Source organism: Virgisporangium aurantiacum, from assembly GCF_016863635.1.
GTDB classification, from domain to species: Bacteria; Actinomycetota; Actinomycetes; order Mycobacteriales; family Micromonosporaceae; genus Virgisporangium; species Virgisporangium aurantiacum.
The window spans coordinates 1-41,466 of sequence record NZ_BOPG01000079.1 but is presented as its reverse complement, the minus strand read 5'-3'; the positions used below and the strand labels follow the sequence as shown (position 1 = coordinate 41,466).

Genomic DNA, 41,466 nt, shown 5'->3' with positions numbered 1-41,466 from the left:
AGTGGTACATGGTCTACCACAACGCGAACGCGCCCGGCGGCGGCAACTTCCGCCGCTCGGTGGCCGTCGACCAGATGTTCTTCAACGCCGACGGCACGATCCAGCGCGTCACCCAGACGACCACCGGCCCGCCGCCGAACCCCGGCACCGGCAACCCGGGTGGCCCCGGCACCAACCACGCGCTCACCGCGTCGCGCAGCACCTCCTACGTGTCGTCGTGGGAGAACCTGGCCGCGATCAACGACAACGTGACGCCGACGAGCTCGGCCGACCGCGCCGCGCCGGTGTACGGCAACTGGCCGCAGCAGGGCACGCAGTGGGTGCAGTACGACTGGGCGAGCCCGGTACCGCTGAGCCGGGCGAGCGTCTACTGGTTCGACGACAACCAGGGCATCGACCTGCCGGCGTCGTGCCAGGTGCAGTACTGGACCGGCAGCGCCTGGGCCGCCCCACCCGGCGCCACCTCCTGCGGCGTCGCCGCGAACACGTTCAACACGGTGACCTTCACCCCCGTCACCACGACCCGGTTGCGGCTGAACATCACGTCGCGCAGCGGGTTCTCCACCGGCGTGCTGGAACTGCGCGCCATTCAGTAGACGCCTCCCCGCCACCACCCCCAGAAAGGAAACGCATGAGACTGGCCCGAAGACTCACCGCCCTGGTCGGGTTGCAGGTGCTCCTGCTCGGCGTGCCGATCGTCACGGCGATGCCGGCGAAGGCCGCGCCCGGCCAGAGCGACAACCTGTCGCGGTCCGCCACCGCGACCGCCTCCTACACGTCCGCGTGGGAGGCCGTCGCCGCCGTGAACGACGGCATCGACCCGCCGTCGTCGAACGACACGGTCAACCGGCGCTGGGGCACCTGGCCGAACACCGGTGAACAGTGGGTGCTGCTCACGTGGTCGTCCGCGCAGAACCTGCGCTCGGCCGACGTGTACTTCTTCGACGACAACGGCGGCGTGCGGTTGCCGGCGTCGTGGCGGCTGCAGTACTGGAATGGATCGTCCTATGTGGACGTGGCCGGCGTCACCGGGTACCCGACGGTCGTCAACCAGTACAACGCGGTGAACTTCACGCAGGTGAGCACGACCCGGCTGCGGATCGTGCTGCAGAGCGGCGCCGCCTCGGTGGGCCTGCTCGAACTGCGCTCGTACTCGTCGGCGATCGGCGGCGGCAATCCCGGTACCCCCAGCGGATGGAACCCGCCGTCGAACCTGGTGCAGCCGCTGAACGAGGTCTGGGCCCACCAGGAGTCGACCTACGGGAACCTGTACGGGTTCCGGAACTACGGCTGGGACCAGGTCTTCGCCAACGGCGGCTACATCAACTACTGCGTGCGCTGGGACTCCAGCGCGCCGGTGAGCGCCGCGCTCCGCGACAACATCCACGCCGCCCTGCAGCGGCAGTTCAAGAAGTGGATGGACCTCATGGTCGGCCACAACAACTGGCCGTACACCGATGTTCCGGTCAAGGTCGTCGGCTGGGCCGTGCGCGACCGCAACACTCTACAGTGGACGGACAACTCGGTCGACGTCTACGTCAACAACATCCGGGAGAACGCACCGCAGTGCGCCGAGCCCTGCGGCCGGTTCTTCAACCAGAGCGGCCAGTACCCGAACTGCCCCGGCGGACCGTCGCACCACTACGACATGTCGTTGTGGCTCACGTCGGGCTTCGGCGGCGGCGCCGGCGGCGACTGGGGCCAGCGCGTGGGTAGCGAGTACTTCACGGGCAACCTCAACGCCGCGAACATGCACATCTACCTTCACGAGGTCGGCCATACGTTCGGGCTGGACGATTTCTACGACTGGACGCCCACCGGGCAGTGCTGCTTCCTCATGAAGGCCGGCAGCGCGGCGCAGATCACCGATTTCGACGCGTGGATGTTCCGGGACTGGTGGCGGCACCTCAAGAGCCGCTACGGCAGGTAGCTCCTCAGCCAGGGCCCCCGGCACCGTTGCCGTACACCGGCACCGGCTGCCGGGGGTCCTTGCCGAAGTTCTCCTCGTCGTAGAGGACCCAGTCGGTGACCTCGATCCGGTAGACGCGGTGGTGCGCCTCGCCGCGCTCCATGCGTCCCGGATCGATCGCGTTCGCGGTGGCCGGCCAGCGGCCCGCGTAGACCTCGATCTCCGCGTCGATGCCCGTGGTGGGAAGCTCCACGGCGCGCCCGATGAACTGCACGCCGCGCGCGGCCGTGCTGCCCGGGTCGTCGAGATCGATCGCGAGCACCGCGCCGGCGACCCGCGGATCGCGGCGCAGGTTCTCGCAGTGCGCCCGGCCGGGCCGGGAGATGAAGTACAACCGGTCGGGCTCGAAGCTCGACGCGAACCAGAGGTTGCACACGACGGGTGCGCCGTCGGGGCCGAGCGTGGCCAGTTGCAGAGCCTTGCCGGCCCGTACCTCGTCCTCCAGCAACGCCCGTGCGTCCACCATGCGGCGCTCCCACCTGCTTTCCTGACCGAACGTCAACGGACTCTCACCGAAACGCGAGCCTATCGTCGCGACGCGGGTCGTCGATAGAGGTGAGCGACGATCACTTCCGAGTGACGACCCGCTCCCGCTCCGTAAGGAATGGCGAGTAGCCTCTGTGCGATGGAGGCCCTCGACCGCCACGGCGTCTTCCGGATCACCACCTCCGACGTCGACGAGGCGCGGGGCGCCATCGCCACGCACTTCTACTCGACGTTCCTCGACGTCGTGGGTCCCGCCGACGCGCTGGCGGCGCACTTCGACGTGGTCAGGTCGGGGCCCGTCACGATCGGCGACCTGCGGTTCGGCGTCGACGTCGTCATGCGGTTCGGCGAGCTGGGGTCGTACCACGTCGACGTGCCGCTCACCGGGGAGCTCGCCTGGCAGCAGGCCCGGCGGCCGGCGGTCGCCACCCCTGCCCGGGCCGGGGTGTTCCAGCCCGTGGGCGACACGACCCTGGACCGCTGGGCCGCCGACTGCCGGCTGCTGGCGGTCAAGATCGAGCGGACGGCGTTGGAGTCGCAGCTGGAGAGCCTGCTCGACGCGCCGGTGCACACGCCCGTGACGCTCGACAGCGAGTTCGACACGACGTCGGGCGCCGGGCTCAGCTGGGGCCGCCTGGTCCGGCTGCTCGTCGCCGAGGCGAGCGAGCCCGACGGTCTGCTGCAGAGCGCCGGACCGGCCGAGCACCTGCAGCAGAGCATCATCGCCGGGCTGCTGGCGCTGGCCTCCCCCCGGTACCGGGAGACCGCCGGGTACGGCATGCGCGGGTGGACGCCCCGCACGGTCAAGCGGGTCCTCGACGCGATGCACGACGCTCCGGCGTCACCGTTCACGATGGCGGCGCTGGCCGCCACCGCCGGTGTCAGCGCCCGCGCGCTGCAGGAGGCCTTCCGCCGGCACGTCGGCATGCCGCCGATGACGTACCTGCGCAACCTGCGGCTGGCCCAGGCGCACCGGGCGCTCGGCGCGGCCGGCTCGGACGCGGTGACCGTCGCCCAGATCGCCCACGACTCCGGTTTCGTGCACCTCGGCCGGTTCGCGGCCGCCTACCGCACCCGGTACGGCGTGTCGCCGTCACACACCCTGCGGGGCTAGGACGCGTCCTGCTCGCGCTCGACGCTCTGGTTCCACTCCCGCTTGGTCGACTGCCAGCGGTCCTCGTCGTGGCCGAGCCGCCAGTAACCGGAGATCGACTGGCCGGCGCGCGGCACCCCGCGGTCGATGAACAGCAGGCGCCGCAGGTCCTTCACGAACGTCGCCTCGCCGTGCACGAACACGTGCACCCGGCCGGCCGGGAACTCGAACTCCGTGACGGCCGGCACCAGCAACTCACCGGGCTTCCGGTCGCCCCGGTGCAGCCACCGCAGCTCGACGTCGCCGGGCGAGTCGACCTTCTGCTCCTCCGCCGGGTCACTGACCTCGACGAACGCGTACGCCTTCGCCCCCGGCGCGAGCCGCTCCAACGACGCCGCGATCGCCGGCAGCGCGCTCTCGTCGCCCGCCAGCAGGTGCCAGTCGGCGGTGGGGTCGGGCAGGTAGGCTCCGCCGGGCCCGGAGAACCGCACCGGATCACCCGGCCGCGCCCGCATCGCCCACGGCCCGGCCAGGCCCTCGTCGCCGTGGGTCACGAGGTCGATGGTCAGTTCGGCGTTGGCCGGATCCCACCGCCGCACCGTGTAGGTCCGCGTGGTCGGCCACGACTCGCGCGGCAACGTCTCGCGGATCACGCCGAGGTCGAACGGCTCGGGGTACGTGACGCCCGACGGGGCGAAGAGCAGCTTGACGTACTCGTCGCTGAACGCTCCGGCGGCCAGCCCGTCGAGCTCCGGGCCCCCGAACACGATCCGGACCATGTGCGGCGTCACCTGCTCGACGGTCCGCACGTGGCCGGTGATCGCCCGCGGCCGGCGGCGCACTGGAGCCTCAGTCATACGTTGACCTCTTCGTTCGACGATGGCTTGCCTGTTCTGTCCTACCCACACCCGGTCCGATCATGACAGCCCCCGGGCATTCCAGTCTCAAAGTTAGGCTACCCTCACAATCTCGTCCCCCCAACTTCCGACCTCGGCGCGCATTTCGGGAGAGAAAGTTCGGGCTCAGCGAACCTTTGTCTCCCAGATCCGGCTTCCACACCGGTGACACTGGGCGTGTGCGACTCGTCGTGATGGCGGATACCCATGTGCCTCAGCGTGCCCGTGACCTACCCGCCGAGGTGTGGGCGGCGGTCGACACCGCCGACGTGGTGGTGCACGCCGGCGACTGGGTCGACGTGACCCTGCTCGACGCGCTCGAAGCCCGGGCCGCGCGGGTGCTGGCCTGCTACGGCAACAAACGACGGCCCGCCACTGCGGGCGCGGCTGCCCGAGGTCGCTCGCGCCGATCTCGGCGGCGTGCGGTTCGCGGTGGTCCACGAGACGGGACCGGCGACGGGACGCGAGACGCGCTGCGCCGACCGGTTCCCGGACACCGACGTGCTGGTGTTCGGGCACTCCCACATCCCGTGGGACACCGTCGCACCGGGCGGGTTGCGGCTGCTCAACCCCGGCTCGCCCACCGACCGGCGGCGCCAGCCGTACTGCACGTACCTCACGGCCACCGCCACCGGCGGGCGGCTCGTCGACGTCACCCTGCACAGGCTTATCCGGCGCGGGACGGGGTAGGCGGATCGGAGCACCGATCAGAGAGGAGCCGACCAGTGAACGACTTCTTGAACCGCGCCAAGGACTTCGCCGATCAGCACGACGAGCAGGTCGACAAGGGCCTCGACCGGGCCGGTGAGGAAGCCGACAAGCGCACCGGTGGCAAGTATGACGAGCATATCGACAAGGGTGTCGACTTCGCCCAGCAGCGTACCGGCGAGGGCGACACGCAGCAGTGACCGTTCTCCCCTGACGGAGGCGTCCGCCGCCTCGAGCGGCGGGCGCCTCCTACTCTGTCAGGGGAGCGGGGGAGGCCACCGTGTCGCAGCGCTTCGTCAAGGGTCAGAAGAGCAAGCTGTCGGCGTTGACGCCGGGTACCGACCTCTACGTCGGCGTCCACGTGGACGCTCCCGGGGCGACCTGGGACATCTCCTGCTTCGGGCTCGACGCGTCCGGCCGGTTGTCCGACGACCGGTACTTCGTGTTCTTCAACCAACCGGAGTCGCCGGAGGGCGCGCTGCGCAAGCTCGGCCCGCAGCAGGGCGACACCGACTCGTTCCGGGTGCTGCTCGACAAGGTGCCGGCCACGATCGGCCGGCTGGCGTTCTGCGCGGCGATCGACGCCGAGGGTACCGCCCAGGGCATCCGTTCCGGACATCTCCGGCTGGTGGTGGACGGTGTGGAGGTCGCCCGCTACGCGTTCGCCGGCGAGGAGTTCGGCGCCGAGCGGGCCGTCATCGTCGCCGACCTGTACCGCAAGGACGGCTGGCGGTTCGGCGCGGTCGGGCAGGGATTCGCCGGGGGCCTGGCCGACCTGATCCGCAGCTTCGGCGGCACCGTCGACGACGAACCCGCCCCGCCAGCGCCGGGCCAACCGGCCGGCGCACCGCAACAGGCGCCGGCACCGCCCGGCCAGCAAGCCGGCCAGCAAGCCGGCCAGCAACCCGGCCCGCAAGCCGGTGCCGCTGCCACCCTCAGCGGCTTCCACGAAGTAGACAAACCCGGCGAGCGGTGGGTCAAGCAGAACTCCTACCTCGTGCGCGTCACGCTCGGGCCCGACTGCCACGCCCGGCGCGGCTCCATGGTCGCCTACCAGGGGAACGTGAAGTTCGAGTACAAGGGCTCGGGCGGCCTGCGGTCGCTGTTCGAAGGGGCGGTCACCGGCCAGCAGCTGCGACTCATGACGTGCAAGGGCCAAGGGGACGTCTTCCTCGCCGAGGACGCCACCAACCTCCACCTGCTTCGGCTCGACGGGCAGACGCTCTGCGTCAACGCCAACAACGTCCTCGCCTTCGACGCCACCCTGCAGACGGCGTTGCGGCGGATCGAGAGTCCGGCGATCCCCGGCGGTGGCATGTTCCACCTGGAGGTCGGGGGGCAGGGCACCGTCGTGGTGATGACGCGGGGGACGCCGGTGACGCTGCCGGTGCGGGGGCCGACCTACGCCGACATGAACGCCCTGGTTGCCTGGACGGCCGGAATGCGGGTGTCGGCCAGCACCCAGCTTCGCATCTCCCGGCAGGCGTACGCCGGCGGCCCGGCCGAGGGCATCGCCCTCCAGTTCATGGCGATGGGCGACCACTTCATCGTCGTGCAGCCCTACGAGGTCTGAGCGAGGGCGTCGGCCACCCGGGCGAGGCCTTCGGCGAACTCGTCGGGTGGCAGGTGACCGAAGCCGACGCGGACGACGTCGTCGGTCTCGCCGAACCACGACCCGCGACCGACCCGCGTCTCGCGCTCCGCCAGCGCGGCGTGGAAGCGTTCCGGTGCGGCGGAGCGCAACCGCAGCGACGCCAGCGCGCCGCCGTCGGGGGGCAGCAGGTCCACCGGTTGGTCCGACGCCCACCGCGACAGCGTGTCCAGCGCCGAGGTGAGATAGGACCGGCGGGACGCGAGGAACTCGTCCTGCCGGCGCAGCACCTCGACGGCGAGCAGCTCGTCGATCGTCGAGCCGCACACGGCCGTGTTGAACTTCACCCGCCGCACGGCCTCGTAGAACGTGGGGTCGGTGCTCGTCAGCCAGCCGACCCGGAGCCCGGCCGCGCCGTGCGACTTCGACAACGACGACGTCGTCACCACGCGCGGGTGCAGCCCGGCCATCGACGCCGGGATCTTGGCGTCGCCGAACACGGTCTGGCGGTACGTCTCGTCGAGCATCAGCATCGCGTCGGGTGCGCGCTCGTCGATCACGGCGAGCAGGTCGCGCACCTCCGCCTCGGTGAACCGGATCCCGGACGGGTTCTGCGGCGAGGCCAGCGACACCAGCCGCGTGCGGGGCGTGAGGGCGTCGGCGAAAGCGGAAAGTGACAGGCGGTACCCGTCCGAAAAGGAAAGCCCGACCCCGACGACGCGCAGCCCGACCGCGGCCGGGACCGTACGCGCCGGCGGGAAGCACGGCGTGGCGAGCACCGCGTCGCCCTCGCCGACGGCGAACGCGGTGTAGAACATCGCGTTCGCGCCGCCCGCGGTGACGAGCACCTGGTCGGGGTCGACGCCGACCTCGGCCGCGATGGCCGCGCGCAGGTCCGGATCGCCGGTCGAGGCGCGGTATCCGGCGGTGATCCCGGCGAGGCGTTGCTGCACGGCCGGGGTGAGTACCGCGCCGAGCGGCAACGGCGGCGGGGTGCTCTCGCCGAGGTCGAAACGCAAGGGGACGTCGGTGAGCTCGCTCATCGGAGCCGGCGGGAATCGGGTCACTCCCCCATCCTGTGCCGCCCGCGGCTTGACGGACAGCGCCAATGGCGGCAAATTGGTTTGCCGATGGAGCCAATCGGAATGGACGCGCTGCTGGCCCTCACCGGTCGCTGGTCGGCCGGCCGCGGCCCGCTGTACCTGCTGCTCGCGTCCCGGCTCCGGCAGTTGATCGAGGCCGGCGAGCTGCCCGACGGCTGCCTGCTGCCGCCCGACCGGCGGCTCGCCTCGGCGCTGGCCGTGGGTCGCAGCACGGTGGTCGCGGCGTACGACGTCCTGCGGCAGGAGGGGCGGCTCGCGCGGGTGCAGGGCAGCGGGACGCGCGTGCGCGCCGAACCGGTCTCGCCGACCACCGACGCCGGCCGCAACCCGCTGTTCGCGCACCTGCTCGACCGTCCCGACGACGGCGTGCTGCACCTCACCTGCGCCGCGCCCGACGACCTGCCGCCCGAGTTCGCCGCCGCGCACACCCGCGCGTTGACCGAGCTGACCGGCGGGCTCGGGATCCATCCCCGCGGCGTGCCGTCGCTGCGGCGGGCGCTCGCCGACCGCTACACCGACCGCGGCGTGCCGACCACCCCCGACCAGATCCTCGTCACGACCGGTGCCCAGCAGGCGCTCGCGCTGCTGACCCGGCTGCTCCTGGCGCCCGGCGACGCGGTGCTCACCGAGACGCCGACGTACCCGGGCGCGATCGAACTGTTCCGCGACGCGAGCGCCGTGCTCCACACGGTTCCGGTCACCGACGCGGGTCTCGACGTCGACGCGTTCGCCGCGGCGATGCGGACCGTCCGGCCGGCGCTGGCCTACCTGACGCCGAGCTTCCACAATCCGACCGGCAGCCTGGTGCCGGTCTTCGGGCGGCAACGCCTGGCCCGGGCGGCCGCCGAGCTGCGCATCCCGCTGATCGACGACGAGGTGCTCGTGGACCTCGGGTTCTCCGACCACCCGGTTCCCGTCGCCGCCTACATGTCCGACGTGATCACCGTCGGCTCGCTGAGCAAACTCGTCTGGGGCGGCCTGCGGGTCGGCTGGATCCGCGCCGACGCCGCCACCGTCGGCAAACTCGCGCGGCTGCGCGCCATGCACGACCTCGGCGGCAACACGCTGTCCCAGCTGGCCGCCGCCCACCTGGTGCACGACCTCGACACCGTGCGGCGGCACCGGGTCACGCTGCTGCGCGAGCGGCACGACCACCTGGTCGCCCTGCTGCGCCGGCACCTGCCCGACTGGCGGTTCACGCCCGCGCTGGGCGGCCAGACGCTGTGGGTCACCCTCCCGGACACCGACGCGTCGATCTACGCCCAGGCCGCGCTGCGGCTGGGCGTCGCGGTGCTGCCGGGGTCGGCGTTCGATCCGGCCGGCGGTGGACGCGCACAGCTGCGCGTGCCGTTCGTCGCCGCACCGGCGACGCTCACCGAGGTGGTCCACCGGCTGGCCGCCGCCTGGGCGCCCGCCCGATGAGCCCGCTCCTGCGCCCGGCCACGGTCGCGGACCTGCCGGACCTCCTCGACATGCAGGAGGCGGGTTCGATCGAGCGGTTCGCCGGCACGCCGACGCCCGACTGCGCGTATTCGAGGAGAACCGCCGGGCCCGACTCGTTGATATGCTCGGGCTTGTGTCCCAGTCCACTCTCGCCTACCACTGGAGTCAGAGCGAGTTCCTGCGTGCCTGGGAAGCTGGAGCGTTCGACCACCGGGTGGAACTCGTCGAAGGAGCGATCTGGCCAGTGGTGATCGGTTCCTGGCACGGCGACACTGTCGGCCAACTCCTGGCACTGCTGCCACGCACCGGAGTGAGGGTGACCACGGCGACGCTTCCCACGGGCGGCTCGCTACCCGATCCCGACTGCTGGGTACGTCGAGACGACGCCGACCCGATCGGCACGGTCGGGACGCGGCTTTCCGTCTGGGATGCCTCCGACGTTCTGCTCGTCGTCGAGGTCGCCGATGAGACCGTCATCCAGGACCTCAACGTCAAGGCAAGCCTGTACGGCCAGGCGGGTTATGCCGTCTACTGGGTCATCACTCAGCAGGCGATCTATGAGCACACCGATCCGATTCCCACGGGCTACCGCACACGCGTCGAGTACCGGCTCGGGGAGCAGATTCCGGTTCGCTACGCCGGCTCCGGCCTCGCCGTTGACGACCTGATCGCCACATAGACGTCACGCCGGTAGCTGGATCGCCTTGACCTCCAGGTACTCGTCGAAGCCGAACTTGCCCATCTCGCGGCCGATGCCCGACTGGCCGTAGCCGCCGAACGGGGCCAGCGGGTTGAACCGGGCGCCGTTGATGTCGACCTGGCCGGTGCGCAGCCGGCGCGCGACGGCCAGTGCCGTCTCGTTGTCGGCCGCCCACACGCCGCCGGCCAGGCCGTACGGGGTGCCGTTGGCGATCTCGACCGCCTCGTCGGTGTCGCCGTACGGGATCACCGACAGGACGGGTCCGAAGATCTCCTCCTGGGCGAGCACCGACGACGGCGCGACGCCGGAGTACACGGTCGGTTTGCAGTAGTAGCCGCGGTCGCGGTTCTCCAGCCGGCCGGGGCCGCCGGCCACCAGGGTCGCGTCGGCGGCTGCCAGGTAGCCCTGCACGCGGTCCCATTGGGCCTTCGACGCCAGCGGGCCCAGCCGATCGGCCATCGCCGACGCGAACTCCCCCGCCAGCCGGGCCGCCTCGTCGTGGTGGTCGCGGTGGACGAGGAGCCGCGTCCACGCGGTGCAGGTCTGTCCGGAGTTGAGGAACGCGTTGCTGACGGTGGCCTTCACCGCCTTCGCGAGGTCGGCGTCGGGCAGGACGACGCTCGCCGACTTGCCGCCGAGTTCGAGCGCGACCCGCTTCACGGTGTCGGCCGCGGCGCGCGACACGAGCCGGCCGGCCGCGGTGGATCCGGTGAACGACACCATGTCGACGCCGGGATGCGCGGCCAGCGCGGCGCCCACCACCGGACCGGTGCCGACCACGACGTTGAACACGCCGGGCGGCAGGCCCGCCTCGTCGAACACCTCGGCCAGCAGCAGCGCGGCCGACGGCGCGACCTCGCTGGGCTTGAGGACTACGGTGCAGCCGGCCAGCAGCGCCGGCGCGACCTTCGCCACCACCTGGTGCAGCGGGTAGTTCCACGGGGTGATCGCACCGACGACGCCGATCGGCTCGCGCACGACGAGCGAGTGCGCGATGGTCTCGTCCGGAACCTCCGACAGGGAGAGGAACCCGTCGAGCACGGCGAGCGGGGTGCCGACCTGGACCAGGTCGGCGATCTTCGGCGGGCAGCCCATGTCGCGCGTGATGAGCCCGGCGAACTCGGCGCGCCGCTTCTCGATCGCCTCGCGCGCCTTGCGCAGCACGGAGATCCGGTCGGCGGCGCGCCAGGCGGCGCCGGCGGCCCGGGCGGCGGCCACCGCCGCGTCGACCTCCGCGGTGCCGGCCAGGCGGACCGACGCGAACTCCTCCTCGGTCGACGGGTCGACCAGACCCAGCGTTTCGGTGCCGGAGACCGGCTGCCACTGACCGTCGATGAAGGCGCTGTCGTATCTCAAGAGTCCATCTCCAGTACAGTGCGCACGCCGGTTCCGGCGCGCAGGTCGGCGATCGCGAGGTTGATCTCGTCGAGCGGGCGGCGTGCCGTCACCATACCGGCGAGATCGAGGCGGCCGGCCCGCCACAGGTCGAGGATGCGGGGAAAGTCACGGTGCGGGTTCGCCGATCCGAGATAGCATCCGACCAGCTTCTTCTCGTAGAACGCGTGCACCAACGCCTTCACCGTCACGGTGTCCGATGTGGACGGTATACCGACCATCACCGTGGTTCCGCCGTTGCGCGTCACCTTCATCAGGCTCTCCACCACCGGGCCGCGGCCGACGGCGTCGAACGCGAAGTCGGCACCGCGCCCGTCGGTGAGGGCGCGCACGAGACCCGTCAGCGAGTCCGGATCTGCGACGTGTGTCGCACCTTTCGACAGCGCGCGCTCGCGCCGCCCGGCGTTGAGATCGCAGCCGACGATCGTGGTGGCGCCGGCCACCACCGCCGACTGCACGATCGACAACCCCACCGCGCCGAGCCCACTGACCACAATGGACGATCCGGCCGGCACCCGCGCCGTGTTGAACACCGCGCCGAACCCGGTCTGCACGGCGCAGCCGACGACGGCGGCGATCTCGGTGGGCACGTCGTCGGAGACGCGCACCGCGGCCTCCGCCGGAACCACGGTCGACCGCGCGAAAGCGGCGAGCACCAGCCCCCGCCGCACCGGGGAACCGTTCCACGACAGGCGCGTCGACCCGTCGGGGTAGGCGCCGCCGACCATGCCGGCGAAGCGCTGGCACAGCGTCCGCTCGCCCCGGGCGCACCAGTAGCAGCGACCGCACGACGGCGCCATCGTGAGGACGACGCGGTCGCCCGGCGAGACGTCGGAGACGCCCGCGCCGACGGCGCCGACCACGCCGGCCGCCTCGTGGCCGAGGATCACCGGCAGCCCGGTGCGCAGCGAGCCGTCCATGTAGTGCAGGTCGGAGTGGCAGACCCCTACGTGCGCGAGGTCGACGCGCACCTCGCCGGCGCGCGGCTCGTCGAGGTCGACGTCGGCGACGGTCAGGTCGGCGCCGACCTCGGTCATGATCGCGGCCTTCACCGCGCCCGCTCCGCGGAGAGGGACCCCGGGAAGTCGCCGGCGCGGCCGAGCAGCGCGGGCAGCGCCGCGCCCAGCTCCGTGCCGATGAACGCCGCCGCGGCGATCACCTTGTCGAGGTCCAGCCCGGAGTGGACGCCCGTGCGGCGCAACGCGTACGCGAGGTCCTCGGTCGCGATGTTGCCGGTGGCCGCCGGCGCGAACGGGCACCCGCCGATGCCGCCGGCGCTGCTGTCGAGCGCCGCCGCGCCGAGGGAGACCGCTGTCAACGCGTTGGCGTAGCCGGTGTTGCGGGTGTTGTGGAAGTGGAACCGCAGCGGCAGGTCGGTCACCGCGCGCACCGCGTCCACCAGAATTTTGACGTCGTCGGGGACGCCGACCCCGATCGTGTCGGCGAGTGCGATCTCGTCGGCGCCCGCCTCCGCGCACTGCCGCGCGAGCGACGCGACCGTCGACACCGGCACCTCACCCTCGAACGGGCACCCGAAGCTGGCACCGATCGTCGCGGTGACGCGGAGCCCGACGGCGCGTCCGCTGATCGCCTCGAACGACCGCACCCCCTCGGCGATCGACATGCCCTGGTTGCGGTGGCTGAACGTCTCCGACGCGACGACCACGACGTTGGCCTCGTCGACCCCGCAGGCGAGCGCGCGGTCCAGACCACGCTCGTTGACGACCAGCCCGATGTAGCTGACCCCGCGGTCGCGCGGGACACCCGCCATCACCTGCTCGGCGTCGGCCATCTGCGGCACGCGCTTCGGGTGCACGAAGCTGGTCGCCTCGACGCGCCGGACGCCGGCGTCGACCAGTGCCTCGATGTATGCAATCTTCGCCGCTGTGGACACCAGGGCGGACTCGTTCTGCAGGCCGTCGCGCGGCCCGACCTCCACGATCTCCACGGTGCGGTTCGGTGCCATGCCTCTGTCTAGCACTCGTCGAGAGATGTATGCAATCTCCAAGAAATGCAGCCCGAAACCCTTGTGAACTGCCCGGAGGATCGACTACATGTATGCAACCAGCGAACGGAGACGTCCATGACGGCAGCCAGCGACCGCGCGGTGAACCAGCTGCGCGAGCGGATCCTCGGCGGGGAGTACGTCCCCGGCGAGCGGCTGGCCGAGGTGGAGCTGGCCGAGAAGCTCGGCGTGAGCCGCACGCCGGTCCGCGAGGCGCTGCGCCGGCTCGCCGCCGAGGGGCTCGTCGACATCACGGCCAACAAGGGCGCCCGAGTGGTCGAGTACCCGCGCACCGACCTCGAACGCATCTTCGAGATCCGGTCGCGGGTGGAGGGCCTGTCCGCCCGGATCGCCGCCGAGACCGCCACCGAGTCGGACATCGACCGGTTGGAACACATCGCGACCGTCCTCGGGGACCACTCGGAGGCCGGCCGGTTGGAGGAGGTGTACCGCCTCAACGCCGAGTACCACGCGACGCTCAACGGGCTGGCCGGCAGCACCGTCGTCACCGCCACCGTCAACCAGCTCATCCACAGCTCGGTGCTGGTCCGCACGCTGCACGCGTTCGACGACGCGGCCCGCCGCCGCAGCGTCGCCCACCATCTGGAGATCGTGGCGGCGCTGCGGGCCCGCGACGGCGACTGGGCCGAGGCGGTGATGCACGCGCATCTGCTGTCGGCGCGCGCGTCGCTGCTCGGGCCGCGCCGGTCGAGGGGCGCCGCCTATGAGATCCAAGAGGAGAACCCATGACGCGAGCCTTGCCGCTCCGCGACGTCCGTGTGATCGAGCTCGGCCAGTTGCTGGCCGGCCCGTTCTGCGGCCAGGTGCTCGGCGACTTCGGTGCCGAGGTCATCAAGCTCGAGGACCCGCGACACGGCGACCCCATGCGCCAGTGGGGGCGCGAGAAGCCGTACGGGAAGTCGCTGTGGTGGCCGGTCGTCGCCCGCAACAAGAAGTCGGTGACGTGCGACCTGCGCACCGACGAGGGCCAGAACCTCGTGCGGGAACTGGTCAAGCGGTCGGACGTGCTGCTGGAGAACTTCCGGCCCGGCACGCTGGAGCGCTGGAACCTGGCGCCGGAGCAGCTGTGGGAGCTCAACCCGCGGCTGATCGTCACGCGGGTCACCGGGTTCGGGCAGAGCGGTCCATACTCGTCGCGGGCCGGGTTCGGCTCGATCGGCGAGGCGATGGGCGGCATCCGGTACGTCACCGGGTCGGCCGACGAGCCGCCGTCGCGCGCGGGCATCTCGCTCGGTGACTCGCTCGCCGCGCTGCACGCGGCGATCGGCACGCTGGTCGCGCTTCATGAGCGGAAGACCAGTGGACGCGGGCAGGTGGTCGACGCCGCCATCTACGAGTCGGTGCTGGCGATGATGGAGTCGCTGCTGCCGGAGTGGCAGCTGGCCGGGTACCAGCGCGAGCGCACCGGGCCGGTGCTGCCGAACGTGTCGCCCAGCAACGTGTACCCGACGAAGGAGGGCGACAGCGTCCTCATCGCGGCCAACCAGGACAGCGTCTTCGGCCGCCTGGCCGACGTGATGGGTCGGCCCGATCTCGTCGGCGATCCCCGCTTCGCCACGCACAGCGCGCGCGGCGAGTACATGGAGGTCCTCGACGCGATCATCGCGGAATGGACCGCCGGCTTCGAGGCCGATGACCTGCTGGAGTCGCTGCACCGGGGTGGGGTGCCGGCCGGGCGCATCTACAAGGCGAAGGACATGTTCGCCGACCCGCACTTCGCCGCCCGCGAGGCGATCGTGAAACTGACCGACCCGGGGCTCGGCGAGATCGCCATGCAGAACGTGTTCCCCAAACTCTCGGCCACGCCGGGCGCGGTGCGCTCGACCGGCCCGGCGCTCGGCGCCAGCAACGACGACATCTACCGCGGCCTGCTCGGCCTCGGCGACGACGACCTTCGCCGACTCACCGACGCCGGCGTCATCTAGAAAATCCTGAAAGGAGACGCGATGCGCTACCGGTTGGGCGTGGACGTCGGCGGAACCTTCACCGACATCCTTCTCATCGATTCCGACAGCGGCACGTCCTACCGTGCCAAGACGCCGTCGACGCCCCACGACCAGTCGGTCGGGGTCCTCACCGGCATCGAGAAGGCCTGCGCCGCCGCGGCGACGTCGCTCGCGGAGGTCGGCCAGGTGCTGCACGGCACCACGGTGGCCACCAACGCGATCCTCGAGGGCAAGGGCGCGAAGGTCGGCCTGGTGACCACGGCCGGGTTCCGGCAGGTGCTCCAGATCGCCCGGTCGTTCGTGCCGGGCGGGCTGGCCGGCTGGATCATCTGGCCGAAGCCGGAACCGCTCGCCGCGCTGGAGCACACGGTGGAGGCGATCGAGCGGATCGGCGCCGACGGCGAGGTCATCACGCCGCTCGACGAGGACGACATCCGCGCCAAACTGCGGCGGTTGAAGGCCGACGGCGTGCAGGCGATCGCCGTCTCCCTCATCAACTCCTATGTGGACGGTCGGCACGAGGCCCGGATCGCCGCGATCGCGGCCGAGGAACTGCCCGGCGTGCCGATCTCGGTGTCGTCGCGGGTGCTGCCGGAACTGCGCGAGTACGAGCGGACCATCACCACGGTCGCGAACGGCTACGTGCAGCCGCAGGTGGCCCGCTACATCGAGAACCTCACCGGCAAGCTCGACAGGAAGCTGTACATCCTGCGCAGCGACGGCGGCCTGTCCAGCGCCACCGCCGCGGCCGACAATCCGGTGTCGATGCTGCTGTCGGGACCGGCCGGCGGGGTCAGCGGCGCGGTGTGGGCCGCCACCCAGGCCGGCTACACCGACCTGCTGACGTTCGACATGGGCGGCACGTCCACCGACGTGGCCCTGGTGCAGAACGGCGTGCCGCGGGTCGGCCGGGAGACGCGGGTCGGCGACCTCACCGTGCGGTCGGCGTCGGTCGACGTGCGCACGGTCGGCGCCGGCGGCGGCTCGATCGCCCACGTTCCGGCGCTGACCCGGGCGTTGCGGGTCGGCCCGCAGTCGGCCGGCGCGGATCCCGGCCCGGCCGCGTACGGTCGCGGCGGCACCGAGCCGACGGTCACCGACGCCAACGTGGTCCTCGGCAACCTGCCGACCGAACTCGCCGGCGGCGAGATCTCGCTCGACCGCGAGGCGGCCCGGGCCGCCGTGCAGACCGTCGCCGACGCGATGGGCCTCCCGAGCGTGGAGGCGGCCGCGGCCGGCATCGTCGACATCGTCAACGAGAACATGTTCGGCGCGCTACGGCTGGTGTCGGTGCAGCAGGGCTACGACCCGCGCGAGTTCGCACTCGTGGCGTTCGGCGGCGCCGGTCCGTTGCACGCCAACGCGTTGGGCCGGCTCACCGGTGCCTGGCCGGTGATCATCCCGCCGTCGCCGGGCGTGCTGTGCGCGTACGGCGACGCCACCACGAGCCTTCGCGACGAGGCCGCCCGCACGTACATCCGGCGGTTCTCCGAACTCACCGACGACGAACTGCGCGGCATCTTCACCGAGCTGGCCGAGACCGCGGCGTCCACGGTGGAGGCCGAGGGCGTGGCGCGCTCCGACCAGACCGTGACGTACCAGGTCGACATCCGCTACCACGGGCAGGGTTTCGAGATCACGGTGCCGGCGAGCCTCGACGACTTCGACGACCCTGCTTCCGAAGGTCAGGGCGCCGGGCTGAAGGCGCTCGGCGCCGCGTTCGACGCCGAGCACGAGCGGCTGTTCTCGTTCCTGCTCAGCAACGAGCACGAGTTGGTGTCGATCCGCGCGTCGGTCTCCGGTCCGCGCCCGCACGTGGCCGTGACGCCGCTCTCCGAAGGAAGCGCCGACGCGAGCGCGGCGATCAGGACCACCACGACCGTGCACGTCGACGGTGCGGCGGCCGAGGCGACCGTGTACGACCGCGCGAAGCTGCTGGCCGGCAACGTGGTCACCGGTCCGGCGATCGTCACCGAGATGGACTCCACCACCCTCGTCCTCCCGGGCCACGCGGCGACCGTGCATCCGAGCGGTTCGCTCCTGATCCGTCCTGTTGAAGGGGTTTGAGATGGCCCAGATCATCGAGACCGCGACCGGTGCCGTCGAGAAGGTCGACGTCGACCCGGTGACGCTCGACATCATCGAGAACGCGTTGCGCAACGCCCGCTACGAGATGGACGAGGTGCTGTTCCGCACCGCGCTGTCCCCCGGCATCCGCGAGCAGCACGACGAGTTCCCGCTCATCGGCGACGCGCAGGGGCGCATGGTGGTCGGCCAGTTCGGCCTGTCGATCCCGGCGCTGCTGGACCGGTACGAGGGCACGATCAACGACGGCGACGTGCTCCTCACGAGCGACCCGTACTCGTGCGACGGCGCGATCAGCCACGCCAACGACTGGCTCGTGGTGATGCCGATCTACGTCGAGGGGCGGGTGGTCGGCTGGTCGTCGATGTTCGGGCACATGTCCGACGTGGGCGGCAAGACGGTGTGCTCGATGCCCACCGACGCGCACACCATCTTCGAGGAGGGTGTGGTCATCCCGCCGTTCAAGCTCTACAGCGGCGGAAAGCTCAACGAGGACGCGCTGCGCATCATCCTCAACCAGGTGCGCCAGCCCGACTGGAACCGGGCCGACCTCAACGGGATCGTGGCGGCGTGCCGCACCGCGTCGCGGCGGATCCAGGAACTGTGCGCGCGGTTCGGCGTCGAGACGTACCTGTCGGCGCTCGACGCCCTGCTGCAACGCAACTACGACGCGATGAAGACGTTGCTGGCCATGGTCTTCGCCGACGGCGAGACGATCAGCTTCACCGACTACATCTGCGACGACGGCGTCGGCTACGGCCCGTACGAGCTGAAGCTGTCGCTGACCCGCACCGGCGACAAGGTGCTGCTCGACTTCACCGGCAGCTCGGCCCAGTCGCCCGGCCCGATCAACTACTACCTGAACGAGAACCTGGCCCGGATGTTCTTCGGGATCTACATGATCACCGTGGCCGACCCGCAGATCCTGTGGAACGACGGGTTCTACCCGCTCGTCGACGTCCACATCCCGGAGAAGTCGTTCTGGAAACCGGAGTTCCCGGCGGCGCTGAACGCGCGCAACCACGGCGTCGGGCGCATCTTCGACCTCTTCGGCGGGCTGCTCGGCCAGAAGAACCCCGACCTGTTGAACGCGGCGGGCTTCTCGTCGTCGCCGCACTTCATGTACTCCGGCCACTACGCCGACGGCGACCGCAAGGGCGAGTGGTTCCAGCTGTACTCGATCGGCTTCGGCGGCATCCCCGGCCGCCCGATCGGCGACGGGCCCGACGGGCACTCGCTGTGGCCGTCGTTCGTGAACATCCCCTGCGAGTACCTGGAGTCGTACTACCCGCTGCGGATCGAGAAGTGGGAGACGGTGCCCGACACCGGCGGCGCCGGCCTGCACCGCGGCGGCAACGGCGTCGACGTGGCGTACCGGTTCCTGCAGCCGGGAACGATCGCGATCCACGACGACCGGTGGCTCACCTACCCGTGGGGCGTGAACGGCGGCGACCCGGGCGCCCGCGGTCGCAAGTGGATCGATCGGGCCGACGGCACCCGCGAGATCCTGCCGAGCAAGGTGCACGACGTGGCCGTCGCGAAGGGCGACGTGCTGCACTTCGTCACCTGGGGCGGCGGCGGCTGGGGCGATCCCCTCAAGCGCGACCCCGATCTCGTTGCCCTGGAGGTGAAGCGCGGCCTCGTGTCGGCAGCGGGCGCGGAGCGCTACGGCGTCGTGCTGAAGGACGACGGGACCGTCGACGGCGCGGCCACCGACTCGACGCGCGACGATCTCCGGGCCACGCGACCCGAGCCGGCCGTGTTCAACATGGGGCCGCCGCTGGCGGAGATCCTGGCCAACTGCGAGGCCGAGACCGGCCTCCCCGCGCCGAAGCAGCCAGTACAGGCATGAACGACCTGTCGGACGACTACGCCGGCGCCGGCTTCGGCCGTCCCCTGGAATGGGGTACGGCGCCGGCGGTGCTCGTCATCGACATGGTGCGGGCGTACTTCGAGCCGGACGCCGAGTTGTACATGGGCAACCGCGACTGCCTCGACTCGGCCGTGCGGGTCGTCGACGCGGCCCGGGCGCGCGGCGTGCCGGTCATCTACACCCGGGTCGAGTACGGGCCGGGCGGGATCGACGGCGGGCTGTTCTTCAAGAAGGTGGGCGCGCTCAAGCACTTCGTGCGCGGGTCCGGCAGCACGCTGGGCGAGATCATGCCCGAGATCGCGCCCCGCGACGACGAACTCGTGATCGTGAAGCAGTACGCCAGCGCGTTCTTCGGGACGTCGCTGTCGGCGACGCTCGCCTCCGGGCGCATCGACACGCTGGTGCTGTGCGGCGTCAGCACCAGCGGATGCGTGCGGGCGACGGCCGTCGACGCGATCTCGTACGGCTACCTGCCGGTGGTCGTCCGGGAGGCGGTCGGCGACCGGGACCCGCGCCCGCACGAGGCGAACCTCTTCGACATCGCCGCCAAGTACGGCGAGGTGTGGTCGGAAGAGTCGGTCCTGCAAAGGCTCGCCTCGTGAAGACCGTCGAACGGTACGCCGTCCTCGTCGTGTGGGCGCTCGTCGTCCTGTTCTTCTCGTGGCGGTCCGACTCGTTCGGGTCCGCCTCGACGGTCAAGCTGATCCTCAGCACGCAGACCGTCATCCTCATCGCCACGCTCGGCGTGATGATCTCGCTGGCGGTGCAGGAGTTCGACCTGTCCATCGGGTCGGTCGTCGGGTTCGGCGGCTGTCTCGTGGCCGTGCTCGACGGCGTGCACGGCCTCCCACCCGGCCCGGCCATCGCCGTCACGATCGTGGTGTGCGCGCTGTTCGGCGCCGTCAACGCCACGGTGGCCGTGCTGCTCGGCGTCCCCTCGATCATCGTGACCCTCGGCACCGGCACGCTGCTGACCGGGATCACGCTCGGCATCTCCGACTCCAAGGTGGTCACCGGGATCTCGGCCAAGACGGTGCGGTTCGTGACCGACCCGTTCCTGTTCGGGATCCCCCTTCCGTTCTACTGCGGGCTGCTGCTCTGCCTCGTTCTCTGGTTCGTTCTCCAGCACACCCCGCTGGGCCGGCGCATGGTCTTCATCGCCGAGAACCGGGAAGTGGCCCGCCTGGCCGGCCTCCGGGTGACGCTCATCCGCGCCGGCGCACTCGTCGCCACGTCCACCCTCGGCGGACTGGCCGGCATCGTGCTCGCCGGCACCAACAGTGCGGCCAACCCGCAGGCCGGCGCCTCCTACCTGCTGCCCGCGTTCGCCGCGGCCTTCCTCGGCTCGACCACGATCGTCCCCGGGCGCTTCAACGCCTGGGGCTCGTTCGTCGCGGTCTACTTCCTCACCACCGGCATCACCGGCCTGCAGTACCTCGGGTACGCCGGCTGGCCGGAGCAGGTGTTCTACGGCGGTTCACTCGTGGCCGCCGTGACGCTCAGCCACGTCGCGGGTCACCGCAAACTCCCCACATTCGCCTAACTTCTTCGGAAAGCCCGGGAGGGGACCCCCATGTCCCGTAGTTCACTGCGCCTCAAAACAGGTGTCGTCGTGGCCGTGATCGCCGTGTTGGCGGCCGGTTGCACCGACGAGGAGACCCCATCGGACACCCCGACGCAGAGCGTCGGACCTACCGCCACCGACGCGGCCGCCGGCATCGCCGAGGCCCAGAAGATCGTGGACGAGTACCGGCAGCCGCCGAAGTGGCAGGGCCCCGACGCGCCCGTGAAGATCGGGCCGGTGTCGGGCAAGAAGGTTACCTACATCAGCGTCTCCAACTCGATCCCCGTGCTGAAGTACTGGAGCGACGCGGTCACCCGGCTGCTGCAGCAGTACGGCAACGTCAGCATGAACGTCATCGACGCCAAGGGTTCGGTCGACGAGGCGAACAAGGGCTTCGAGCAGGCGATCGCGCAGAAGGCCGACGTCATCGTGTTCCAGGCCCTGCCGGCACAGCTGTTCCAGGCGCAGATCACCCGGGCGAAGGCGGCCGGCATCAAGGTGATCAGCGCCAACACCGGCGTGCCCGGCAAGGTCGACAACGGCCAGTACTCGGAGGTCTCGTTCGACTACGTCAAGGTCGGCCAGCTCATCGGCGACTGGATGGTGGCCGACTCGCAGGGCAAGGGCAAGGGACTCGTCGTCAGTTCCGACGACGTGCCCGCGTCGCAACCACAGGCGCAGGCCACCGCGAGCGAGGTGAAGCGGCTCTGCCCGGCCTGCGACATCCAGATCAAGGACGTGCAGATCCCGCAGTGGCAGACGTCGGTGCCGACGCTGTTCCAGACCACCGTCAACAGCGACCCGACCCGCACGTACCTGCTGCCGCTCTACGACGGGCAGGCCCTGCCCGGCCTCGGCGCGATCCGCACCGCGGGCGCCGGCTCGAAGGTGAAGGTCGGCGCGTTCAACGCGACCCCCGGCATCGTGGAGCAGTTGAAGGACCCGGCCAGCGGGCTCAAGCTCGACATCGGCGGCCACAACGAGTGGTGGGCCTACGCCTGCACCGACGCCATCTTCCGGGCGCTCACCGACACCGCCCCGATCCAGAACTACAACGTGGGGCTGCGCATCTACGACACCAGCAACGCGAACCTGATCCAGGGCAGCGACGAGTTCTCCTGGTACGGGTCCACGGACTACCGGACGAAGTTCCCGGCACTGTGGACCAAGTAGTGGACGAAGGACCCGTTCTGGAGCTCGCGGGCGTCTCGAAGACCTTCGACGGCGTCCGCGTGCTCCACGACGTGACGCTCGCCGTGCGGCCGGGGGAGATCCTCGGCCTCATCGGCGAGAACGGCAGCGGCAAGTCGACGCTCATCAAGATCCTGTCGGGGTATCACTCCCCCGATCCGGGCGCGCGGATCCATCTCGACGCCGCGGCCTTCATCCACCAGGATCTCGCGCTGGTGCCGTCGATGACGGTGCTGGAGAACCTGCGCATCGCCAGGTTCGACACCGGGTTCGGGTGGCGGATCCGATGGTCGGCGGAGCGGGCCCGGGTCGGGCGGTTCCTCACACAGGTGGGTCTGGACGCCCATCCGGACACGCGGGTCGGCGAGCTGTCGGTCACCGAGCAGGCCCTCGTGGCGGTGGCGCGCGGGCTCGCGGACATCGAGGAGACCGGGTCCTCCCACCCGTTGCTCGTTCTGGACGAGCCCACCGCGTACCTCCCGCACGACGGCGTGGAGCGGCTGTTCGGAGTGTTGCGCGGTCTCGCGGCCGACGGTGCCGCGATCGTGTTCGTCTCGCACCGGCTCGACGAGGTCCGCGAGCTGTGCGACCGCGTCGCCGTGCTGCGCGGCGGCGACCTGGTCGCGACGGTCGACGCCACCGAGGACCTCCTTCCCCTGATGCTCGGCCGCCCGGTCGAGGAGTTGTATCCCGACACCCCGTCGCCGGACGGGGAGGCGCTGCTGTCGGTGTCGAACCTGAGCGGCGGCAGCCTCGCCGACCTGTCGTTCACCGCGCGGCCCGGCGAGATCATCGGTTTCGCCGGGCTGCCCGGGTCGGGCTACGACGAGGTCCCGTACCTTCTCACCGGCGCGCGCCCCGCCGGCGGCGGCCGGATCCGGTTCGCCGGAACGGAACTGCCGGCCGCGGCGGTGCGGCCCCGGTCGGCGATCCGGCTCGGCATGGCGCTGCTGCCCGCCGACCGCGCGCAGACCGGGTGCGCGCCCGCGCTGACCGTGCGGGAGAACATGACACTGCCGACGCTGCCCGCGTTCACAAGGTTCCGGGCGTTCGTCGCCCGGCGACGGGAACGACGGGCCGCGCTGGAACAGGTCGAGCGGTTCGGGATCTCGCCGCGGCGCACCGAGACCGCGCTGCGGTACCTGTCCGGCGGCAACCAGCAGAAGGTGCTGCTGGCGAAGTGGATGCTCGGGCGGCCGAAGCTCCTCGCCCTGCACGAGCCGACCCAGGGCGTCGACGTGGGCGCCAAGCGGGAGATCTTCGCCCACCTGTCCGACGCGGCGGCCGCCGGCGCGGTGGTGCTGCTGTCCACAGTGGAGCACGAGGACCTGGCGCACCTGTGCAACCGGGTGCACGTGTTCCGCGGCGGCCGCTGCCACCGCGTCGTCGAACGGTCCGACCTCACGCCCGACCGGCTCGCGGAAGCCGTGTACGCGTCATGAGCCGTCTCATGGTCGAGAAGATCTGGGACGCCCACCTCGTGCGCCGCGCCGACGGCGAGCCCGATCTCCTCTACGTCGACCTGCACCTGGTGCACGAGGTCTCCTCGCCGCAGGCGTTCGACGGCCTGCGCGCCGCCGGCCGGGCCGTGCGCCGGCCCGACCTGACGCTCGCCATGGAGGACCACGCGGTACCCACCACGGGTCTGTCCATTGTGGACCCCATGTCCCGCACGCAGGTGGAGGCGTTGCGGCGCAACTGCGCCGAGTTCGGCGTCACCCTGTATCAGGTCGGCGACCTCGAACAGGGCATCGTGCACGTGGTCGCGCCGCAGCGCGGGCTCACCCAGCCCGGCATGACGATCGTCTGTGGCGACTCGCACACGTCGACGCACGGCGCGTTCGGCACGCTGGCGTTCGGGATCGGCACCAGCGAGGTCGAGCACGTGCTCGCCACCCAGACGCTGCCGCAGCGGATGCCGCGCACCATGGCGGTGCGCGTCGGCGCGGAACTGCCCACGGGCGTCACCGCGAAGGACCTGATCCTGTCGGTGATCGCGCGGGTGGGCGTCAACGGCGGCGCCGGACACATCGTCGAGTACGGGGGGAGCGCCGTCCGGGCGCTGTCGATGGAGGCCCGGATGACGCTGTGCAACATGTCGATCGAGTTCGGTGCCCGGGCCGGGATGGTCGCGCCCGACGACACCACGTTCGCCTACCTGGAGGGACGCCCGCACGCGCCCACCGGCGCCGCGTGGGAGCGCGCCCTCGACCGCTGGCGCTCGCTGCCCGGCGACGCCGGCGCGACGTTCGACCGCGTCGTCGACGTCGACGGCGCCGCCGTGACACCGTTCGTCACCTGGGGCACCAACCCCGCGCAGGCCGTACCCATCGACGGCCGCGTGCCCGCCCCCGAGGAGTTCACCGACCCGCTCGCCCGGTCCGCGGCGCGGCAGGCACTCGGATACATGGACCTGCGCGCCGGCACCGCCATGCGCGACATCGCCGTCGACACGGTGTTCGTCGGCTCGTGCACCAACGGCCGCATCGAGGACCTGCGCGCGGCCGCAGCCGTCCTGCGCGGGCGCACGGTCGCCGACGGCGTGACGATGCTCGTGGTGCCCGGGTCGATGCGGGTACGCGCGCAGGCCGAGGAGGAGGGCCTGGACACGGTGTTCACCCGCGCCGGCGCCCAGTGGCGGGCGGCGGGCTGCTCCATGTGCCTGGGCATGAACCCCGACCGGATGCCGCCGGGCGCGCGCAGCGCGTCGACCTCCAATCGCAACTTCGAGGGCCGCCAGGGACCCGGCGCCCGCACCCACCTCGTCTCTCCCCCGGTGGCCGCCGCGACCGCCGTCACCGGCCGACTCACCGCACCGGCCGACCTGCCGTAGCGCACCTCTGATAACGTCGCCGCCCGGTGGGGTCCGTAGCGCAGAGGTCGACGCGCCCGTACCCAAGCTGGAGGACGCCGGTTCGAATCCGGCCGGCCCCACCGCTCCGGCTCTGTGAACTGCGGAAACGTAGGTCACAGAGCCGGTTTGATGCGGTAAATGATCTCCAGCCCCCCGAAAACCCCCCGTTTACGAGCTCGGCGACCTGGTTCGTCAGCGGCCCGGATCCCGCAGCGTGCGTGCCCATACCGCGCGCCAGACAGGGGTCGGGACAGGCGCCGCGGTGGTGGCCCTTCACCTGCCCCGATCTTCTGACACCCGAGAACCTGCTAGGCGCATTAACAGGGCTCAAGTCCCCCCTCGGACACCAGCACCCCGCAAATTTGCGTGATTTCACGTTCTGGTGGTTGAGTGCGCTTGACCACCCAGCCACCTTCTCCTCTCTCCCCTTGCGTGCGCGCTCCTGGCGGCCGTCGTGACCGCCGGGGTGGTGCGCCCGGTCGTTCCGTCGACTGCTCCGGTCGGGCGTGCGGTTCGCTCGGGGGGTCCCCGTGGACCGCTGCCGTTGCCCGCGGTTCGGCCGTCGTCGGATTCCGGGTCGCTGGTGTTCGGCGTGGCCACGGTCGACCGTGACGGTCGGTTGGCCGAGGCTGTCGTGCTGGCGGCTCTGGGGTGGGGCGTCGGGACCCGGTTGGACATCCGGGTCCGGGCGGGGTTGGTTCTGACCGCCGCGGATCCGTGTGCGGTGTTCCGGATGACCCGCCCGGGGCAGGTCCGGATTCCCGCCGGTGTTCGTGACTGGTGCGGCCTGGCCACGGGTCACCGGGTGCTGCTGACGGCCGACCCGGCTGCCGGGCTGGGCGCCGGGCTGCTGGTGGTCCATCCGCCCGCCGCGGTCGCGGCGATGGTGGAACGGTTCCATGCCGCCGTCCTGGACGGCGGTGAGGTGCGGTGACCGCCTCGTCGTCCCCGACGCCCGCAGACATCGAGGCGGCGTTGCTGCTGCTGTCGCGGCTGGGCATCAACCCGGCCGACCTGACCCAGGTCGCGCCGGACCGGCCGCCGGCACCGACGTTCGCCGCGTACGTCCCGCTCGTGTCGGCCGCGGTCACCGCCGGCACCCGCCGGGTCTACGGCTCCTACTGGAACCGGATCACCGAACACTGGGGCCAGCGGCAGCTGGACGAACCGACACCGACCGAGATCAAGTCCCTCATGGAGGAGATCCGCGCCAACGTCGTCGTCCGGCGCAACGCCCGCGGCGGCCGCAGCGCCGGCGAGCATTTCATCGCCGCCCTGCGCTGCCTCTACCGGCACGCGGTCGCCGACGGGCACATCGACGAGGCCGACAACCCGGCCCGCAAGGTCGACAAGCCCCGCCGGCTGCCCAGCACCCGCCGCGCCGTCGCCGACACCCGCCTGGCCCAGATCAACGACATCGCCGCCACGACCGGCGACGACCCCGTCCTGGACAGCCTGCTCCTGCGCCTGCACACCGAGACCGCCTGCCGCCGCGGCGGCGCACTCGCGCTGCTGCCCGCCGACCTGGACCCGGACCAGTGCCTCATCCTGCTGCGGAAGAAGGGGAACGGTGCGGTGGCAACCGGTCTCCCCCACCCTCATGCGCCACCTCCAGCAACACCTCACCGACCGCACGGCACCACCGACTGCGGCACGGACGGCGGCGCCGACCCCGGTCCTGCGCTACCGCAACGGCCGGCCGATCACCCGGCGCCGCTACGACCACCTCTGGGCCCGCATCGGCCGACACCTGCCCTGGGTCGCCACCCAGCAGATCAGCACCCACTGGCTGCGCCACACCACCCTGACCTGGGTCGAACGCAGCTTCGGCTACGGCGTCGCCCGCACCTACGCCGGCCACACCGACAGCGGTAGCAACAAGGCAGGCCCGACCACCACCTACGTCCGCGCCAGCCTGCCCGAGGTCGCCGCCGCCCTCGCCGCGCTCACCGACGAACCCCACCCGCTCGCATGAGGGCCGACCATTCGTACCGCGCCGTGGCCCTCTCCTCACGGATTGCGGTGACATCCTGACGGCCGACATCGCCGACCTTCACCGGACCCGTCGACGGATCACGGCCGCGGTCCGGGCATCGCCATCGGGTGATCTACGGAGCGATCAACGTCACCGGCCTACTCATCGATCACGGCGTCTGGCCGCACGTCGCGTGGCTGCTGTCCGTCATGATCGATCAGGCCATGTGCGTCAGCCTCATCGGCGACCGCGTCCTCCACCAATACGCCCGGCAGGATCGCTGGGTCACCGCCCTGCAATGGTCAACCGCTGTCATGACCCTGATCCTGAACACCGCCCGCCCCGCCCTGGCCCAGGACTGGGTCGGGGTCGGGGTCGGGGTCGGAATCCACACCGCCGGACCTGTCCTGCTGCTCCTCGTCACCGAGGCCGCCGGCAGCTTCCAACGCCAACTCACCGCCATCATCCGAGACCTCCAGACCAACCTGACCAACGCGGAGACCGCCGAACGACACAACGAGATCGGACCCGGCCGCCACAGAGGGCTGCTCACTCAGATCCACCCAGCGCTGGAGCGGATTCTCGGTCCGAACGTGCATCACCCGGCCGTGCTCGAGCTCCTGCCGCGCTGCGGCGGCCCGGCCGGGTTGCGTGCCGCTGGCCGGGCGAAGCTAGCGAATTGACGGCTGCGCGCTGGGATCTGGGTGTGCAGCAGCAGCTGCTGCCCCAACGGCGGACGACGATGTCGCGGACTCGGACGCCACGCTGCACGGCGGCCACTTGCTGGGCCGCCGTCTCGTTGGGACCACCGGAGTTCGCCACGCCCAGGGCGAACGCGAACGCATACGCGAAACGCGCGTCGATCGCCGGCCATCCTCAAACGGTCGGATCAACGTCGCCGATCAGGAAGTCGGCGATCTCGGCGTCTGTGTGCTGCTGTGGCGTCACGGGCTGATCCCTTCAGGCTCCTCTGCGCGGAGTCGAGTTCGTCTCGCTGCGCCCCTCTACCCCATCGGCATGGGCCGTGTGCTGTCCTCGAAATCCAAATCCTTCTCCGTGCCGTCACCACGAAGGTGGTCACCGAGCCAGTCACCCCGGGGAGTGCACCCGCACCACTCGCATCGCGGCCCCTCGGTGTTGATGGAGCCGGCCGCATCAGATCTGCTGGATTGATGCTGGCGTGTCGAGGCTCTAGTCCTGGCCGGCCACGTCCGGGCGCCGGCACTGCGGATATCGGTAGCCGGCCACCCATCGCACGTTCGCCCGGCTCGGGCTCGTGCACCAGCCGGCACTCCCAGCCGAGGAGATCACACGCCCGGCGGGTGGCAGCGAACAACTCAACGTCACGTGTCTGGACCCGGTGCTCCGGCCGGACGTCGAGGACCAGTGCGGTTCCGTCCCGGCGACGGGCGAAGAAATCCGGCGTATAGGAGCGCCGATGCGAAGGGACCTCGCCGGCGGTCGCCGACCACCGGCAGGCGGTCGTCCTGGACATTGACGGACTCCCACCGGTCGGCCGGGATACGCCGGGCATCACAGATTTCCGTGAACCGGGGCCAAGGAAATTCGTTCAGTGTGATGAACGACCCCAGCATCAATTTGTGCGCACCGACATCGATGACTGGCGACATGGAAAGGATCCGACCAAGTAGGAGGTCACCATGAAAGACGCGCGACAGCGTGCGGTCGTACTCACTCTCGCGGCCCTTCTCGGCGCCGCCAGCCTGGGATGCGTTATCGGTCAACCAGGAGAGGCTGAGCAGATTCCGGACGTTGTCCTGCCCACAAGCCATCCCGAGCCGCAACCCCAGTCTGCCACCACCTCAGTCAACCTGGAGATCAGCGAGTTGTATCTGGCTCGGATGCTGACGAAGTCAATTCAGGCCGCGGCCGGCGGCGAGACAAAGGGCTGTCCGGGAGCGCCAACGCCGGCCGTATCGGACCCCGGATACCGCAGCGGTCTCCACGTGATCGGGAGGACCTCGCTGACCGAGTCCTCCACCGGCGACGGGAAAGTATTGAACCTCATGACGACGACAGTGACGCCGTGGATCGGTGCTCACGGCAGTTCCGACGAGGTGGAGCTGTACAAGCATTCCGTCTCTCCCTGCGGCTGGTCCCGTATCTGGTCACGGCGGAGAAGGTGCCCAACGAAGCGATCCGGCGGTCGACCCTGTGCATGGCGTCGACGGATCCAGGCCCCACACAAGGTGTCGTCCTGCGGCTGGAGCCTCACGAGATCGTCGACATCGGCCAGAACAAGGAGTACGCGTGCGGCGGCCCCGGAATCCGTGACGACCTGGTGGCGGATGGAGTCGTGCGCGGCATCTGCAGCGCCCTGCGTGGCCAGCAGCCGATCAAGATTCCGTCCAACGACATCATCGGCGCTGTGCGGAACCTCACCGGCAACAGGAACCTCAAACTCACGGACCTCGCGCTCGGCACCCGACAAGGCCTGAAGATCGGGCTGGAATTCGACGCCGGCTCGCGCCGCGAATTCACCTCGGCGATGAGCCTGCACACGGCACCGGCGGCGCACTGGGGAGTCAATATCGATCCAGGGCTCATCGAAATCGCCGTGCTGGAGAAGGCCAAAGGCAGATTCGCCGCCGGCTCGCCTTGGGTGGTGACGCTGGATGGGCCAGTGACGTTCACTCGTGACGGCTTCACCGCTTCAGTACTCGCGGTCCGGCCGGCCATGGCGGGGACGCCGGCCTGCGCGCTCGATTTCAGGGTCCGAATCGGCGCGGTCGTCCACCTCTCAGCGAAGCGCGACTTCCTCGACAGGGTGATCATCGAACAGGTTATGTCGACGGAAGAGCAGAAACCTTGGATCGGCGCAGCAGCCTGCTTCCCCTGGTCCGTCCTTTTCGGCCACGAAGTGGTTCCGGAGCCGGTTCCCGTTCCACAGGACGGCGTTTGCCGGTTCCGGTTGGGCGACTTGGCGATGGAGTTCCCGGTCGGAGACGACATTCTCTATGCCACGGACGTCCGGGGTGACGACGGACTCTTCATCCTCGGAAGTAGCGACCTGCTGACGCCCGGCGGCAAACAAACCATCGATCGGTGCATGGTGTGAGGTATTCGCGATGAAACCTCCCTTCGTTCGTTTGGAGATCGGCACAGGATGGTACGGGGTCACCAAGTTGCGCTGGCGAACCTGGCTTCGGCGAACCTGGCTGAGCTGGGTCCTCGCCGGCTGCTATCTCGCGATCGCCGCTGCCGTGGTCTTGGTGACCACCGGGACCGGCGGTGAGGGGCCATGCTGGCTCACCCTGGTCCGCTGGGGATTCACCGCGGGTCTCGTCCTGCTCGTTGCCGTCCGGATCGTTCTCGAGGGCACCGTGTCTAAACCGGTGGCAGGCGAGCCGCCGCCGTGGGACCGACAAATTGTCGATCCATGGTGGACCACGATCCACACGCTCACCGGAGTCGTGCTCGGCTTCTGGCTAACGCCGTACTTCGTCGCCGCGGTGGTGACGGTGCTCTGGGAGGTGTTGGAGATCTCGGTACCCGGGTTCGGCGACGACGAAGTCAACGGCAACCGGATAGCCGACAACGCCGTTGCGTGGCTCGGATGGCTTGTCGCGGCAGGCACCTCGGCGTTGGCCGGCGCCACCAGCGTTCCGCTCATTGCATAACGGCAATCCGCAGCGACTGTGACGGGGAGGCGGCCGCAGCCGCCTCCCCGTTGGTCGTGCAGAGCTCCGTGCGCCCGGGCGGATGTTCGCGGCGGCGATCGATGTCGATCCGGCAGAACCGCCGCCACGGGATGTAACGGCCACCTCCGTGCACAGCGGCTCGTAGCCGAGCTGGTAGCGGTGTTTGAGGAACATGAGTCGCAGATAGGGTTTCCATCGGCACGCTCGACCGCCCCAGCATGGCCGAGAAGTCCCGGCCAGCAGCCGGTCCGCCGCCTGCCGCAGCAGCGCATCGTGGTCGCGGACGACATAGGGCGGCAGCCGACCTGTCGATCGCCGGTGACCGGGAACGTCGATCGCTGGACGTACCTCCAGCGTGAAGGGATCGCAATCAGCGACCGGCCGTCCCAACCGGGCCGGAAGGTGCCCGATCGTGCTGCTGGCGGCTCGGGCCTGGATGGCTGGCCTTCCACCGGCGTTGGTCTGTCGCTGCCTTTGCGCTGCTCGATGCAGATCGAGCCACCAGTACGCCGGCCGCTCGGGATGTCCCGTACGCCGCGCTCGGGGCTGTAGGTGCTCCACCAGGAACCGAACTACCAGCGGCTCGGCGGGTACGGTGATCCCGCCGAGCCAGTCGCTGAGCCGCTGCGCGGTGATCGTCACCGGTGGGTCCTGCGCTGCGGCTTGGCGGACGAGTGAGGCGTGCGTCGGCGCGCCCGCCGCCCGGTACAGCTCCGCCAAGGCCGTCACAAACCGCTCAGCCGCCGTCGGTGACTCATCCACCACGGGCTCCGCCGCTCGGTCGACCCACCGTGGTAGATCCGGATCCGGACCGCTCCGGACTGTTGATCACAGCAGGTGAACTGCCCGTCCTGGTTCCAGATTCAGCGTTCAGTCCAGGCACTCGTGGCGGACGGCGCGTACCCACCGTTCGGCGTAGGCGTTGGCCTTCGGCGCCCGCGGCGGGATCTTCACCACCTCGACACCGGCCACCGACGGCTCGGAGGGCATCTGCACCGTCGGGACCGGGATCTGCTCCTGCTCGGGCAGCGACACCGGCGGATGCGACCGCCGAAACTTCTCGATGATCATCGACTTGCCGTTGTTGGTGACGCCGATCAGCAGCAGGTTCGGCATCCGCTGCCGGGCCGTCCAGTCGAACAGCATCTCCAACCCCGCCAGGGCCTCGGTAGCGCGGGTGTAGCCGATCCACCGGTCCGCGCGCACGTGCCGTAGCCGTTCCTCGGCGGGTAGCCGGGCCACCCGCTGGGCGGCCGGGTGCAGGTGCGACAGGTCCTCGGTGGCCTCGGCCAACTCCATGTCGGTCACCACTGCTCGATGTCGGCGAACGGCAACGCCGACGCCGCCGGCGCCGTGTCGGCGGGTGGATCCGGCGGTGGCACCGGGCCCGGCGCTGGAACCCGTGGTGGCGGGGTTGAGGTGCGCCGCTGTTCGTCGCGGCGCGCCCGGCGGGTCGTCTTCGTCGCGGTGCCGGTGATCATGCGCATCTGCTCGACCATCCGGAACAGGGCATCCTCGTCGACCTGGGCGCGGCCCACCACCACGACATCGGCGTTCACCGGAATCCATAGGACGCCGACCGCCAGGCCGCAGGAATGGTAGAGGTAACGCTGCAACTCATCCAGCCACACCCCAGTGCGTGGCGTCGGCTGGGCGGCGAACACGTCCAGCGCCGCGTGTCGGCGGGTGCAACAGCCACTCCGCCCGAACCGCCTCGAACAACGCCCAGGGCTCGCGCCCCAACGACCCGTCCGCTGTGCGGCGACGTCGCCCTCGACGGCGAGCAGGTCGATTAGAGGCTGCCCGCGAGACGCAGGTCACCCGGCCATGGCTCAACGGCTGGCCGGTGACTGGGGGAACCTGCCCGGGATTCTGCAGGTGCCGCAAATGTGCGAGGGTTCGGGCTGGCCCGGCCGGCGAGGCCGCAATCACGTTGAACGTCGGCTCGACCCGGCCTGGCGGTTGATTCACCTCACGGATTTACGTTGATGCAGCTCACCCACTCGGACGCTAGCATCCACCGAACTGGCGACGAAAGCCGTGACCACACTGAGTTCGCAAGACCGGGAATTCTATTTGCGCTGGTGGCGGGTCGTCCCCGGCGTCAAACAACCACCTGCACCGAGCCAATTAGGGCCTTAAGACCGTTCTGCTCTGATACCGGGTTCAGCGAATATTTTCAGTAATTGCTAATTTCCCTGATCCGGCCTCACGCCGGACCGTGGATCCGAGACCTATCACCTCGAATGTGTACTGGACAACCGACGCGTGAACCGGGATATGCCAGCCCATCGACGAGGACGGCGGGCTCGTGACGCCGGAAAGGAGCAGGGGGCCCGTGACCGACGATGATCCGGACCCGGTTGATTGCAGCGAGCCGCGAGGGCAGGGACTAGATGGACATTGCACCGGGGTCATCCTTTCGGCCGACCGGAGGAGTCCGCTTGAAACGAATGGTTGCGTGCCGTTGACCGGTTGGGGAGACTGCCGACGGTGACCGGGTTGGATGGTGACGGTGGCGTCTGCGGACAGTGGTCGTGTACGTGTGTTGATCTCGTACGCGCACGAAGATGATCAGCACGAGGAGCGGGTGCGGCTGCTGTGGACGCTGCTTCGAGCTGAAGGCGTGGACGCAAGGTTGGACGTTTCGGCCGCGTCGGAGCGTCGGTTCTGGCCGCAATGGATGTCGGAGCAGATCCGGTTGGCCGATTTCGTGCTGGTGGTGGCGTCACCGCGTTATCGGGAACGTGCCGAGGGCCGCGCCGCTGGCGGGGTCGGGCGTGGAGTGTGGTGGGAGGCGCGGCAGCTTCAGGAGCTGTTGTACACCGACTCGGATGAGGGCATCCGAATGATCCTTCCCGTCATTCTGCCGGGTGACGACGCGACGGGGTTGCCGGATTGGCTTCATCCGGTGGGCGGGACGACGTATGTGGTGTCGACGCTGACGTCGGATGGCGTGGACGAGCTGGTGCGTGTGCTGACCTGCCAACCGCTGTACGTCGAACCTCCGCTGGGCACCGTCAGGCCCCGGCCGCCCCGCGTGTCGATGGCAGGCGGCGAGATCTCGACCTCTGCACATGACGCCGACATCGGGTCGACGGACGCAGAACCGTCGCCTACTGGCACCGGGCCCCGGAGGTCCGGCGGTCGGCAGCGCGAGTGGCGTCGGCCGTGGATGGCACCGGGAGTGGAGCCCGGGATGGTTCCACGTCCAGATCTTGGCGCGTCCCTGGTTTCAGCGGTTTGCCATCCAGCTGAGCCAGCGACGGTGGCGGTAACCGCGGTGCAGGGTACCGGCGGATTCGGGAAGACGACGCTGGTGGCCCAGGCGATCCAGGATCCGGCGGTGGTTGCCTGGTACACCGGCGGACTGTTGTGGACTGAGCTCGGCCGAGATGTCACCGGGCCGGCCCTGGCTGCGAAGATCAACGATCTCACTGAAGCGTTGACGATGGAGAGGCCGACGATGGCCGATCCGCAGCAAGCGGGGTTCCGCCTGGGCGTCGCCCTTGATGCCTGCACTGAGCCGGTGCTGCTGGTGATCGATGATGTATGGCGGGATGAGCAGATTCACCCGTTCCTGGTCGGTGGACGTACCTGTCGGCGACTGGTCACCACACGCCACCGGCTACGGTCGCTTGCCGGCTCGGTGCAGGTCCTAGTCGATGCGATGGATGACGGGCACGCAACCGAACTGTTGACCCGCGGCCTGGGCGCAGTTCCGAGCGCAACGGTGACCGAATTGCTACGACTGACTGGCCGGTGGCCACTGCTTCTGGATATCACCAACCGCACCATCGCTCAGTTCGCCGACAACGGCCGTGACACAGCGGATGCCGCTTCCATAATCGCTGAGCAGCTGGGCCGGGTCGGCCCCGCCGGGCTGGACAACCCGTACCAGATCTCCGACCAACAGCGCCATCGGATGGTGGCGGCGTGTCTGAATGCCAGCATCGACCTGCTGCCCGCGCTGACTCGCGACCGGTACCGAGAGCTCTGCATATTCGCCGAAGACACCGACATCCCGTTCCAAACGCTGAACCTGCTCTGGGGAGCCGGAGCCGCGATGACGGAGTTCCAGGTGGAGCAACTCGGCCGCACCCTAGTTGACGCCTCCCTGGCCAGGCCGGCCCGCCACGTCCCCGGGTTGCGGCTACATGACGTTATTCGTACCTTTTTGCAGGCTTCGGTTGGGCATGACCGCCTCGTCGGCTACCACCGCACGCTCCTCACGTCTGTGGGTCGGCTTCTGCAGCCACAGTCATTCGATCCGATCGATGCCGGCAGTTGGCCGTGGTGGACTGTTCCCGACGACCTCGACGATCTACGGCGCCACCTCGTGGACCACCTTCGCGGTGCAGGCCTGGACCGCCGGGCCGACGACCTGGTCGCCGACCTGCGATGGGCCTCAGCCCGGATACGCCGCGACGGACCGGTCGCTGTGGAAGCAGATCTTCGCCGGTCGAGCACCGCGACGGCTGCGGCCCTCGGCACCGCGATCCGGCAGAACGCCCACCTCCTCACGCCGATCCGCCCAGCGCATGCCATTGACGACATTCTTGCCAGCCGTCTGGATGCCAGCCCACCTCTCCAGCCACTCGTCGCCGATTTCACGCCATATCTGACCGAGCGGCTGCGCGTCGTCAACCGCTGGCCGCCGCCCGACCAACCCGACGCGGCGCTTCGCCGTGCCATTGATACCGGCCATCCATATGGAGTCAGCTCAGTTCATCTGGCTCCCGACAAGTCCCTAATGATCACGACCGGTGCCGCCGGCCGCTTCGAGCGAGGTAACGGCCCGGTGATGAGGATCTTCGATCTGGCCAACGGCATCCCACGTCATGCCATCGACACAGGACACCTGGTTGGCGTCGGGTCGGTCCATCTCGCTTCGGACGGATCATGGCTGGCCACCAAGGGCACCACCGGCCCCAGCGGCGTGGGCGGCGATCCGATGATCCAGATTTTCGACCCCGAAAGCGGCACCGTCCGCCACACAATTGACACAGGCCACCACCACGGCGTAGCCCTCATCAGCATCGCCCCGGACAGGTCCTGGCTGGCCACCGCCGGCACACTTCGTCGGCACAAAGGTGATCCGGTGGTGAGGATCTTCGATCCGGCGACCGGCGCCCTTCGCCAGACCATCGACACCGGGCACCATCGGGGTGTCGGGTCGGTCCACGTGGCTCCGGACGGATCCTGGATCGCCACCGTCGGCACCACGGCGACAGGCTGGGAGGAAAACCGTCGCAAGCGGCCCAACAGGCGCCTCAACGGTGATCCAGTAGTACACATTCTCGACCCGATGTCCGGTCTCGTACGCCAGAGCATCGACACCCGGCACCCACGCGGCGTGGCGTCGATATACGTGGCACCGGACGGATCCTGGCTAGCCACCACCGGCACCAGCGAGAGCGGCGATCCCGTCGTGCGGATCATCGACATAGCCACCGGCACCATACGACATGCCATTGATACCGGCCACGCCGATGGTGTGGACCTGGTGCACGTAGCTCCGGACGGGTCCTGGCTGGCAACGATCGGTACCGGCAGGTACAGAAACTCGGTGGTGCGGATCTTCGACACGGCCAGCGGCACCCTGCGCCACACCATCGACACAGGCCACCTCAAAGGCGTCGGGTCAATCTACTCCGCCCGGGATCCCTCGTGGCTGGCCACCAGAGGTGTCATCGACGCGCGCGGCCGGGGCGATCGAGTGGTGCGGATCTTCGACACGTCCGGCGGTGCCCTCCGCGATGCCATCGACACTGGCCATCCGCGTGGTGTCCGATCGGTATTTCCGGCCGCCGACGGATCGTGGCTTGCCACTACTGGCACTGATCGGGATCCCGTGGTGCGGATCTTCGACACGTCCGGCGGTGCCCTCCGCCATGCCATCGACACTGGCCATCCGCGTGGTGTCCGATCGGTATTTCCGGCCGCCGACGGATCGTGGCTGGCCACTACTGGCACCGATCGGGATCCCCTGGTGCGGATCTTCGACACGGCTGTTGGCACATCGCGAAACACCGGCAATCCCGGCCACCGCCACGAGGTCGGATTCGCGTGTCTTGCCTCGGACGGCTCGTGGCTGGCAACTACTGGCACCACGGGCGACATCCGTTCGGGCTTTCCGGTGGTGCGCATCTTCGATCCGGCCACCGGCAAGATGCGCCACAACATCGACACCGGCCACCCACGAGGAGTCGACTCGGTCCACATGGCTCGGGACGGATCGTGGCTGGCCACCGCCGGTCCCGGCGGTGTGGGCGGCGATCCAGTCGCTCGGCTCTTCGATCCGATCAGCGGTGCCCTGCGCTACACCATCGACACCGGCCACCGCCGGGGAGTCGGGTCCATACACCTGGCCGACGACAGATCCTGGCTCGCCACTACCGGCGCGGTCGACTCCCAAGGCCGGAGCGATCCCAACGTCCATATCTTCGACCCGGCAAGCGGCGCTCTGCGTCACAGCATCGACACCGGCTTTCGTCGCGGCGCCGGGTCGCTCTACCCGGCGCCGGACGGATCCTGGCTGGCAACTACAAGCACCACCGGTCCGGGCGGCCTGGGCGGCGACCCCGTGATCCGGATCCTCGACCCGAACAGTGGCACCCACCGTCACACCATCGACACCGGCCACCCACACGGTGTCGGATCGCTGTACCTGGCACCGGACGGATCATGGCTGGCCACCACCGGCGCTGGCGGCCTGGGCGGTGACCCCATGATCCGGATCTACGACCCGATCAGTGGCACCCCGCGCCACACCATCGACACCACCCACCACCACGGAATCAGGTGGGCTTGCCTCGCCCCGGACGGAACATGGCTGGCCACCATCGGCGCCGGCGGCGTGGACGGTGACCCGATCCTGCGCATCTTCGATCCAGCGAACGGTTCCCTTCGCCACTCCATCGACACCGGCCACACCCATGGGATCGGCGCGATGCACGTAGCCTCAGACGGGACATGGCTGGCCACCACCGGCACCCGCGGCGCGGATAGCGATCCCGTTGTGCGAATCGTCGACCCAGCCAGCGGCACCCTCCGCTACGCAGTCGACACCGGCCTCGCCCGCGGAGTGGATCACCTCGTGATCCTGCCTGCCGATGGCCGGCTGGTAGCGGCCGGCAAGTCATCAATATTTCTGTGGCAAGCCCAAACTGGACGGGCCGCAGCGATGCGGATCGACGACCAAATCAAACTGTGTAGCGCCCTCCCCAGCAGCAACTTCCTACTTCTGGTCAGCTCAAGGGGAGTGTTCGGCTTCGACGTCATCGAAACCTGAGAGGGTGGTCTGGGAGGTTATGCCCGGGTTCCGATGAGGGTGAATTGGCCGGGTTGGATTTCGGTGAGGGTGTGCCGGTTGACCAGGCGTTTGAGCTTGGCGCGGATGCCTTCGGTGTCCTTGGCCTCGGTGCCGATTTCCAGTGCGAGGCAGACGTCTTTCGCGCGCAGGGCGTCGCGGTCGGGGGTGAACACAGCGAGGATCTGTTGGTAGAGCTCGCTGATGACGGCCGGTTCGGATGAGGTCACCTCGTCTTCGAGGATCTTGGTCAGGGTGTGGCGGGTGGTCGCCAGGTCGGCCAGTTCGGCGTCGATGGCGGCCACCTCGGCGGTGAGCTTGGCTTGCTGCTGGTGCAGGTCGTCGCGGGTGGCGGACGCGGCGGCTTCGCGGGCGGCGATCAGGCCGAGCACGGTCGTGGTGTTCATGCCGGGTCTCGCCAGGACGGTGTGCTGGTGCCGGTCAGCCGGCGCACGAGGTTGGCGGCCGAGGCCACAGAGTGCGTGACACCGATGACTCCGGGCGGCTCTCGTACTCCCGGGTCAGGCGCCGGTGCAGCATCAGCGCGCCACTGACCTGCTCGACCACCCACCGCTTCGCGATCGGCACGAACCCCGGCCTCGTGGCGCTGCGCTTGACGCCCTCGACATCGACGCCGAGCACAGCACCGTGGACGCCCAGGTCATTGCTTGAACCCGGCGTCCACCCAGGCCAGGGTGACGGTCGGCGTGTGCTCGACGACCTTGTCCAGCAGGCGCACGCCGATCGCGGTGTCGGTGACCGACGCGGCGGTCACCACCACCGCGATGATCAGCCCGAGCGCGTCGACCGCGAGGCCGCGTTTCCGGCCGGGCACCTTCTTGCCGGCGTCCTTGCCGGTGGTCGCGGCCGGGACGTGGTTGGCGGCGCGGATCGACTGAGTATCCAGCACGACCGCGGACGGATCCTCCCGACGGCCCGCCCTCTCCCTGGCCTGACGGCGTCATCCTCGACGGGAAACTCTTCGACACCAACCGCCTCACCGAAACCACCACCAGCGTCAAAGGCAAACCCATCGACGCCTGGTACTCCGGCAAGCACCGCGACTTCGGCGCCAACATCCAAGCCGTCATGCGCCCGGACGGGCTACCGATCTGGACCTCCGATGCGATGCCCGGACACCTGTACGACTTGACCTGCGCCCAGTACCTGGACATCACCGGCGCTCTGTACTGGGCTGCGTCCACATTGGACCTGTCGACCCTGGGCGACTCCGGATACGACGGCACCGGGCAAGGCATCCACACCCCCGTACAAACAGCCCGTCGGCGGCCGACCGCTCGCCGTCGACGACCGTGCCCACAACCTGCTGCTGCGCTCGATGCGCTGCCTCGGCGAACGCGGCTTCGCCATCCTCACCGGACGCTGGCGGACACTGCGCCACACCACCGCCAACCCTCGCGCACTCGGCGACCTCGTCGCCGCAGCGCTGCATCTGACCCACTTCGAATACCGGTACCTACCGCGATGTCATTGAGATCACGTCAGTAGCAGGAATTTCCAACCTCCTGCGCCGCCGATGCGTGCCATGTGAAAATGCAGGAATTCTCAGCGCCCCAACGATGCAGATAGACGAGATCACGATCCTCAGACCAATGCATCGATGCGCTGACCAGGCGGTCATGTAGGTGTCGAATCTGTCAAAGGAGCTGCCATGCCACGCGGGGGAGACGGCGTTGACCCAGGGGACCGCAAAGAGGCCCGGGAGGCCGCCAGAGCGGCCCGGGAAGCCGCCGCCAGAGAGGCCAGAGAGCGCTGGCCTAACCGAGAGCCGAGCGGTCGGTCCTATGGCGAAATCTGGGATGCACCACATTTGTGGACGAACAACGACAACAAGGCGGGCCCCGCCGTAGCCGTCTGCAGAATTGTCGACAAGGATGGAAAGTTGGTCGCAACCGGCCAGGGGTCCGGCAATAGTCCATTAGAGGCACGGGAAAAAGCCTGGAAATTTTCTGCCTTCGAGCGGGGGGGCCGGACCGACGTGATCATGGAAAAATGTGATTACCCTAGGTAGCGACGTACACAGATCGCGCGCAGCCGCTTCGCCCCCATCCCCCTCCGTGCCCGGCCGTGGCCGCTGCGCGCAGGACATCCTCGACGTCCTTGCCGGCGAGGCGATCCGCACAGTACCGGGTGGTCGTCGGCTCGGTTCCTCGCCTCGGCACGCATGCTCGACGGGTTCGCGACCCGTTGACCGATCTGGTAAGAGCCTAACCTCACACCTGTGGGGATACGGAGACCAATAGGAACTGGAATGGCTCCGCAACTCCCACGCCGACGACGTGGCCGCCGCGCTGACCGATCCCGTGTTCGGGATCGCCTGCACCGAAGCTGAGATGGTGGTTCGGGAGCTGATGTCCGTTATGACTCTGGTGTTGGGTCAGGGCTGCTGGCAGTCGCGGGCCGGGTGAGGGCGAACAGGCCGGATTCGAGTTCGGTGAGAACGTCGCGGGTGACGAGGCGTTTGAGTTTGGCGCGCAGGCTTTCGGTGTTCTTCGCGGCGGTGCCGGTACCGAGCGCGACGCAGATGTCCTTTGCGCGTAACGGATTTCCGGTGGCGGCGAACACGGCGAGGATCTGCTGGTAACCGGAATGGTGACCGTGGCATCCGTCGGTGACGTGCCGCGGGTGGTGGCGCCGGTGAGCCGCAGCAGCGTATCGCGAGTCGTCGCCAGGTCGGCCAGCTCGGCGTCGACGACAACGAGTTGCTCGGTGAGCGCGGCGATCTGGGCGCGTAACTGCTCGGCCTGGGTAGCGGCAACAGCTTCCCTGGCGGTGATCAGTTCCAGGACCTGCTCGTGGTTCATCGGTCGTGGTTCATCCGTTGTCGCTCAACGGGTGGCGCCAGGTCGGGGTGGTGGTGCCGGTGAGGCGCCGGACCAGGTTGGCGGTGGCCGCCCACCAGGTCCGCGACTCGCTGGAGGCGGGCCGGGTCTCGTACTCGCGCACGAGGCGGCGGTGCAGCATCAGCGTGCCGTGGACCTGTTCGACGATCCACCGCTTGGCCACCGGCACGAACCCTGGCCTGGTGTCGGAACGTTTGACCTGTTGACGTCGATCCCGTTTACGGCGCCGTGAATCTGGACGTCGTCTTTGAACCCGGCATCGACCCACGCCTTCGTCACGGTCGGGGTGTGCGCGACGACCCGGTCGACCAGGGCTACGCCGATCTGATTGTCGGTGACCGACGCGGCCATCACCACCACGGCGATGATCAGTCCGAGGGTGTCCACCGCGAGGCCGCGCTTGCGCCCCGGAACCTTCTTGGCCGCGTCCTTTCCGGTCGTGGCGGCAGGGATGTGGTTCGCCGCGCGGATCGATTGCGCGTCCAGCACGACCGCGGACGGATCCTCCGTACGGCCGGCCCTCTCCCGCGCCTGACACCGCAGCAGGTCGTGGATCGTCTGGTCGGTGCCGTCATCGCGCCACAACGCGAAGTAGTAGTACGTCGCCGACTTCGGCGGCAGATCGTGCGGCAGATACGCCCACTGACACCCGGTCCGGTTCTGATAGAAGATCGCATTCACGATCTCCCGAAGCGGATAGCGGCCCTGATGCCCCGACACCGACGGGTGC

General features: G+C 69.6%; 31 protein-coding genes and 5 pseudogenes. 24 read left to right on the top strand and 12 right to left on the bottom strand.

The annotated features are described in order from the left end of the window. Both Vau01_RS50170 and Vau01_RS64040 read left to right on the top strand, forming a co-directional pair. Positions 1-596: pseudogene (locus Vau01_RS50170) on the top strand (xylosidase); the annotation flags it as partial. 35 nt (positions 597-631) lie between these two features. After that, positions 632-1,930 carry a hypothetical protein gene (locus Vau01_RS64040; protein WP_239152597.1) on the top strand — a complete coding sequence of 433 codons (1,299 nt, stop codon included), beginning with the start codon at positions 632-634 and terminating at the stop codon, positions 1,928-1,930. A 4-nt stretch (positions 1,931-1,934) separates the two neighbouring features. Here Vau01_RS64040 and Vau01_RS50160 read toward each other — a convergent pair whose 3' ends face one another. After that, complete coding sequence (locus Vau01_RS50160) at positions 1,935-2,435, bottom strand: pyridoxamine 5'-phosphate oxidase family protein (protein ID WP_204008242.1); 501 nt, start codon at positions 2,433-2,435, stop codon at positions 1,935-1,937. Positions 2,436-2,594: 159 nt separating this feature from the next. Here Vau01_RS50160 and Vau01_RS50155 point away from each other — a divergent pair, with 159 nt between their 5' ends. Continuing rightward, positions 2,595-3,569 carry an AraC family transcriptional regulator gene (locus tag Vau01_RS50155; protein ID WP_204008240.1) on the top strand — a complete coding sequence of 325 codons (975 nt, stop codon included), beginning with the start codon at positions 2,595-2,597 and terminating at the stop codon, positions 3,567-3,569. On the opposite strand, the gene Vau01_RS50150 is transcribed toward Vau01_RS50155, so the two are convergent. Next, entirely contained in the window at positions 3,566-4,390 is an 825-nt protein-coding gene (locus tag Vau01_RS50150) for a siderophore-interacting protein (protein ID WP_204008250.1), read from the bottom strand. The genes Vau01_RS50155 and Vau01_RS50150 overlap by 4 nt on opposite strands. Before the next feature lie 77 nt (positions 4,391-4,467). Between Vau01_RS50150 and Vau01_RS50145 the strand changes: the two are divergent. The 3 genes and pseudogenes from Vau01_RS50145 (at position 4,468) to Vau01_RS50135 (ending at position 6,725) form a co-directional block, all read left to right on the top strand. Continuing rightward, positions 4,468-5,134, top strand: a pseudogene (locus tag Vau01_RS50145) (metallophosphoesterase family protein). A gap of 35 nt (positions 5,135-5,169) precedes the next feature. After that, on the top strand, positions 5,170-5,352 hold the full coding sequence (locus Vau01_RS50140) for an antitoxin (protein ID WP_204008238.1): 183 nt from the start codon (positions 5,170-5,172) through the stop codon (positions 5,350-5,352). Between the two features lie 80 nt (positions 5,353-5,432). After that, entirely contained in the window at positions 5,433-6,725 is a 1,293-nt protein-coding gene (locus Vau01_RS50135; RefSeq protein WP_204008236.1) for a TerD family protein, read from the top strand. On the opposite strand, the gene Vau01_RS50130 is transcribed toward Vau01_RS50135, so the two are convergent. Beyond that, positions 6,713-7,810, bottom strand: coding sequence for a pyridoxal phosphate-dependent aminotransferase (locus tag Vau01_RS50130; protein WP_239152595.1), 1,098 nt, complete (start codon positions 7,808-7,810; stop codon positions 6,713-6,715). The two genes, Vau01_RS50135 and Vau01_RS50130, sit on opposite strands and share 13 nt — an antisense overlap. A 63-nt stretch (positions 7,811-7,873) precedes the next feature. Between Vau01_RS50130 and Vau01_RS50125 the strand changes: the two genes are divergently transcribed. Further along, positions 7,874-9,268, top strand: coding sequence for an aminotransferase-like domain-containing protein (locus tag Vau01_RS50125; RefSeq protein ID WP_204008234.1), 1,395 nt, complete (start codon positions 7,874-7,876; stop codon positions 9,266-9,268). A gap of 235 nt (positions 9,269-9,503) precedes the next feature. Continuing rightward, entirely contained in the window at positions 9,504-9,968 is a 465-nt protein-coding gene (locus Vau01_RS50120) for a Uma2 family endonuclease (RefSeq protein ID WP_204008232.1), read from the top strand. Positions 9,969-9,971: 3 nt separating this feature from the next. Here Vau01_RS50120 and Vau01_RS50115 read toward each other — a convergent pair whose 3' ends face one another. Genes Vau01_RS50115 through Vau01_RS50105 form a run of 3 tightly spaced genes read right to left on the bottom strand, consistent with a single transcriptional unit; the run spans position 9,972 to position 13,350 of the window. Continuing rightward, positions 9,972-11,345, bottom strand: coding sequence for an aldehyde dehydrogenase family protein (locus tag Vau01_RS50115; RefSeq protein ID WP_204008230.1), 1,374 nt, complete (start codon positions 11,343-11,345; stop codon positions 9,972-9,974). Then, positions 11,342-12,436, bottom strand: coding sequence for a Zn-dependent alcohol dehydrogenase (locus tag Vau01_RS50110; RefSeq protein ID WP_204008228.1), 1,095 nt, complete (start codon positions 12,434-12,436; stop codon positions 11,342-11,344). Before Vau01_RS50110 ends, Vau01_RS50115 begins: the two co-directional genes overlap by 4 nt. Beyond that, the gene (locus Vau01_RS50105; protein WP_239152593.1) at positions 12,433-13,350 is read right to left on the bottom strand and encodes a hydroxymethylglutaryl-CoA lyase; all 918 of its coding nucleotides are present in this window, start codon (positions 13,348-13,350) and stop codon (positions 12,433-12,435) included. Before Vau01_RS50105 ends, Vau01_RS50110 begins: the two co-directional genes overlap by 4 nt. A 117-nt stretch (positions 13,351-13,467) precedes the next feature. Between Vau01_RS50105 and Vau01_RS50100 the strand changes: the two genes are divergently transcribed. The 14 genes and pseudogenes from Vau01_RS50100 to Vau01_RS50035 all read left to right on the top strand — a co-directional run bounded on the left by Vau01_RS50100 (position 13,468) and on the right by Vau01_RS50035 (position 30,539). Next, complete coding sequence (locus Vau01_RS50100) at positions 13,468-14,139, top strand: GntR family transcriptional regulator (RefSeq protein WP_204008226.1); 672 nt, start codon at positions 13,468-13,470, stop codon at positions 14,137-14,139. Next, positions 14,136-15,335: a CaiB/BaiF CoA transferase family protein gene (locus Vau01_RS50095; protein ID WP_204008224.1), complete on the top strand. Its 1,200-nt coding sequence runs from the start codon at positions 14,136-14,138 to the stop codon at positions 15,333-15,335. Before Vau01_RS50100 ends, Vau01_RS50095 begins: the two co-directional genes overlap by 4 nt. 21 nt (positions 15,336-15,356) lie before the next feature. Next, entirely contained in the window at positions 15,357-17,423 is a 2,067-nt protein-coding gene (locus Vau01_RS50090) for a hydantoinase/oxoprolinase family protein (RefSeq protein WP_204008222.1), read from the top strand. Position 17,424: 1 nt separating this feature from the next. After that, positions 17,425-19,293, top strand: a complete 1,869-nt coding sequence (locus Vau01_RS50085) for a hydantoinase B/oxoprolinase family protein (protein WP_204008220.1) — start codon at positions 17,425-17,427, stop codon at positions 19,291-19,293. Beyond that, a complete protein-coding gene (locus Vau01_RS50080) occupies positions 19,290-19,916 on the top strand; it encodes an isochorismatase family protein (RefSeq protein WP_204008218.1) in 627 nt (208 codons plus the stop codon). The genes Vau01_RS50085 and Vau01_RS50080 overlap by 4 nt, the downstream gene beginning before the upstream one ends. After that, on the top strand, positions 19,913-20,857 hold the full coding sequence (locus Vau01_RS50075) for an ABC transporter permease (RefSeq protein WP_204008216.1): 945 nt from the start codon (positions 19,913-19,915) through the stop codon (positions 20,855-20,857). The genes Vau01_RS50080 and Vau01_RS50075 overlap by 4 nt, the downstream gene beginning before the upstream one ends. Before the next feature lie 30 nt (positions 20,858-20,887). After that, positions 20,888-22,051 (top strand): sugar ABC transporter substrate-binding protein, encoded by a 1,164-nt coding sequence (locus tag Vau01_RS50070; RefSeq protein ID WP_204008214.1) that lies wholly within the window; start codon positions 20,888-20,890, stop codon positions 22,049-22,051. Further along, the gene (locus Vau01_RS50065; protein ID WP_204008212.1) at positions 22,051-23,511 is read left to right on the top strand and encodes a sugar ABC transporter ATP-binding protein; all 1,461 of its coding nucleotides are present in this window, start codon (positions 22,051-22,053) and stop codon (positions 23,509-23,511) included. Before Vau01_RS50070 ends, Vau01_RS50065 begins: the two co-directional genes overlap by 1 nt. Then, the gene (gene leuC / locus Vau01_RS50060) at positions 23,508-24,902 is read left to right on the top strand and encodes a 3-isopropylmalate dehydratase large subunit (RefSeq protein ID WP_239152591.1); all 1,395 of its coding nucleotides are present in this window, start codon (positions 23,508-23,510) and stop codon (positions 24,900-24,902) included. The genes Vau01_RS50065 and leuC overlap by 4 nt, the downstream gene beginning before the upstream one ends. 613 nt (positions 24,903-25,515) lie before the next feature. Beyond that, positions 25,516-25,857, top strand: coding sequence for an AbrB/MazE/SpoVT family DNA-binding domain-containing protein (locus Vau01_RS50055; protein WP_204008210.1), 342 nt, complete (start codon positions 25,516-25,518; stop codon positions 25,855-25,857). Then, complete coding sequence (locus Vau01_RS50050) at positions 25,854-26,798, top strand: site-specific integrase (protein WP_239152589.1); 945 nt, start codon at positions 25,854-25,856, stop codon at positions 26,796-26,798. The genes Vau01_RS50055 and Vau01_RS50050 overlap by 4 nt, the downstream gene beginning before the upstream one ends. A 633-nt stretch (positions 26,799-27,431) precedes the next feature. Continuing rightward, positions 27,432-27,572: pseudogene (locus Vau01_RS50045) on the top strand (IS110 family transposase); the annotation flags it as partial. A gap of 1,469 nt (positions 27,573-29,041) precedes the next feature. Next, a complete protein-coding gene (locus Vau01_RS50040; RefSeq protein ID WP_204008208.1) occupies positions 29,042-29,977 on the top strand; it encodes a hypothetical protein in 936 nt (311 codons plus the stop codon). Between the two features lie 10 nt (positions 29,978-29,987). Beyond that, positions 29,988-30,539, top strand: a complete 552-nt coding sequence (locus Vau01_RS50035) for a hypothetical protein (RefSeq protein ID WP_204008206.1) — start codon at positions 29,988-29,990, stop codon at positions 30,537-30,539. A gap of 891 nt (positions 30,540-31,430) precedes the next feature. Here Vau01_RS50035 and Vau01_RS50025 read toward each other — a convergent pair. Together Vau01_RS50025 and Vau01_RS50020 are read right to left on the bottom strand one after the other, a co-directional pair. Beyond that, on the bottom strand, positions 31,431-31,859 hold the full coding sequence (locus tag Vau01_RS50025) for a TniB family NTP-binding protein (RefSeq protein WP_444546055.1): 429 nt from the start codon (positions 31,857-31,859) through the stop codon (positions 31,431-31,433). Positions 31,860-31,864: 5 nt separating this feature from the next. Then, entirely contained in the window at positions 31,865-32,119 is a 255-nt protein-coding gene (locus Vau01_RS50020) for a hypothetical protein (protein ID WP_204008252.1), read from the bottom strand. Positions 32,120-33,066: 947 nt separating this feature from the next. Between Vau01_RS50020 and Vau01_RS50015 the strand changes: the two genes are divergently transcribed. After that, positions 33,067-37,854, top strand: coding sequence for a TIR domain-containing protein (locus tag Vau01_RS50015; RefSeq protein ID WP_275424041.1), 4,788 nt, complete (start codon positions 33,067-33,069; stop codon positions 37,852-37,854). Positions 37,855-37,871: 17 nt separating this feature from the next. Here the strand turns inward: Vau01_RS50015 and Vau01_RS50010 are convergent, their stop codons facing one another. Together Vau01_RS50010 and Vau01_RS65085 are read right to left on the bottom strand one after the other, a co-directional pair. After that, entirely contained in the window at positions 37,872-38,264 is a 393-nt protein-coding gene (locus Vau01_RS50010) for a hypothetical protein (protein WP_239152584.1), read from the bottom strand. Positions 38,265-38,275: 11 nt separating this feature from the next. Next, positions 38,276-38,833: pseudogene (locus Vau01_RS65085) on the bottom strand (transposase); the annotation flags it as partial. 128 nt (positions 38,834-38,961) lie between these two features. Between Vau01_RS65085 and Vau01_RS50000 the strand changes: the two are divergent. Continuing rightward, positions 38,962-39,381, top strand: coding sequence for a hypothetical protein (locus Vau01_RS50000; RefSeq protein WP_239152580.1), 420 nt, complete (start codon positions 38,962-38,964; stop codon positions 39,379-39,381). A gap of 725 nt (positions 39,382-40,106) precedes the next feature. Here Vau01_RS50000 and Vau01_RS49995 read toward each other — a convergent pair. Beyond that, entirely contained in the window at positions 40,107-40,697 is a 591-nt protein-coding gene (locus Vau01_RS49995) for a prefoldin domain-containing protein (RefSeq protein WP_239152578.1), read from the bottom strand. A gap of 10 nt (positions 40,698-40,707) precedes the next feature. After that, a pseudogene (locus Vau01_RS49990) lies at positions 40,708-41,466 on the bottom strand (IS5 family transposase); the annotation flags it as partial.

Excerpts from the sequence above, each read along its gene's own strand:
- Vau01_RS64040 (WP_239152597.1), top strand. The coding sequence starts at position 632 with ATGAGACTGGCCCGAAGACTCACCGCCCTGGTCGGGTTGCAGGTGCTC.
- Vau01_RS50160 (WP_204008242.1), bottom strand. The coding sequence starts at position 2,435 with ATGGTGGACGCACGGGCGTTGCTGGAGGACGAGGTACGGGCCGGCAAG.
- Vau01_RS50155 (WP_204008240.1), top strand. The coding sequence starts at position 2,595 with ATGGAGGCCCTCGACCGCCACGGCGTCTTCCGGATCACCACCTCCGAC.
- Vau01_RS50125 (WP_204008234.1), top strand. The coding sequence starts at position 7,874 with ATGGAGCCAATCGGAATGGACGCGCTGCTGGCCCTCACCGGTCGCTGG.
- Vau01_RS50105 (WP_239152593.1), bottom strand. The coding sequence starts at position 13,350 with ATGGCACCGAACCGCACCGTGGAGATCGTGGAGGTCGGGCCGCGCGAC.
- Vau01_RS50100 (WP_204008226.1), top strand. The coding sequence starts at position 13,468 with ATGACGGCAGCCAGCGACCGCGCGGTGAACCAGCTGCGCGAGCGGATC.
- Vau01_RS50095 (WP_204008224.1), top strand. The coding sequence starts at position 14,136 with ATGACGCGAGCCTTGCCGCTCCGCGACGTCCGTGTGATCGAGCTCGGC.
- Vau01_RS50090 (WP_204008222.1), top strand. The coding sequence starts at position 15,357 with ATGCGCTACCGGTTGGGCGTGGACGTCGGCGGAACCTTCACCGACATC.
- Vau01_RS50085 (WP_204008220.1), top strand. The coding sequence starts at position 17,425 with ATGGCCCAGATCATCGAGACCGCGACCGGTGCCGTCGAGAAGGTCGAC.
- Vau01_RS50080 (WP_204008218.1), top strand. The coding sequence starts at position 19,290 with ATGAACGACCTGTCGGACGACTACGCCGGCGCCGGCTTCGGCCGTCCC.
- Vau01_RS50070 (WP_204008214.1), top strand. The coding sequence starts at position 20,888 with ATGTCCCGTAGTTCACTGCGCCTCAAAACAGGTGTCGTCGTGGCCGTG.
- leuC (WP_239152591.1), top strand. The coding sequence starts at position 23,508 with ATGAGCCGTCTCATGGTCGAGAAGATCTGGGACGCCCACCTCGTGCGC.
- Vau01_RS50035 (WP_204008206.1), top strand. The coding sequence starts at position 29,988 with ATGAAACCTCCCTTCGTTCGTTTGGAGATCGGCACAGGATGGTACGGG.
- Vau01_RS50025 (WP_444546055.1), bottom strand. The coding sequence starts at position 31,859 with ATGGAGTTGGCCGAGGCCACCGAGGACCTGTCGCACCTGCACCCGGCC.
- Vau01_RS50015 (WP_275424041.1), top strand. The coding sequence starts at position 33,067 with ATGGTGACGGTGGCGTCTGCGGACAGTGGTCGTGTACGTGTGTTGATC.
- Vau01_RS50000 (WP_239152580.1), top strand. The coding sequence starts at position 38,962 with ATGCGCCCGGACGGGCTACCGATCTGGACCTCCGATGCGATGCCCGGA.
- Vau01_RS49995 (WP_239152578.1), bottom strand. The coding sequence starts at position 40,697 with ATGAACCACGAGCAGGTCCTGGAACTGATCACCGCCAGGGAAGCTGTT.